Raw genomic sequence first — 57671 nt, forward strand, 5'->3', positions numbered from 1 at the left:
CTCTCTAACAAAGCCTCAAACTCTTTGGGGGTGAGCCCGGTTAAACTACACAAGGTCTGCGGTTTGGTTCGTAGTTCCGCATATGTCATTTTCATCTACCGACCTCATTCCAGGTGCACGGTATAATTCTAAGTCCTAATTTCTGATAAGGTTTATAGTGCGTGGCTAAACTTTAAGCTGATTGTCTTATTGGGAGCACTTTCCAGGTTAGGGTTGGCTTACATGACCTTGATGGCAATTGTTGGAGCGGTGGCAGGGCTAAGTTTTGCCCTCTTGCTCGGCTTTGTGGTCTATCGTTTGGGAAGCTCTAGGAACGATGATGAAGCCAATTTGATTCTCTCCTGTACGCTAGGGGGTTGGCTTATTACCCTCTTACCGCTGGTCTTAGTAGCGATCGCTGCAGTGACATGCAACCAAGAGCCAGAGAATTGTAGTTATCCCGTTTTATCCTCTATCGCTGCTGGCTGGGCCGTTTTAGCGGTTGGGACTGTACCATTCTTAGGGTCGATCCTAGGAGCAGTGACATATTGGCGATCGCTGAGAAGGCGGGAGTAGACAAAGTGAAAATTGCTTGTAAACTGCGGTGCCCAGGAATCTTCTGAATCACCTAAAGGGGTATTCCTGCACTGTTCATCTGGGTAAAAGTCGTTCGTTTCAAACTGTGAGTGCTAACTCCTACTAGCCCCAAGCGATCGCTTTCTCCAAGCAGTTGCTAGTCGTAAAAAGCTGAAGGGATAATGCTAATCTTTGTCGCGCTCCTCTTCAGCTTCTTCTGGGACCCGCTTTGGCACTTCTTTCTCAGCTGCTTGCTGCTCTTTTGCCTGTTTTTTCTTCGGACCTCGCTTTTGCTTCTTGACTCCTTGATGGGGCCGCTTGTTTAGTTTCCCTTGCCTCTCAGCTTTGTCAGGAGATAGGTAAGCTGGGGTAGAAGTAGGTACTGACTGAGTTGTAGGGAAACTGTCAGAACTGAGTACTCAAATTGAGGGTAGAAGCCCCTGCCTGATAAACTAGCTTCTGCCCTCAACTTCCGTTTAGTCAGCCTTCGATGAATTGTCCTCACTGCAGCTCGGCTCACACCACTCGATTGCAACGCACTACTGATTTAGGTTACGCGATGTATCGCTGCAAGGCGTGCTATCGCACCTGCAATGAACGCACCGGTACCCCTTTCAATTTCATTAGACTTCTTCAAAAATAAGGCAATCAGACAAAATAGAGGGAGCAGTGCTGTCAGGACGAATCATGAAGCAGGCATTCCTCAACCGTCTGTTGCATCTATTCAACGCCCATCCTGAACAAGGTAAACGGATGGTAGGGCTCGGAGCAAACACGCTTTGGGAACTGTGGCAGCGGACGGCAGAAGCGGAACGGGCTAAACGCCTGAGGCAGGCTCAACGCCCTGGACGAAAACGACAGGGGGGTGGAGGGCGTAAAAAGGATGCCGCCGTTCTAGGTCGGTTGTTGGTGACCCTAGTTTACCTGCGGCAACACTGGACCATGCAAGCGATTGCTGTCACCCTCGGTTGTGCTGAAGCGACGGTCTGGAACTACATCCATGAAATGCTGCCCCATCTGCGTGAGCACCTACCTGCGAGTTTGCTTGAACAATGGCAGCAAGAATGTCCCAGTGTCGAACGCGCAGAGCTAGAGCAGTGTTTAGCCGAACTGCCAGAGGGAGCCTTGCTGGTCGATAGTTGGGAGCAAGCGATTCCGCAACCCACCGATGAGCAGGAAGAGTATTACTCTGGCAAACAGAAGGAGCATACGCGTAAAAATCAGGCGATTGTCCTTCCGAAGGGTGTGGACCTCGTCGATGTCATCTTGGGAGAGAAGGGACCCCGTAGTGACAGCAAGCTGTTTGAGCAAACGCAGGACGAATTGCCAAACCACCTTTCATTCATCGGCGACAGAGCCTATGTCGGTCGTCGCAATACCACCACAGCGTATAAGAAGCCACCGAAAGGAGAGTTAACGCAGGAGCAAAAGGAGTTTAATCGCTACCTGAGTCAAAAGCGAGTGTTTGTGGAACATGTGATTCGAGTAGTTAAAATTTTCCGGATTGCCAAAGAAGAGTTCCGGATGCGTTCACGGATGTATGAGACCGCGATTGGTTGTGTCTGTGGCCTAGTCCGGTTACGGGTGCAGTATGTCTGAAATTAGGGTTTTAGCAGCTTGACCTACCCACTTTTCTTATTTTTGAAGAGGTCTATTAGATACTTGTACGATCGTCCTTAGAAGCACCTCAAGAGCAGCACCTCAAGAGCGATCGCGTAGCTTAAGTTTAAGGAATTTGCTCTAAATGGTGCTTCCAATCATCCGGAGTGCTTCTATAACTTTAGATATAGATAGCAAAATTTTTGAGGTTTCGCGGTCGCATGGCCGCCTCCAGGGCAGATTGACAGAAGTCACTCCGCTTCAGCCGACTGAAACTTCCACAGCATCTATGGAAGCCCTCAATTCTGCTACTGTGACTGGCGATTAGTGTTTGGTTCCTAGTGTTTGAGAGCAATCTCAACCAAGATTTGCTGATGAAAGATGAAGACAAAACCAGAGAGCAACTCCTCGACGAAATTGCAGCACTACGGCAGCAGAATCATGAAATAGAGGTTTTGCATCAGTATACCCAGGCACTAAAGCAAGCAGAGGCTGAGCGCCAACAACTGCTGTTGCGCGAGCAGGCCGCTCGGACAGTCGCAGAATCAGCCGAAAGACGAGCCGCATTTTTAGCAGAAGCCAGCCGAGTTCTGGCTAGTTCTCTCGATTACGAAGCGACCTTGGAAAGTGTGGCTCAACTCGCCGTCCCGCCGATCGCTGATTGGTGTTTGGTGGATGTCTTAAATCAAGACGGGACCTTGCGACGCTTAGCCATTGCCCACCTCGATGCCACGAAAGTAGCCCAAGCTTGGCAGCTAAATCAGCGTTATCCTCCCCCAACTGACGCTGCCTCTGGGCCTGCCTATGCAGTGCGAACGAGAGCCTCAGAACTGATTCCTCAGCTCTCTGAGGAGATGTTAGTTGCTTATGCTCAGAACGCTGAACATTTAGAGCTGTTGCGGAGTTTGAGTTGCCAATCTGCAATGGTGGTGCCGCTGATTGCTCGCGATCGCGTCTTAGGCGTGATTACCTTCGCCACGGCTGAATCAAAGTGGCAGTACAACACAGTAGATCTGGTTTTGGCAGAAGATTTAGCGCAACGAGCCGCGATCGCCGTAGACAATGCTCGTCTCTATCAAACCGCCCAAGCCGCTTTGCAAGAACGAGAAGCAGGATTGCGGCTCCAGCAAAGCGTTGAGCAAAAGCTGACTTTGTTAGTCGAAGCTTCTAGCACCTTAATTAGTTCTCTAGAGCTGACGGTACTGCTGCCTAAGATTCTAGACCTGTCTTGCAATCTAATTGCTGCTGATGCTTATGCCGTCTGGCGTTTCCTACCCTCCCTAAACAAATGGCAAGTTGTTTCAGCCGCCGGATTGTCTGAGGCTTACCAACAATCTGTGATTCAGGTGACAACTGCTACACCCACGATGCCAGACGAACCATTTGTGATCGAGGATGTAGAACAGTCGCCCCTCCTAGAAATGCGCAAAGCGGGCTATCGCCAAGAAGGAATCATGGCGCTCCTAGTACTACCGCTAAGAATTCATGGAGAAACTTCTGGGACTTTGGTGTTTTATTACCACCAACCCCACCCATTCCACGATACCGAAATCCGAGTGGGGATGGCCTTGGCTAACTTGTCGGCTTCAGCCATCGGCACAACCGAGCTATATCAGGAGCAGAAACGCCTACGCGCAGAAGCAGAAGCAGCTAACCGCATCAAAGACGAATTTTTGGCGGTGCTCTCTCACGAATTACGCACCCCTCTGAATCCCATTTTGGGCTGGGCCAAGTTACTCAGAGGTGGCAAGCTAGAACCCGCCAAAGTGGATTTAGCTCTAGAAACCATTGAGCGCAATGCCAAGCTGCAAACTCAGCTCATCGAAGATCTGCTCGATGTCTCTCGGATTCTCCAAGGGAAGCTGACCTTGACGGCTCATCCCGTGAATTTAGTAGCTGTGATTGCCGCTGCGATCGAAACAGTCCGGTTGGCAGCAGAAGCCAAATCGATTCGCATTCACACCCTCTTCGATGACGGCGTTGGTCAAGTTTTGGGGGATCAAAACCGACTCCAACAAGTAGTTTGGAATTTGCTGTCCAATGCAGTAAAGTTCACCCCTGCAGGCGGGCAAGTAGAAGTGAAGCTAGAACAAATAGGTAGTCAAGCCCAAATTCGTGTGAGTGATACAGGCAAGGGCATCGCCCCAGAATTTCTGTCTTATATCTTTGACTACTTTCGCCAAGCAGACAGCACGACCACTCGCATCTTCGGCGGCTTAGGTCTAGGACTGGCGATCGCTCGGCATTTGGTAGAACTGCATGGTGGTATGATTCAAGCTGCCAGCGCTGGGGAAGGGCAAGGAGCCACCTTTGTTATCCGCCTACCGCTGTGGCAAGTCGAGGAAAGAGATCAGCATGAATTGCTACCTGGGGATGCTGCCGTTCTCAGCCTGCAACCCTGGCTAACAGCCCTGAGAATTTTGCTGGTAGATGATGATGCCGACACCAGAGAAGTGGTGGAGTTCATCTTGAACCAAGCTGGAGCAACCGTCACTGCTGTAGGTTCTGCGGGAGCAGCCTTAGAAGCGCTGAGCCAAGCTCAATATGATTTGCTTTTGAGTGACATTGGCATGCCGCAAATGGACGGTTATATGCTGATTCGTCAAGTGCGATCGCTGCCTCTCGAGCACGGTGGCACCATTCCCGCGATCGCCCTAACCGCCTATGCAGGAGAGCTGAATCAGCAACAAGTGCTAGCGGCTGGTTTCCAACAACATGTCGCCAAACCCATCGAGCCTGATTATCTAATTAAGGCGATCGCCCAACTGATGGGACGAGTGGATTAGAGCGCCAGAGGCTACAAACTTCTAGAATAAAGCGTTTGCTCTTGATCTATGTCCTTGGAATCGCAGCGACTTCCTCACTACACCGCCAAAACAGTACGCGAAAACGGCAAACAATATTATGTCAATGACCAAGGTAGACGTTTGCCAAGTGTCACCACCATTCTCAATGCCACTAAACCCCAGGCTCATCGCGAAGCTTTAGCAAATTGGCGCGATCGCGTAGGAGCCGCCGAAGCCACTCGCATTTCTGGGGCGGCAAGTCGGCGCGGGACGGGGACCCACAAGCAAATCCAGCGTTATTTGTCCGGTGAAGCAGTGGTTTGCTCAGAAACCGTGCAACCTTACTGGGACAGTGTCGCACCCGTGTTGCAGGAAATTCACCAGATTCGCTTAGTCGAAGGCTTCGTATTTCATGAAGACTTGGGTTACGCCGGACAGGTAGATTGTATTGCTAGCTATCAAGGCGTGCCTTGTGTCTGTGAGTGGAAAACGGCAGATAAACCAAAGCAAACCATAGAGCGGCTATACGATTATCCCTTACAGTTAGTTGCCTATTTAGGCGCAGCTAACCAGCTATATCAAGACCACGAACTAAACTTGGCGCACGGATTGTTAGTTGTGGCTCTCCCTGGCCTGGCAGCCGAAGTATTTTGGTTTGACTCAGAAACTCTCGGCACCTACTGGCAAGAATGGGAAGCTAGAGTTGCAGAATTTTGGCGGCGGGCAAGGTATTGGAGGAAAGGGGAAGGATGAAGGAGGCGGGAGCAAAAGGTTAGAGCTTGGGAACTTGCGATCGCTGCTCTCTGCGCTGCTCTCTGCGCTAGGTATTATTGCCTTATTGCTCAAAAATCTGTAACATACAGAACAATTCATCATCAGATTTTGTGTATCACCTGTCCCCATAGACAAGGGCTTACACGACTCCCCTATGAAAAGCCACTTTCCCAACCTGCGTAGAGTAGAGCTAGATCAGTCATTACAAGCTTCACCCCCACGGCGTTTTAAGGCAAATAACATCAGGCGGTTTGTTCGGGTCAAGCGATGGCCTAAACGCTGGAACAACTATGTTGGCAAAATGCGGGGAACACCCATTCAACTGCCGCAGCCGAATTATAAATATGTGTTGTGGTCATGGTTGGGCGCTTTCTTAGCGATCGCCACCACCGGATACAGTTCGGCGATCGCGCAAGCCCCAATGTTGATTGCGCCGTTTGGAGCTACCTGCGTTTTAGCTTTTGCAGCGCCTGAAAGCCCTTTGGCTCAACCGCGTAATATCGTGGGCGGCCACTGTCTAGCGAGTCTGATTGGCTTAACTTGCCTGCATCTGTTTGGCTCAGAGGCTTGGGTGATGGCGCTGGCAGTAGCGACCGCGATCGGCTGTATGCAGTTGACTCACACCCTGCATCCACCCGCCGGAGCTGACCCACTCGTGATCATCATGACAGGGGCAAGTTGGAAATTTTTCTTTACCCCAGTACTGACAGGCTCGATTTTGCTGGTGTTATGCGCGGTCGTATTTAATAACCTGGCAGAAGACCGAAAATATCCTAAGTACTGGCTTTAGGAATTACGACCCAAAAAACGCAGCAAAAAGACGCGGCAAGCTAAGAATCGTTGCAGTCAAACCCAAAGGTGATAAACCATGCGACTTTGCAGGGGAAGATGGATATAGGCCACAATATTGGTTCTAGCTCACATTACTGACCTTGCATCTTTGTTAGCGACATCTATGAAGTCTTATCTGGCTGCCGCCATTCAAATGAATAGTCTGCCTAATTTGGAAAAAAATTTAGTGCAGGCAGAAGAACTGATCGACCTTGCAGTGCGGCAGGGCGCAGAATTAATCGGGTTGCCAGAAAATTTTTCCTTTTTAGGAGATGAGGACGCCAAGCTGGATCAAGCGGAAGCGATCGCTGTTGAGAGCGAAAAATTCCTCAAAACAATGGCTCAGCGTTTTCAAGTCACCATCTTGGGCGGTGGGTTTCCGGTTCCCGTCGGCAATGGCAAAGTTTACAACACAGCCTTGTTGATTGATCCGAGCGGGCAAGAGTTAGCTCGCTACGAAAAGGCACATTTGTTTGACGTTGACCTACCGGACGGCAACACATACCGCGAATCTAGCAGTGTACTCGCAGGCATGCGGGTGCCGCCCATCCATCCTTCTAAGGAGCTGGGCCAGATTGGGCTGTCGGTATGCTACGACGTGCGCTTTCCAGAGCTATATCGGCATTTGTCTCAAATGGGTGCGGAAGTGCTTTTTGTGCCTGCTGCATTCACAGCCTATACAGGCAAAGACCATTGGCAAGTTTTGCTGCAAGCTAGAGCGATCGAAAATACTTGTTATGTGGTTGCACCAGCCCAAACAGGTCGCCACAACAGCATACGGCAGTCACACGGACATGCCATGATCATCGACCCCTGGGGCGTGATTTTAGCGGATGCGGGAGATAAACCAGGGATTGCGATCGCCTCGATTGAACCTGCGCGTCTAGACCAAGTCCGTCGTCAAATGCCTTCCTTGCAGCATCGCGTGTTTGTCTAAATCCAGCGTTTCTGGCAGGACTCATAGCCTAGAGCAGATTAATTCTGTAAAGAAACCTGTAAATTAGACAGAATGAGTTCTGCGGAAGCAATGGCTGATTTAACTGCCTGGGTAGCCTCCTCCATCTTCTCCATGCCTTTTGTTCCTCCTGCTCCCTTGCTGGCAACGGCAGCGGAAACGGAGAGTAGTGCTCTCGTCCTAGCAGGAGTATTGCTGAGCTTAGTTGTCGTTTACCTAGCTAGCAAAATTGGTGGTGAACTTTGCGCTCGAATTAACTTACCGCCAGTTTTAGGAGAGCTGGTGGGCGGTGTTGTCGTGGGTGTCTCGGCCCTACATTTGTTGGTTTTTCCGGAAGGTGGGGCCGATGCTTCCACCTCCGTAATTATGAATTTCATCCAAATGACCACAGGCTTGAGTTCGGAAGCGATCGCGAGCCTGTTTTCCGCTCAGAGCGAAGTTATCTCGGTTCTGGCGGAACTGGGTGTTGTGATTTTGCTGTTTGAAATTGGGCTGGAATCAGACTTGAAAGAACTGATTCGGGTAGGTCCTCAAGCAGCAGTGGTGGCTGTGGTAGGAGTAGCTGCACCCTTTGCCGCAGGCACAATTGGGCTTATCACCATTTTTGGCGTGCCCACGATACCCGCAATTTTTGCTGGGGCAGCTCTAACCGCTACTAGTATTGGCATCACCGCGAGAGTTTTGGCAGAAATTCAGCGCCTCAGCTCACGTGAAGGCCAGATTATCATCGGCGCGGCGGTCTTAGATGACGTGCTTGGCATCATTGTTCTAGCGGTCGTAGCGAGCCTTGCCAAAACTGGAGAAATTGAAGTCGCGAATGTAATTTATCTGATTATCAGCGCCACAGTCTTCTTAGTAGGCTCAATTATCCTGGGTCGCTTTCTCAGCCCCTTCTTTGTCTCCTTGGTCAACCAGCTCAAGACCCGCGGTCAACTGCTGATTTCCGCCTTAATCTTTGCTTTCGTCTTGTCCTACATTGCAGCCGCAATCCAGTTGGAAGCCATTTTGGGGGCATTCGCGGCAGGCTTGATTCTGGCAGAGACAGAAAAACGTGGTGAGCTAGAAAAACAGGTCATCCCCATTGCCGACATGCTAGTGCCGATTTTCTTCGTCACTGTGGGTGCTAGAACGGATATTGGTGTCCTCAATCCAGCGATTCCCAGTAATCGGGAAGGGTTGATTATGGCAGCCTTTTTGATCGTGGTGGCGATCGTAGGTAAAGTCATCACCGGATTAACAGTGTTTGGTCAGCCCAACATTAATCGGCTAGCCATCGGAGTCGGCATGATTCCACGGGGTGAAGTGGGCTTGGTCTTTGCTGGCGTAGGATCAGCGAGTGGTGTCCTGTCTAAATCTTTAGAAGCAGCCATCATCGTCATGGTGATTCTTACCACCTTTGTCGCACCTCCTCTGCTGCGGCTGGTGTTTCAAAATGGCCCGGATGCCTCAGCCACTGAGCCAGCAGACTTGGCGTTGGCAGCAGGTCAGACTCAACCCTTGGCTGAAGCCGTTGGTCTACAAGGCGATCGCGTTGAATCAGACACTCTCGAATCCACCAGCGAGCCTGGGCAACATTAGCCAATCAGCTGAGACAACCGGTACATTTGGAGGATTTCCACCTCAGAATCCTGAGGAGGCTCGCTGTAGGTTGATTAACACTATTGGATGAAACTTGTGTGGCTGAGTCTGCGTCCAATCGCTTATCAATCTCAATTGAACAGGTGAGTTTGAGCGCAGCAGGCTGCTGCAAAACGATGGCCGAGTCCGTTGGCATCGTCGAAGCTGCAAGCAACGTCTGCAAATCATGCGTTTAACCGAGACTCTAACTTGAAAGATTGGTGGGTGTGAGGAATGTGGAGCAACAAGTCAGTTGCCAATGACCAATGGAATAACGCTGTTGGAGCAGTCTGGTTCAGGCAAGAGAGCCTACTAGCTAATCAACTTCTAGCTTCTAAGGCTGTGGTGTGACCTAAATCGTGGTATTTTTCAACGCAGCCTTCAAGTTTGAACTTAGCAGAGGAATATAGCCCAGCATGGGGTTTGGCTTACTGAATTGGGTTGATTTCCAACTCGCCAATAGCTTACAGCGACGCAATCCAAACGAGGAGAAATCACAGTGAGGCTTCACTGGCTACTACCCAGCTTTCTGGGCATTATTTTGCTGTCGTCCCCTGCAGAAGCGGCTAGACTACAGTCTTGGCAATTTAATGCCAATCAAAATCAACTTGATTTCACAACTGACGATGGGGTGCAACCCAGAGCGCAATTGATTGCTAATCCCACGCGCTTGGTAATTGACTTACCAGGTACTAAGGTGGGCGGAGCCTTGAGAAATCAATTGGTCGGCGGAGCCATCCGTTCTATCCGGGTCGGCCAGTTTGATCCTCAAACCACTCGCATCGTTGTGGAGCTGACACCGGGCTATACGCTTGACCCACAGCAAGTCAAGTTTCGAGGCCGTTCGGCCAATCAATGGTCTGTGCAACTGCCGACTCCTCAACCTGTATCGTCTAATACTCCTGGTGTCGTAGTCCCCGGTTCACCTGTCAACCCTACACCTCCAGCCACTTCCCCAGTAGTGACGGGGGCTACCACTCAAATTCAGAATGTCCAGGTCACCCCTGATGGCATCTTTGTCCGGACGACGGGTAGAGCTCCAGAGGTCGAAGTCGATCGCAGTAATAATGGACAGCAAATCGAAATTTCCCTTAAAGGGACCGCTATTTCTCCTCGCCTGACCCAGCGATCGCTATCGATTAACCGCTATGGAGTCAGTCAGCTTCAGGTGACTCAGGCCCAAGCATCTCCTCCAGTTGCACGCATTACCCTCAATGTGGCGAGAAGCAGCCCCAATTGGCAAGCGACAGTCAGTAACTTGGGTGGCGTAGTCCTGGTTCCCACCGGAGGAGTGACAGCAGCCACAGTCGATAGCCAGCGCCCCACCCCCAATAACTCGCGGCCAGTTCCCACCAGCCCTCCGGATACAAATCAGGTAGCCACCATTGAAGCGGTGGACCTAGAAAATAACGGTAATCAACTGCTGATTCGCGGCGATCGCTCATTCACCTATACCACTGGTTGGGACCGCAATTCGGGGCTATACCGGATTACACTCAACTCGGCTCGATTGGCTGATCGGGTGCGGGGTCCTAAATTGGATGCGAGCAGTGCGTTGCTACGAGTACGCGTGCGGCAAGAAGACCCCCAGACAGTCGTCATTTTGCTCCAACCCGCAGCGGGCGTGCAAGTTGGGGACATTAACCAGCCCAGCAACCAAATACTAGCTTTACAACTGCAACGGTCGCGTCCAACACCAGTGCTGCCTCCAGGTAGCACAGTCGGGTCTATTCCAGTCCCACCTCCCACCAACAGACCACCCACGACCAACCTGCCTCGCGTCCCCAACGGGCGACTAGTCGTGATCGTTGACCCAGGGCACGGCGGACCTGATCCGGGTGCCGTTGGCATTGGTGGGCTCCAAGAGAAGGGCATTACTATGGACATTTCCCGTCAGGTAGCCGCAAGACTACAGCAACAAGGTGTGCAGGCAGTTCTGACGCGCGAAGATGACCGAGACTTAGATTTGGAACCTCGCGTTGCCTTAGCAGAGCGAGCGAATGCTAGCTTGTTTGTCAGTATCCACGCTAACGCCATTAGCATGAGCCGACCTGATGTCAATGGGCTGGAAACCTACTATTACAGCAGCGGCGAACGCTTGGCTCGGACTATCCATAGCAACGTGCTTCAAGGGACTGGAGCCCGCGATCGCGGAGTTCGCTCAGCGCGATTCTTTGTGCTACGCAAAACTTCTATGCCTTCAGTCTTAGTAGAGGTTGGCTTTGTGACTGGTGCAGAAGACGCGGCTAGACTGTCAACGTCGAGTTATCGGACTCAAATGGCTGACGCGATCGCACGTGGTGTTCTACAGTACATCCAGCAAAACTTTTAGTTCCACCTGAATGCAACCATCCGTGTCTAACCACTCACAGCCGCACTCCACTTCCCTTCCTAGCGACAATTTGACCTCAGAGCCGCAAGCTAGTTTAGAACCCAGTCTGCCTACACCGTTTGCCACAGAACGACAGCGGGCCTACATTGGTGTGTTTGACAGTGGGGTCGGAGGACTCACAGTTTTGCGAGAGCTGTATCGGCAATTGCCCAACGAGTCAATCCTCTACTTTGGAGATACGGCTCGCCTCCCCTATGGCACGCGATCGCAAGCAGAGATTTTGCAGTTTGTGCGGGAGATTTTGACCTGGATGGTGCAACAAGGGGTCAAGATGGCAATCATGGCCTGCAACACCAGCTCAGCTTTGGCTTTAGAAGCAGTGCGGCGGGAGTTCAAAATTCCCATCTTGGGTTTAATCTTGCCAGGAGCCCGCGCCGCAGTTCAGCAGGGCAGCCGCATTGGTGTAATTGCCACTCCTGCCACCGCAGCTAGCAATGCCTACCGTCAGGCTGTTCAAGAAGTGGATGAAACGGCTGAAGTGTGGCAAGTGGGGTGTCCGGAGTTTGTGCCCTTGGTAGAGCAAAACCGCATTAGCGATCCTTACACCTACCAAGTCGCTCAGGAGTATTTAGCTCCGCTATTGCAGCAACAGATCGACACGCTTGTTTACGGCTGTACCCACTATCCTCACTTGGCACCTGTACTACGCAGCCTATTGCCCCCCTCTGTGAAGCTAGTCGATCCGGCAGTTAGTGTGGTAGCCGCAGCAGCCCAAGAACTAGAGTTACTCGGGTTGAGAAATATCCGGTTGCCGCTACCTACCCGCTTTTGTGTAAGTGGCAACCCGGAACAGTTCGCTCAAATTTCTGTCCAGTGGCTTGGATTCACCCCGACCGTCGAAAAAATCAATCTTCCAGAAGTACTGAGTCAAATTGTTTCTTGAACCACCGCTGAGCTGTTACCGCTTCTCTAGGCCAAGGCTGGAGCAACTCTAGTCTTGGTATTTTTTCTGGGCAGGGGGGAAGATTAAGACAGCGCAATTTGAGCGATCGCTAGCCTTAAAGCTACGCCACCACTTACTTCAAGCACTCAACTTCTAGAGTGCTCCGTCTTTCTGGCTAAGCAAAACAATTTAGCGTGGCACCTTAGAACTTCGCTGAGCCAACATCAGTAGCAAATAGATTGTAAATAAGTACCCTGTGGCTAGGAGCAGAATAATGGCTGGAATATCGTGATACATAAGACGGCTAGGAGCAAAGCGGGGGTTGGCGAAGGAAAGCAAGCTCAGACAAACAAAGCTAAATTAGCCTGCAAGAAATCACTGGTGTAGCCCCTAGACACACCAACTAATCTCTATCAAGTTGCTCAGCCTAACTGCCGCCTCTAGCCCCTCAAATTCTGGTTCGGCTACAAAAGACTAAGATTGTAAGCTACAACCCCAACAACATAAGTCTTTTGATTTAGGCAGCAGACAAAACTCCAACTGCCACTAGCATAAGGAGAAACCAGAAGACTGAACTGCCATTACCTACTGAGTATCTCAGTAGAGCAGACGATACAGCTACCCTGAGGCAACTCACAGTCTCAGTCGCTTTGTAAAGTATGAAATTGTTGAAATCCTTGTCATCTAGACTAACACATGATTTCGGTGTTTTTGGACCCTACTGCACAAGTTAAGTCGCTAGAAGTGGCTGCAATCGAAAAATTACAAACAATTGGGTTACTGCAAAACTTGTCACCTTTCCAAAGTCAAGTTCTGCGGTTGATTTCCTAGGCTCAAACGCCCAATCTACAGTAACTGTTGGCTCACAGCGAGGTCGAATTATCAACCAGCTAAAAACAAATCTTTCATAATGCGGGAGGGTTAGCTTAAAATGAGGTTAGGATATGTAAAATTTCGTAACCTAATATCGTAACGCCTGAGCTGGCCTCTCCATGACCTCAGCTACTTCTTTGTTCTCTACTGTCGAAACTGACCTACGGGTCTTGACAGACAATCTGAAAAACTTAGTTGGTGCCCATCACCCCATTCTCTATGCTGCCGCCGAGCATTTATTTGGAGCGGGGGGAAAACGGCTGAGGCCAGCGATTGTCTTTCTGATCTCGCGAGCCACCATGCCAGGTCAAGACATCACCGCTCGGCATCGACGATTGGCTGAAATCACTGAAATGATCCACACAGCGAGCCTCGTCCATGATGATGTCGTGGATGAATCAGAAGTTCGCAGGGGTGTTCCCACCGTCCATAGCAGCTTCGGAAATCGCATCGCAGTGCTAGCAGGCGACTTTCTTTTTGCTCAGTCCTCTTGGCATTTAGCTAACTTGGACAACTTAGAAGTCGTGAAACTTCTGTCCAAAGTAATTATGGACATGGCCGAGGGGGAAATCCAGCAGGGGTTGAACCGCTTCGATACTAGCTTGTCGATTGAAGCCTACTTAGACAAGAGCTATTACAAAACAGCTTCCCTTATCGCTAACAGTGCTAAAGCCGCAGGTGTGCTCAGCGATGTCCCATCCACGATGGCTGAGAACCTATACAACTATGGTCGTCATATTGGCTTAGCGTTCCAAATTGTGGATGACATTTTTGACTTCACTGGCTCTTTGGAAGCTTTAGGAAAGCCTGCTGGATCAGATTTAAAGAGTGGCAACCTTACCGCCCCAGTTTTATTCGCCCTTAAAGAAAATCCCATTCTCGAAGGTTTGATTGAACGGGAATTTGCTCACGAAGGCGATCTTGATCATGCGATCGCTCTGATTTTAGAGAGCAATGGTATGGAGCGATCGCGTGAACTTGCAGCTCACCATGCCCAAAGTGCCGTAGCCTGCCTCAGCGACCTTCCTCCCTCCGAATCCCACCAAGCTTTAACAGAAATGGCAGATTACGTCTTGAGTCGGCTGCATTAAGCACCCAGTTGGAAAGCGAACCTCAAAAGCAGCTTGCCTCGGCAATTGGACGATCAGCTATAAACTTCAGCCAACAACTTAAGCCACATCCGGCGGTAAGTTGTTGCTTGTGGTGGAGAGCTGTTGCATATGTCCTTGAATTAACTTCGTCACTTCTTCACGTAAAATTTCGGTGCCGATATCAACGTTTCCAGGGGTATCAAAAAAAATCATGCCATCTAAGCCTGGCATGGAGATGAGGTAAAACAAAATGTGCGCGATTGGCATGGGTAACGCCAGCACCTCAGGATCTTGTAACTGATAAGGGCCTGACGCCACATCTTTTAGGGTAGAAAAAGCATAAACAACGTTCTTCTCGACCCCAGGTTGGGAACGCTGGTTTAAGGTTGTTACAATCCAAGACTGATTCAGGGTTTGTAAGACATAGTATTGAGGGTGCCGCAATCGTCCTGCTATTTGCTTCAAAATGGGGGCGATCGCTTCAATTAAGCGGGGTGTAGTGCCATCTTGAGGGGCTTGCTCGATCAGGACTTGAATCTGCTGGTCTAGATCCATGCTGGAGTCTCGGAAAGATTAATCATTCTCAGTCTAGACTTTCTTCAAAATTGCTTCAAATTTATGGCTGGTGAGTATGCTAGGGTCTTGGTTAGCTGTTAACCATCATGGGGAGATCTGCCGCGACGTGGAGGCAATTTTTCAGCTACTGTTCAATGAACTTAGGCTGTCAACGGGAGCGTCTGAGCAGAATTGTACGGATGTAGCAGAGCGTTTGACGCAAGAAGTAAAAAGAATTTGCACTGAAAGTAAGCGGATTCAGGCTTCTGGAGAAGTAGAAACTTGGGCGATCACCTTAGCCCGGCATCGCCTCACTCAGTGTTTGACCTACTACAAGCTAGGGTCACGGCGGGGTCGAGTCGAGCTGCACAGTACCCTCAGTGCCGTGATCTATCGCTATATCACCCCCTCCCAAGGACAATCCAGTTATCAAGCCCGATTAACCTTGATCGAGGATTTTCTGCAAGGGTTTTACATGGAAGCCTTGAATGCATTTCGGCGGGAAACCCAAATGCCAAAGGCTTACTGCCCCAAAACCTTGCTAGAGCTAGCAGAATACATGGCCTTTACAGAGCGCTATGCTAAACGCCGCATTCCTCTGCCAGGGCACCGAAATCAGCAATTGATCATTCTGCGAGCCCAAACCTTCTCGCAACAGCAACCCTTAGAAACTTACGTAGATATTGAGCAAGCCGCCGAGGGAGCTTCTCAAGAAACCGATCAAGCTTGGAACGCAGCTTCGGTACAACAACTGCGGGAGCAAATGGTGGCTCAAGCCCCAGAACCCGCTGATGACAGTTTGCGTCACACCGTTGTGACTGAGCTGATGGCTTACCTGGAGGAGCGGCAACAAAGTGATTGTGCGGACTACTTCGCTTTGCGACTGCAAGATCTGCCTGCCCATGAAATTGAGGCAATTTTAGGGCTAACCCCTCGTCAGAGGGATTACCTCCAGCAGCGGTTTAAGTACCATTTAATTCGATTTGCGCTCTCTCACCATTGGGAATTGGTGCATCAGTGGCTAGAAGCTGACTTAGAACATAATCTGGGTTTGACACCCCAGCAGTGGGAGGCCTTTCAAACGCAAATCAGTGCGCAACAGCTTAGAATATTGCAGCTAAAGCAACAGCAATTTACCAATCTCGCGATCGCTCAAGACGTTGGGTGTACAGTAACTCAAATCCAAAAACAGTGGTCTCAGTTGTTGGAGCAAGCTTGGGAAATTCGCAATAGCCTAGTATCCGGAGCAAGTCCATCTACAGATGAATAGGGGTTTAGGAGATGACTAAGAATCCTGAATCATTTTCCGAAGAGTTACTCGCATGGCTACTGCAAGACTCCAACTCAGCTGAATTTTCAACTGAGACGGGTGCCAATTCTATCAATTCAGGCAACCAGGCTCAGGTTGAGCCGCTCGCTTCTAGTCAAGCGAACCCAGCGGTTAACTATGAGAGTAACAGTCCTGAATTAGCAGACTTAGATCCGTTGGATTCAGAAGGGATAGACTTTGCACTGACTAACTCCAGTGAAGTGCCAGCCTTCTCCCCGCACTCAGGGAGCCAATCACTCAAACCGGGAGAAATACTTACTGTGCAAGACAGATTCCACGCTCTTCTAAAGCGTCGATTACAAACTGAAATTCAACGCCATCCGCCTCTGTTTCCTTGGGAGTCGGAGGTCTATGCTTACGAGCCTGATCAAGTTGACTCAACTGTGGTTGGGCAGGTTCCCAGGCGGTTATGGGCAGCTCAACTACGCAACCTGAGTGTCCCCGTTGCGCTACCAGAGGCGGTTCTGGCTCAATTGCTGGACCAATGCCAAGATTTGCTGCAAACTTCTTTGCGGGAAGGAGCCAAATTAGTTCGAGCGGTTGAGACCTTATTTCCGGGTCATACTCAGACTCTGAATGATTTGGCTGGTATGGTACTGGTGTCTCCGGCTCGCTCTGGAACCTTGGATGCTCAGATAGGATCCTCCCTATTAGAAACGAGCACTAAGTTTCCCGATAGTTATGAAGCGGCTACACCGAAGCAGCAAATGGCGCTATCCCTTCTGGCGGCTCGCGAAATTTTAAGTTCGCTAACGTTATCGATTTCAGCTAGCCAATCTTGCCTGGAACGCCAGTGGTTAACAGCAGCAGGGCTGTTGACCTTGGAGATCCGCTATCAGCCTCAAGCAGAACCAAGACTCCGGGTGCAAGGTCGGTTACCTTCCGGTGGCAGCTTAAAGTTACAAGGGCGATCGACTCAATCAACCGCTTCTCGGTCGCGACCGGGTTGCATTAGCGTTGAGGTATTTGATCCACAACCCAATCAAACCTATCCTCTAACCGTGGAATTCTACGACCAGGAGCAAGAGCCGCTGGTCTTTGTGATTCAGCCGCTGAGCGATTGAGTGCTTAACCAGAATTGATTTTGTACAGAAGCGCTAGGATAACTCCAAGGCGCTTATGGTTGGCTTGCTACCAACCGCTGAGCGGCTAGAGTTAACTGCTTCTGTATAAATCTATGTCTAACTCACCTGGGGTACGGCAACGGCGAGGCATCCCTGTTTGGCAGCAGCTACAGCAGCGTTTGCAATCACTGCCAAACGTTGAGGTGGAGGACTCGATCCTACTACGAGTACTTGTGCAGGTACTGGTAACGGTGGGAATTATCGCAACCGATATCGCGGCCAAGGATGCAGTGGCAGAATGGCCGATTACCAGTTATTGGGCGATTCCGTTGAGCTTGTTGGGGGCTACTTGGAGCTGGTACCGTCGCCGCGATCGCAACATCCCAACGAAATTCTGCTTAGCCATTGGCATGTTAGTGACGCTACTGGCTTTTTTTGTGCGTCTATTTGGCGAGCTGAATGATACTCGCTTAGCGTTGGCTCAGTTATTAATTCAACTTCAGGTTCTGCACAGCTTCGACCTGCCTCGCCGTAAAGACTTAGGCTACTCAATGGTGATTGGTCTGATTCTGCTAGGTGTGGCGGGTACGCTCAGCCAAACGCTAGCATTTGGGCCATTTTTGCTCGTATTTGTGGCGATCGCCTTACCTGTTCTGGTTTTAGATTACCGCTCTCGTTTGGGATTGGTATTCCAAGGCTGGAAACTCCGCGGTGCTGACCTAGCTCCCAAGCGTTTGGGTATTTTCCTGCTAGTTGTGGTCAGTCTGGGACTGATCATTTTTGCTTTTCTACCTAGGCTACCTGGCTACCAATTGCGGACGTTTCCGGTCAGCGCGCCCGTAGACTTCCAAGGGAAATTTGACACGAGTCGGATTCTGAACCCTGGTTATGTGCGGGGGGGACGCGGCGGAGGCGAGGAAGGTGAAGGAGAAGGATCTGGTGCTGAAGCGGGACAACGGGGGCAAGGCCGAGGGAAGGGCAAGCTAGACGAAACCTACTACTACGGTTTTGATACCCAAATCAACCAAAACTTGCGCGGACAAATGAAACCCCAAGTTCTGATGCGGGTGCGATCGCAAGCAGAAGGTTTTTGGCGAGTTGTCGCCTTCGATCGCTACACCGGACAAGGATGGGAAATTTCGCGTAATGACCAAGCAGAGACGATTAACCGCTCTAGTTGGTCTTACCAATTTTTCCTCCCTCGGCCCATTGTTTTGGGCAAAGACAAGGAAGTAGTTCAGACTTATACGATCGTGGCGGAAGAACTGCCAAACGTGATTCCAGCGATGGCTTGGGCCAAGGAACTCTACTTCCCGACTCGTCAGGTTGCTGTAGATCCAGAAGGCAGCTTGCGATCGCCCTTAGCCTTAGTGGAAGGTTTTACTTACACGGTGATTTCGGAAGTGCCTTACCGCAACCGAACGTTGCTAAGCAAAGCTGCCACCGACTATCCGGAGGCGATCCGGAAAAACTATCTTCAAGTTCCACCCGAAATTGCAGCCAAGGTGCGGCAGAAGACACAAGAGATTTTAGCCACTGCTCCAAATCCGCTCACTAGTCCTTCTGAGCAAGCGCTTTATTTGGCTCAGTACCTGAAGCAGCACTATACGATCCAGCCCGACTTGGCTTTTCTGGAAGATAACGACGACTTAGTCGAAGCGTTTCTCTTTCGCTTTGAAGGCGGCTACCCAGATCATTTCTCAACCGTGCTCACCGTCATGTTGCGATCGGTCGGGATACCTGCGCGTTTGGTAACTGGGTTTGCCCCAGGGGAATTTAATCCTTTCACTGGGTTGTACGTAGTTCGCAACACTGATGCTTATGCCATGACGGAGGTTTACTTTCCCAAGTATGGCTGGTTTGCGTTTGACCCCATTCCTGGGCATGAACTGATTCCGCCCTCTGTGGAAGAAAATCAAACTTTTAGTGTGCTGCGGAAGTTTTGGCAGTGGGTAGCGGGTTGGTTACCGTCTCCGGTAACTGGTGTTCTCAGTGGTTTGTTTAACGCGATCGCGACCATCCTGGCTCGAACAATCGGTTGGTTTCTAGGTCTCTTTTCCAAAGGATGGCTGGGCCTGTTTACAGGACTGATTGTATCCGTTGGGCTAGCTTTTCTAGGTTGGTTGGGTTGGACAGGTTGGCGAAATTGGCGCTATCAACGCTGGCTGGCCAAACTACCACCGATGGAAAGTCTATACCAGCAAATGCTGGCTTGGTTGGCAACCCAAGGGTTTCACAAACGACCCGCCCAAACGCCTCTGGAATATGCTCAGCAATGGTACAGCCACCCCTCGCCAGAGTATAGTCAAACGATTGCGGCGATCTCACATGCCTATGTGGGCTGGCGCTATGGAGGTCAAGCTGCAAATGTGAGGCAGCTACAGCAGCAGTTTCGCAGCTTGAAAAAGCAGCAAGCTAAGCGATCGCTTGCCATCTGGAAATTGAGAAGTCAACGCCTGATGCAAAGACAGAGCGCTCGATAAATTACATAATCAAGGGCGATCGCTTGTCATAAGACAATTTACCCTCCTTAAACGGGAGGGTAAAAATTTGATTTATCTATGATTGCAGTAAGGAAGTTAGCACGCTAGGACGAAGTGATAAACCTTAGGCTCCTAAAAGCTCGATCGCAACTTCCTTAATATGCTGCAAGTTAAAACAAGTAACTCGCCCCATTAAAATTCGAGCCGCTGCTCGGAACTCAAAATCTGCTTCCTGCTGATTAATTTCTTGGCCGAATAGCGCTTTAGCAGCTTGCTGAATCTCTACTAAGATTTGAGCATACTCGTGTTGATAGTCTTGTTGAGAATCGACAGGGATAGAAGGTAGGGTCATAATCAGGCGCTCTGGTCGAGGTGAGTTTGGCAAAGCTCCATGACGCATGAGCCTGCTTATTTCAGAATTCCCGAACTCACCAAAACTATCCGTACCACAGCTTCAAGATTTCGTAAGGAACCGTCACCTTTACATAAAGGATTGGTTTGGAATCTGAGGACGCAGGAGCCAGCCGATCCGTAGTTTCTCCGAATTCTGGCTCCTAGGTTCTAGCTTCTAACTCTTATAAAGGGCTGTATAGCCCATCAAGCTTGGCTCCAGTCAGGCTACTTAGCTTTGGCTTCCAAAGCTTCTAAGCGACTCTTCAGATCTTGGTTCTCCTTTTTCATCTGATCTAGCTCTTCACGCAGTTGCTTCACAGCTTTATCAGCACCAGCGTGCTTCTGAACTCTTTGGACTGCTTCTTCAGCAATGCGACGCACTCGACCGTCAGGAGTCTGATCGGCAAGAGCTTGGAGGATGGGAATTGCTTTGAGCGTTTCCATCTGCCCTAGAGCCGCAGCTACCGCCACTTGAGTCAGGAAGAAAGTTTCCCGTGACAACTCACTAAGACGCTCTAAGATCCGTGACAAATTCACGTTGGTTTGACCAGAGGAAATGCCCCCTAACGCCCGGATTGCGGCGAGACGTAACGATTGGGGGATTCCAGGAGCGGTGTACTCTAAGATCAAATTCAAAGCTGCTTCTGAAGTTTTCATCTGGCTCAGTCCCGCGATCGCCCCGGATCGTACGACCTCATTCCAGCCTGACCGTTCTGCTAGAACTGTTTTCAGCAGCTTCAGCACCTTGTCATCCTTAGGTTTTTCATGCAGGTTAGAAGCAGCAATCCCACCAATCGCCCGAACGGCAGCAGCTTCAACGTAGTAGCTGGGGTCGCCTTTTTCAACGATTGGTTTTAGGGCTTTATAGCTCTCGGAAGTTTTGATGCTAGCTAATGCCTCAACGACCGCTCGACGGACTTGGGCAGCTTCATCCTTTAGCCCTATGACCAGTCCTGCAAAGGCTTGGTCTAGTTTGACCTCTGCTAGTTGCTTAGCAATTTCTGCTCGGACTCCCCAAAAGCGATCGCGTTTTAGAGCATCCGATAGTGCCTTCACTGCTTCTAATCCACCTTTCTTGGCTAAAGCTTCAGCAGCATAAATGCGGGAAATGGGGTCAGGATCATACTGAAGCTGGGCTTTAAGTTCAGCGACAGGGTATTCCAGTGAAACAGTTTTGAGGACGTGATTGCCTTGATCAAAGCTGATGAACTGAGGCTTCTCTTCTAGGGGGAAGTAGAACGTTTGTTCCCGCTCATGGGCTCGCACCGTGAAGGCTTTAAAGCTTCTCTCTTCTTTCTCCTCACCGCTGACATACCCAAATGCGATTGGCAATTTCAGATCAAACAACTCATTTCGACTGCCGTTATCATTACTCTTCGCTTGGGTTTGAGTGATGGTGACTTTGGCTAACTTGCTATCGCCATCCCAGGCATAACCCACTTTGTAGTCGGGATGCCCACCGCGAAACACATATTGATCGAAGAGAAATAGCAAGTTGCGTCCTGTCGCTTTCTCGATCGCCCGTAGTAAATCGATGGTTTCTACAGTTTGGTGGGCGTTGTCGTTGACGAAGGTGGCGATCGCTTTCCAGAACAAGTCATCTCCCAACTCCGCCCGGATCATGTGGTAGACACAAGCTCCTTTTTCGTAGAGGTGGCGATCGTAGAGTTCGATCGCTTCTCGATAAACGTGAGTGACAATGGGGCGACGGTAACGGGCAGTATCCTCTGCAATATAGTTGCGAGCTTCACCAAGACGATAGTAAGCCGCTTCTTCGGCTCCGTATTCCTCTTCAGTCCACATCACTTCCGAGTAGGAAGCCATACCTTCTTTGAGCCAAGCATGAGACCAGTGCTTGATCACCACCAAATCCCCAAACCACTGGTGGGCCAGTTCGTGGCAGACCAAGCTTTCGGTGCTGCGGTTATCTAGCGCGGCTCGTTCATCCAACAGGCAGCGATCGGTCAACAGCGTGGTGGAAGTATTTTCCATGCCGCCGAAGATGAAGTCATCGACGCAAACCTGAGCGTACTTCGGAAAAGGATAGGGGTAGCCATATTTCTGGCTGAGAAACTCCATCATTCGGGGAGTTTTGCCCATGCTACGACGTGCATCGGCTTCTCGGCTTTTTTCGACGTAATAAGGAACGGGTTTTCCTTGCCACTCATCGCGAATCTCGGCAAAGTCTCCGACCGCTAAGGTCATTAAATAAGTCGGATGCACCTGCTGTTGCAGCCAGTGATAAATCTTGCTGTCGCCCTCAACCTCGGTGTTGATCAGCTCGCCGTTGGAAATTGCCGTCAAGTGCTTTGGCACCCGGACTCGAATTTCAGAGCTAGTCAGCTGGCCTGGGTAGTCGAAGCAAGGAAACCAGAAGCGAGAGTCTTCATCTTCGCCTTGGGTCCAGACCTGAACAGGTTTATTAGGATAATGCTTATCTGGTTGAATAAAGTAGAGACCACGCTGGGGTTTTTCGACGCTGTAGGCGATCGCTAACTCCAAGGGCTTCCCTGTTTCCGTGGGTTGCTGCAACTGGATGTACAGTTGCTCCCCATCGGTTTCAAAGGCTTGCTCAATCGCGGCAATTTTCACCGACTGAATGTTTAAGTTCACTGCATCCAAAGTCAGGCGATCGATGCCATTGCAAATTGGATTGAGGCGAATGGTGCAAGTACCTTGGTAGGACTGGTTAGGAATGTCGAGAGCGAGATCTAAAAAGATATGCTCCACTTGACCAGGGCGATCGGGATTGTAGTGAGGCCGAGCACCCGGTAGCTCAAATGATTTATGGCTGTTCTGGTCAGAATCAAAAGACGACTGCAACATTGGTAGAAGATGACCTGTAGGGCTAAAGAATAGAAGCGCCCACCCAAAAACCCAAAGAAGTTTTGGATTTCAAGAACTTCTGAGTTTTTGGCTAGACCTTAAGACGGTTGACTAAACGAAGCCGAGCACACGGTTGTTTACAGAGTAGCGTGTTCTAGACTTGATATCTTAACTAACTCGAAGTCATATCCACTACTTTGTTACCTTGGGCAGGCGAACTGGTTATAAGCAGCCGTTTCAGTCAGCCCTTAAGTGAAATAAGCTGCTATTCAACACATTTTGAAATAAATGAACTATAATTAGAGATCCAAGCATGGGGCTGCACTGGTTTCGACGTGATGGCGAAAGCTGCTTCGTGATGCAGGTCGAGAGTGAGTCACCTCTCGCAAATCAATGGCTCAAAACAAGTACATGCGAACAACATCGTACCCTTTGCTCGTAAAGCAGCTGCTGTTGCCTAAAAACCTCTCATAGGTTCGAGCGTCTGTAGTTTGACTCCGTTAAGGATTGCAGACAAACCCCCAACGGATGCGTTAGCTAGTTACCTCTGGTTGACTGGTTAGCAAAGACTTTACCAGAGCATCCCATTGTCCGGGATAAAGGACAGTTCCCGCTTCGAGGATTAGAGAAGCTAAACCTGTGAACGATCGGGGGGTCAATACCCGTTGCGGACAGCGGTTCGATTCCGCTCAGCTCCACTTCTAATTTTAGTAACCTCACCCATGCTTTAACTGGGTGAGGTTTTTTATTTAGGTTGAATCAGTTAGAGGCTAGGCGTTTAGGTCAGAGAGCCAGCGCTGCTTAACGACAGCAACAGTTTCAAACAGGTCTACTACAACCAACTAAAAGATAGGTAGTGGCTAAGGTAGTCACCAGTAGAACAGTCATTGAAATCATAATCTTCGAAGCACCCTGTAATAGTTCACAGTCAACGACGACTCAATTTCATCTAGCCTAGTCAGATAGCTCAAATTCGCTCTGCAATCAGGCGCAAAAACCAGCAGATTTTGGTTCAAACAGCCTCAATCTCTTATCAGGACCGACAAGAGTGAAGCGATCGCCGAACGCGGTTAAATCATGTAGCAATGGCATGAGCGAACAACAGGAAACAAAATTTGACTCAGGCTGAAACACAGGGAACTTTAATCTGGGCCAAGCTATAGCAGCTTGACTTTGGCGTGAAATTTAGCTGAACTCTAAGGGCATATTGTACAGCTTTATCACCGTATAAATACATAAGAAAAATTCTTTTTCTTATGCTCGATCGCGAAGCAAGCTAGGAAAGTAACTTGATACTATTAGCCATCCTTAAGTCAAGTTTTACTGTATAAACTAATACCTAAGAATCAGAGATTGCTTTTTAGAAACTTTACATCTCCTCCGTAATTGAGCGATCGCTGCTTGGTTCTCTATGTAAGCACTGAATTTATGGAGGGGACAGCAACGATGCAAGTGCAAGCTCTCGAATGCCCCAAGTGCAGCAAGAAGGCAGTAGTTCAGCGCACCAGCGATCTTTATCTGTGCTTATCTTGCGACTTCAAGCGCGATTTATCCAAGTCAGCGCCTTCTAAGTCAGACAACGATCTGTCTCTGATGTTGATGACGCTGCTGACGGCGCTCTTAATTGCACTGATCATTATTTAAGTAAGCGTAAGTAAGGGGCGATCGCTCTTCGCATCAACCTGGAGACCGTGCCAAGATAATGGCAGTTTTGCGGGCTAGAGGATAGATGAAAGGGCTGAGTAAGGTTTCATCCTGGGTAGCGATCGCCTCACTAGCTGGGGGAGTGCTGGCTTGTCGTGCTAATACGACCCCAAACGTCAGTCCTTCCACAGTTGGTCCTAAAGTATCTGAGCTGACTCTCAATGCTACGCCTGCACCAGGAACAACAAAACTAGTAGCGGCTGAGAATAGCGGTTTGCCCATCCAGCCCATTCCAGTTGAGCGTCGGCTGCGAAATCCTTGGCCATCGGAGTGGGAGCAGGAATTCCAGCAGCGAGCCAAACAAGCCATTGCTTTTTATCAAGGGAAGAAGTACGGCAACAATAAAGGCGAAAACGAGAAGCGGTCTTACCCTTACGCCATGTTCGATTTTTTGGCGGGAAATCGAGACCCAGCGATCGCCTTTTTGCAAAGTGAAGACAAGCAAGCCAAAGATAACCAGCACACAGCAGGCATTGACTATTACTATTCATTCACGCTGAAAGGCCAGATGCGGAAATATTTTCTGTTTGGCCAATTTCTTGATCCTGCTTACAAACAGCGAATGTTTGAGGGTGCTAAGAACTGGACCAAGCAAGACCCAAATCGTCGCCCCCACCCGATTTATGGCAAAGGAGATGACAGCAAACAAGGTTGGGGCCCAGAGGTGCGGGGTAGTTGGGTAGATAACCGCAACACTGACAATCTCCGAGCCATGCGCGAAATTTCAGTGTACTTAATGGCAGAGGAGACAGGGAATGAAGCGGTACGCCGCTTATACAAGCAAAAGCTACATCGCTATGTTTCGGCTCTTTACCACATTGGGATGGGGGAGTGGGACTCAGAGAATTATCACGGCCACACATTGGCAGCGTACCTGAATCTCTATGATTTCGCCAAAGATCCAGAAGTTAAGCAGTTGGCCAAGGCAGCTTTAGATTGGCTCTCGGCTACTGGAGCTGTGAAGTACTACCACGGCGGATTTGGTGGACCCAGCAAGCGGGATTACGGCAAAGGAAATGTAGTGTTTGGCTCTAGTGCGGCTAGGCTACTGTGGTTGTACTTCGGAGATGCCACTCTGCCTAATCCTGAACCAGAGCGGGACTCGATTCATGTGATCACCAGCGCTTACCGGCCCCCTAAGGCCGTGGTGAATCTAGCCCGGAAACAGTTTGCTAAACCGACAGAATTGCTGATCACGCATCCTACTTACGAAAATTGGAAACCTAGTCGATCTGACCAACCTGCTTATTGGGAAACGACTTTTTTCGGCCAAACCTATCACTTGGGAAGCGTGGTGTCTTCTTTTAAGGATGGCGATGTGGGACCGTTCAAGTTAATGGCGCAGAACTCTCAACGCGGCGTGGATTATTTTGTGGCGAATACGGATGGCGATCGCGCGCAGCCTGGCAAGAATCGGGGCGACCAAATCGGGCAATACCGCAATCTGATGATTTGGTTGCGTCCTGCTTCAGATACACCGTTTTTCTTTCAAGTGCCCAAATCTGCTAAAGCAGAGGTTGAAGATGGCGTTTGGTTTTTCCAATTTGAAAATACCTGGCTAGCCGTTTCTCCGATTAATCTTCAGCCTTATGAGGAAGTGGCGATCGCAAACAAAAAAACCGCTGAGCTTTATCGGCAAGAACGCACGCTGAAGTCTGTACCAGGCGATAGTGCTTATACAGGCTTCACCTTAGAAGTCGGGGAACCTGCAACTCACGGTCGTTACCAACAATTTAAGCAAGCCGTCAAAAATAAGAGCCAATTAAATTTGAGCCGTTTGCCCCAAGGAACGGTCCAGTTGCGAGGAACCACAGGAGAAACCCTAGAGCTAAGGCACAATCCCCAAAATGAGTTACCAACCGTAGTCCGTAATGGTACGGTTTACAACTGGGAGCAGCACCTTGATCTCTACAAACCGACAGAAGGGAACGGTCCGATTTCTCTAGGTTGGAAACAAGGTAGGCTACGAGTGGTAGCGGGTAATTCCACCTTTGAAACCCAGGTTGAGGCAGCGGACACCCTAGAGGTTGCACCATAGGTTGAATAAGAGTCGTTGGAGAGAGGGAAACAGATTGCAGACGCAGGAGTATCAAGCTCAGGTAGAGCAGGTAATGCAAACGTTGAGAAATGATTTGCCGACTTTGTTTGAGCGAGACATTTCCTACAATATCTACACTCAAGACATCTTGTTCCAAGATCCAGTAAATCGGTTCAAGAGTAAGTTCAACTACCGCATCATTTTCTGGACTCTACGATTTCACGGGCAACTCTTTTTCACCGAACTCTTTTTTGATTTACACGACGTCTCACACCCTGCTCCTGATGTGGTGCTAGCCACCTGGACAGTACGAGGTAAATTGCGAGTACCTTGGAACGCCAATATTTTCTTCAACGGCTACTCAACCTATAAGCTCACGCCCAAAGGGTTGATCTACGAGCACATCGACACTTGGGACCGTAAACCGAGCGAGATTTTGCGGCAGTTCCTTCCTGAAAAGAGTTCGTCTGAGAACAGCGATCGCAGCCCTTAGGAACCCATCACATCAAGCGATCGCCCCAAATTTCTATCTTTAAGCCAATATCTGAATATATGTTCATCTGTTAAAGTAGCTTAGAACTAGTAAAGGTAAATTCTATGACTGCTGTGTCCCAAATGAAGTGTGCCTGCGATTCCTGCCTGTGTATTGTTTCTCCCAACGAGCAAGCAGTGCAAAAAGATGGCAAATACTATTGCAGTGATGCTTGTGCAAGTGGGCACTCTAGTGGAGAAGGTTGTGGTCATACAGGTTGCGATTGCAACTAGGACTCAAACTTAAGCAATTCCTACCAAAAGAACCCGCTGGTGCCAAGACTAGCGGGTTTTTTCGTGAGGAGGCGATCGCCTCCCTTAAAGAGGGCTACACTTTAGCGCCAACTTAGAGGCTAGACAGTACATCTCGTGCTGCTTCCAAGGTGCGATCGATATCAGCATCGGTGTGCGCCAAAGAAGTAAAGCCTGCTTCAAATTGCGAAGGTGCTAAGTAAACGCCCCGCTCTAGCATGCCGCGATGGAAACGGCTGAACTTGGTGAGGTCGCACTTTTTGGCGTCTTCGTAGTTGTGAACTGGGCCTTCGGTAAAGAAGAAGCCGAACATACCGCTGATGCTGCCACCGCAAGCTGCATGACCTGTTTCTTGAGCAATTTGCAGCAGACCTTCCACCAGCTTCTTGGTGACACGATCGAGATGCTCGTAGCTGCCAGGCTGCCGCAGCAGTTCCAGAGTTTTGATGCCAGCAGTCATCGCCAAGGGGTTACCGGAAAGGGTGCCAGCTTGGTACATAGGGCCAGCAGGAGCAACCATCGCCATAATGTCGCGGCGACCACCATAAGCACCCACTGGTAGACCACCGCCAATCACTTTACCCATTGTGGTCAGGTCGGGCGTGATGCCAAATTTTTGCTGAGCACCACCGTAGGAAATCCGGAAGCCAGTCATGACTTCGTCAAATACCAGCAAAGCCCCGTGCTCTTGAGTAATCTCGCGCAAGCCAGCCAAGAAACCCGCATCGGGAGGAATGAACCCAGCATTACCCACGACAGGCTCTAGAATCACCCCAGCAATTTGGTCAGGATTCTCCGCAAACAGGACTTTCACGGCATCGAGGTCATTGTAGGGAGCTGTCAAGGTGTTGGCAGTGGTGGACTTGGGCACGCCAGGAGAATCAGGCAAGCCGAGAGTGGCAACGCCTGAACCTGCCTTAACCAAGAACATATCAGCGTGGCCGTGGTAGCAGCCTTCAAACTTGACGATTTTCTCCCGTCCAGTGAAGGCTCGCATCAAGCGCAACACGGACATGCAAGCTTCGGTACCAGAGTTGACGAAGCGCACCATTTCCACGCTGGGAACGGCATCAATCACCATTTCAGCCAGAATGTTTTCGAGCGCGGAGGGCGCACCGAAGCTAGTGCCTTTCTCTAGGACTTCGTGCAGGGCTTTGTTGACTTCAGGGTGGGAATGCCCACAAATGGCTGGCCCCCAGCTACCCACATAGTCAATGTATTGGTTGCCATCTACGTCCCAAGCGTAGGCTCCTTGGACGCGATCGAAAACGATGGGCTGACCACCCACAGATTTGAAGGCACGCACTGGAGAGCTAACGCCCCCTGGCATTAGTTTTTGGGCAGCTGCGAAAATTTCCTCTGACTTAGTGGTTTTAAGTGTCGTGACAACCAAGGTTCTCTCCTGATGTTTTTCTTAACTTTAAAGTCTGACCTAAAACTGGAGTTTCCACGGGCGTAGAGCTAGAGAGTGGCAAGCTGCTCCCTCCAACCCAAAGACTTTGTACTGGTTCAATATCCACCGATAGACAGGCGTGAACTGTGCGGCCAGAAGCTATGCTAGTCAATTATCCCATTTCTAGGAGCCGCATGACTTCCTTCGCTACGAATCAGGAAGGGCATGCCAAGCTGGAGAGTGCTATAAATTTGCCTGCCAAATGATTGAGGGACTTTGAGTTACTCAAGATTTTCTGTAACGATCGCCCCAAGTTTTGCTAGAGCTAGAAGTTCGGTCGCGATCGCGCGATGATATCTTAGACGGGTTAACGTTGCACCAACCTCCGCTGGAACTTCTGAAGTTATGTCTGCTCTTGAATCAACTGCTTTTCGTCAAGCTATCCCTGTAGATCAAATTCGCTACAACGAACAGGGATTGGTGCCCGCCATTGTGCAAGATTACCTCGATGGCACCGTGTTGATGATGGCCTGGATGAATCGGGAGTCTTTGCAAAAGACAATGGAAACGGGCGAAACCTGGTTTTGGAGCCGTTCACGAGCTGAGTTTTGGCATAAAGGAGAAACTTCTGGTCATACCCAAAAGGTGCGATCGCTGCGCTATGACTGCGACAGTGATGCGTTGTTGGTCAGTGTGGAGCAAATTGGCGATATTGCCTGCCACACCGGAGAGCGCAGTTGCTTCCATCAAGTCGATGGTGGCGTTACCCCTCCTCCCGCCGATACGCTGTCTCAAGTGTTTGGTGTGATTAGCGATCGCCGCGACAACCCTAGCCCCGACTCCTACACCTGCAAACTCTTGGCGGGTGGCGACAACAAAATCCTCAAGAAAATTGGTGAAGAGTCAGCCGAAGTCGTGATGGCCTTTAAGGATGACGATGCTGAGGCGATCGCCGGAGAAGTAGCTGATTTGTTCTATCACACCCTAGTAGCCCTAGCCCACCACAAAGTAGACATCAAAGCCGTCTATCGCAAACTCCAAGAACGCCGCCGTTAATGTGATATGGAAAGTCCCAGTCTAGAGGCCCGTCGAGAAGCCCGTCGAGCAATAGTGAGACGAGTTCGCGAGATCACAGGTCTAGGCATGATGGATTGCTGGAAATTGTTAGTCCAAAATGGCTGGGATGAGCAAAATGGCTGGGATGAACAAAGAATTTTGCAGTGGATGGGCTTTCAACCCAAACTGCCCGCTGCCCCTATCACCCCAATGGCCAAGACTGAACTTAATGGGGTGGCTGATCCCATCCAACAAGCCCTCAAGGCTGGCGTGATTGAGTCCTACATCCATTCAGAGGGGCATGTTGGGAGTTTAGTAGAATTAACCTGCAAAACTGAGTCAGTTGCCCAGAGAGAGATATTTAAGAATCTGGCTAAAGAGATCGCCATGCAGGTATGTACTACTGTGGTGTCCTATGCCAGCATTGCGGACATATCTCCAGAAGCGATCGCTCAAGAGCGGACTCGGATTTTGCAGGGTTTTGAAAGCGAAAATCAAGTTGATGAAGTTGATATCGCTACGTCTGACCAGATCATCGCTAGCCTGATTCAAGAGCATTTTGCAATCTTGCCTCTGCTCCGACAACCCTGCTTGCACGACAGTAATATGACTCTTCAGGACTGGATTCACGAAGTGCAAAGGATGGTTGGCGAACCAATTCAGATCCGCCGTTGGGTGAAATTTTGTTTAGGAGCTGCTACTCCACTTCCAGTAGATACTCAACCTCAATATACTTGGCTTCTAGAAGATATTTACAACGCCAACAGTTGGGTGCGTTGGCAAGCTGTAGGCGTCTTGCCAGCATTTGGCAAGTCTACATTGCCTTACTTAACCCGTGCGTTGCAAGATTCTGAAGGTGCGATACGCTATCGAGCAGCAGAGAGTCTAGGGGTATTGGGTGACTCTAGTTGTGTGCCTGCTTTAATTCAAGCGTTGCAAGACTCCGAAAACTGGGTGCGTTGGAAAGCAGCAGAAGCATTGGGGCGTCTGAAAGATCCTAGAGCTGTACATGCTTTAGTAGAGGTATTAAAAAACAAGTCAGGGTGTGTATTCCTTGGGGTGAAGAGGTCAGGATGCTGCAGCCGGGTAGATTTTAGAGGATTACACCGGATCGCGGTTGATGCTTTGGCTGAGTTGGGTGATCCACAAGCTATAGAACCATTGCTCCAAATGCTTCCCGATCCAGGTTTGGGCTATCAGATCTCTCAAGTGCTCCAGCGTCTAGGCCATCCTCTAGGTTAGAAACGGCTACAGACTAAGGGGAACGCACAATGAGGTGTTGCAGATATTGCAGAATCAACAAAGCAACGCCAATGCTTAAAGCTAAGCCCAACCAAAAACTGTAAGCCACAAACTTGGACTGATCCAGTGCCCAACCGCCCAAGGGAGGGCCGATAAAATAGCCGATCGCCCAGCATTGCGAGTTGATTGAGAGGTACACACCGCGTAGGGATTCTGGTGCCAGATCGACTACTAGTGAAGAAGCGGCAGGCGTGTAGGCGACATTCGCGATCGCCAGGACTGCCAAACTTAACCCAGCCCACAACCATTGCCCGCTGTTACTGATGCCAGTGGCCCACACCAACACAAAGCCTACCGCCCAAATCAAAGCCGAGATCATCAAGGCATGGGGACGACTGAAGCGATTGAGCCAACGAGCAGCAGGGAGTTGACACAACACAGATAAAACTAAGTGGGCTGTAAACAAAGCACTGATTTCTTTCGGAGCAAACCCCTGTCCAGAATTACCCACTGAGACAAAGTTGCTAAAGTACAGCGGCATCGTGCTCTGGATTTGGGAGACATAGGTGGTGAACAGAATATTGACCAATGCATAGACCAGCAAAGCGCGATCGCGTAGGGCCACACCCCAGCCTTTTAGCCACTGCTGAGGCTCGTTTTTGGGTTTAACGGTTTCAGCGATCGCGGCGTAAATCACCCCAAAAAAGACGACGAAAGAAATGCCATCAAGAATAAATAAAGTCCGATAAGCCCCCGTAGCACTGATTAGCACTCCTCCAAGTATCACGCCCAAACCTAAGCCCAAGCTATCAGCCAACCGAGTCAAGGCGTAAGCTTCATTACGTTGGTCTGGAGTGGTCAGATCGGCCACGACCGCTTCGGTGGCAGGCCAGTACAAGCCTAAGCCCAAGCCCATCAACAAATTGCCGATGACAAAGATAGGGAAGTTGGTCGTTGCAGCCAAGACAAAAGAAGCGATCGCTGAAACCAGTGCCGACAGCAGCAAGGTTCGTCGCCTGCCGAACTGCGGAGAGTCACTCAAGGAGCCACTCGCTAGTCGCCCTAAAACACCAGAAATGGAGGCGCTACCTAAACCCAAACCAACAGCTGCTGCCGACAAATGCACCTGATTGACGAAAAAAATGGGAGCGTAAAATAGGGTAAAACCACTTCCCACTTGAGAGAGCAATCGACCGAAAACCAGAATCCAAACTTGGGCGTTGAACTGGGGCAGCCAAGGAAATCGCGAATTGATGGGACTCTCTCCTGCTAATTAAATCTAAATCAAGCCAATCTCAGCGATCGCAAAAGCACCATCAGCCATCGAGCGATCGCAGGTCGTTGCTCACTACTTCTTGCAATATTGCAGCTTCATGCCAGCTTAGAATCTCCCATTTTAAGGACATCTATTGACGAGATTTAGGCTGGTTCTAAATGGTTTGAGCGATCGCAGCCTTCCAATCATGATTCTTCCTGAAGAGGAAGCGATTTCCAGCAAGCTCCCCTTAAACTTTTCATGGAGTGACCGGAGCGTAAAGAAGCTGTGACGCAATTTCTATTTGTAACCGACCTGGACAACACTCTAGTAGGAGATGCCGCCGCCCTCCAAGTGTTGAACCAAAAGCTAGCCCAGCATCGCCAAGAGCATGGCACCAAAATTGTTTATAGTACCGGGCGATCGCTGTCGTCGTACCAGGAACTCAAAGCCGAACAGCAATTGCTAGAGCCAGATGCCCTCGTCGTGGCAGTGGGCACCGAAATTTATTACAACGGTAGTGATGCCCCAGATGCAACTTGGTCAGAAAAGCTCTCCCACAACTGGGATCGAGATGTGGTGGTGGCTACCGGGGCGCATTTTGCGGATCTAGTACCTCAACCCGAGCCAGAACAGCGTCCTTTTAAGGTCAGTTATTTCTTGACGGAAGAAGCCGCTGTTGAAGTTTTGCCACAAATCGAAGCGTTATTAAAACAGCGCGGTTTGGAAGTAAAGCTGATTTATAGCAGTGGCAAAGACTTTGATATTTTGCCTCGCCAAGCAGACAAAGGCATGGCAATGGCATTTTTGCGGCAAACCTGGGGAATTGACTCTGCCCAAACTGTGGTGTGCGGTGACTCTGGCAATGATTGTGCTTTGTTCTCAGTGGAGAAGGAGCGGGGAATTATTGTCGGCAATGCCCAACCGGAAATGTTGGCGTGGCACGAAGCCAACCCCTTCGAGCACCACTACTTAGCCAAAGCTCACTGTGCGGGCGGTATTCTGGAAGGTCTGAACTACTTCGGCTTTCTCTAAACTTTTGCTAAACGATGATTGGTTATCTCAAGGGCACCGTCGCCAGCATCCAAAAAAATCCCAGCAATCGGGTCACTCTCACTCTAGATGTCAACCAAGTGGGCTATGACATCCAAGTAGTCCCTCGCCTAATTCAACAGTTGCCTGATTTAGGAGAGCCTGTCCAAATCTTCACGCATTTACAAGTGCGAGAAGACCAAATGATTTTGTTTGGCTTTGGCACCGCTGCTGAACGGGATTTGTTTCGGCAACTGGTCAGCGTTAGCGGTATTGGTCCTCAGCTCGCCGTAGCGCTTCTAGACAAAATGGGGCTGCAAGACTTAGTGCAAGCGATCGTTTCTGGCAACACGAAAGCTTTGGCCCGTACCCCTGGTGTGGGAGCTAAAACCGCAGAACGGATTGCCCTAGAACTCAAAACCAAGCTGGCCGAGTGGCGGCAACATACAGGCTTGTCCAGCTTGCCCTCGGCTGGCCCCACCCCTGAAATTCAAGAAGATGTCGAAATGACGCTACTGGCTTTGGGCTATACCAGCGACGAGATTATGCAAGCGCTGCAAGCCGTAGGGCAAAATACTAGCTTGGCAAAAAATTCTGAACCCGATGCCTGGATTCGGGAAGCGATCGCCTGGCTTAGCCAATAGAAAACCACTCTTCTGGTCGCTGTCTGTGCTCCTGGAGACTGATGTGGTTGCTGAGCGAAAAAATTCACAATTGGTAATAAAGCTCTCAGCAATTTCAATTTCCGTTTTCTAAAGGATATCTATGGTAAGCCCTATTGAGTTCAGCTTATTTGCTCCCCGTGTCGAGAAAGTGGCACTCATCGGATCGTTCTCAGACTGGCAGGAGACGCCGATGACCAAGGGAGAAGATGGCTACTATCGGGCCTCCGTAGAATTGGAAGACGGAGTTTATCAATACAAATTTCGGGTGCTGTCCAAGACTGAGTACTTGCACGGTCAGTGGCTCGATGTGAACGATCCCTACGCCACCGAAATCGACCTCAACACTCAAAATGGCGTGATGCGCGTCAAAGATGGGGAAAAGGTCAGCACGTTTTACGAATGGCAGCACGATGACAAGCCTCTACCCGCCAACGAGGAACTGGTCATTTATGAGATGCACATTGCAGATTTCGTAGGTGAAATTGGAGGGGTCACGTTGGGGGAGTATTTTCTCGCTGCGATCGCCAAACTAGACTACTTGGTTGAGCTAGGCATCAACGCAATTGAACTCATGCCCGTGACGGAATACACCGGCAATTACCGCTGGGGCTACTTGGTGCGTTATTTCTTCGCCCCTGAGTCCAGCTACGGGAATCCAGAAGACTTGAAAAAATTTATTGATGAGTGTCATGCGCGCGGCATTCGGGTCTTGATCGATGGCATCTATAACCACTCAGACGGGGAAAGCCCGCTCCTCAAGATCGATCGCGACTACTGGTACTACCACGACATGCACTATCCAGATGACCCAGACAACTTCTGGGGGCCAGAGTTTAACTACGATGGCTACGATGAAACCCTGGACATCAAACCAGCCTGGAAGTTTATTGGCGATGTCGTGCGATATTGGGTGCAGGAGTACCACATTGACGGCATTCGCTACGATGCGATTCGCCAGTTGGGGAACTACGACTTTTTGTTCTGGCTAACCCAGGAAGCGACCAAAGCCGCAGGCAACAAACCTTTTTACAACATTGCTGAGCATATTCCAGAGGCCATTTGCGTTACAGAACCGGATGGCCCCTTTGAAGGCTGTTGGCATGAAAGCTTCCGCATCTTTGCAATTGAGCATATTTGCAGCGATAGGTTCGATTTAGCCAAGCTCAAAGAAGCCTTAGATGGTAAGTTCCAAGGTTTTGCGGGTGCCACTTCTGTCGTGAATTATCTCGCCAGCCACGATCGCGAACGCACCTTGACCGAACTAGGCGATCGCGGCATTTTTGACCAAGCAGCGTTTCAACGCGCCAAGTTAGGCGCAGTCTTGCTGATGACCGCAATGGGTCTGCCGATGATTTGGATGGGCGACGAGTTTGGTGAGTACAAGCGCAAAACCGAAACGACTACTCAGCCAAACAAATTGCAGTGGCATTTATTAGAACAAGACTTTAACCAAGACTTACTCAAGTACTATCAAAAGCTCATTGCTCTACGGAAAAAGATTCTGGCGCTACAAACTAGCAATGTTAATTTCTTCTACGAACATATCGAGAATCAAATATTAGCTTACGTGCGTTGGAACGATATGGGTTCCAGAGTCGTAGTCGTTGCTAATTTCTCTGATCAATCCTTCCCTGAATATCAAATTCCGCAGTTTCCAGAAGATGGCAATTGGTATGAATGGTTGAACGATCGCCAATACCAAGTAGAAAATGCTTGCCTCACTACGGAACTAAAAGATTTTGCAGCGAAAGTATTTATCTACCAGCCTTAAAAGCTGCTTTAATTCGCCTATTTCCTAAAACCAACCACGCCTATTGCTTGTAGGGGCACTTCTTGTAGGTGCCCGGTTTGTTCTCATGCCTCAATTTCCATCAGATTGCGATCGCCCCCATCCTAAAGACATAAATCAAAGTAAAGCAGACCTGTGATTGTCCTTACCCTAGCGGGATGATTTAATTCAGAAAAAAATCAGAGAATCGTCCTAGATTCAACTCAACTGCTTTCAAAAGTTTTATGTCAAGCCCTATTGAATTTAATTTATTTGCTCCCTATAACGAAGGTGCTGCTTTAGTCGGGTCTTTTTCTGATTGGGAAGAGATCCCCATGCAAAAAGACAAAGATGGTTTTTTTCGCACCACTGTTGAACTCAAAGATGGCGTTTATCAATATAAATTCCGGGTGCAATCAAAAAGCTGGTTTTTTGAACCCGATCAGTGGGTAGATGTCAATGACCCTTACGCTACGGATATTGATAACCCTACTCAAAACGGTGTGGTGCGGATTAAAGATGGGGAAAGAATTGTCGATACTTACGTCTGGCAACATGACGACAAACCCTTGCCGCCCGACCATGAACTGGTTATTTACGAAATGCACGTGGGCGACTTTTCCGGTGGTGAAGACGATCCCCACGCTCGTGGCAAATACAAGCACGTGATTGAGAAGTTAGACTACCTGTGCGATCTAGGCATTAACGCGATCGAATTGATGCCCGTCAAAGAGTATCCAGGTGACCACAGCTGGGGCTACAACCCCCGTTATTTCTTCGCGACAGAATCTAGTTATGGCACCACCGAGGAGCTAAAGCGCCTGATCGATGAATGTCATGGCCGTGGCATTCGCGTGATCATGGATGGGATCTACAACCACTCCGAAGCTGAAAGCCCCCTGACCCAAATCGACCACGACTACTGGTATCACCACGAACCCCGTGACCCCGACAACAACTGGGGACCAGAATTTAATTACGAGCACTACGACGAAAACCTAGACACCTATCCCGCTCGGCGGTTTGCGGGTGATACTGTGCGCTTCTGGACACAGGAATACCATATTGATGGCGTTCGCTACGATGCCGCTCGCCAAATCGCCAACTACGACTTTATGCACTGGCTGGTGCAAGAGGCGAAACAAGCCGCAGGTAGCAAACCGTTTTACAACATTGCCGAGCATATTCCCGAAAACCCTAGCATCACCAACGTCGATGGCCCGATGGATGGCTGCTGGCACGATAGTTTCTATCACTGCGTTTTAGAGCATATTTGTGGCGATACTTTTGACCTGGAGCGGCTCAAAGATGTGATTGACGCTAGACGGCAAGGCTTCATGGGAGCCACCAACATCGTCAATTACCTCACCAACCACGACCACAACCACATCCTGGCCGAGCTGGGCGATCGCGAAATTTTTGACGAAGAAGCCTTCAAGCGCGCCAAACTAGGGGCAGTGCTGCTAATGACAGCAATGGGCGTGCCGCTGGTTTGGATGGGTGAAGAGTTTGGCGAGTACAAATACAAAACCGTTGACCAAGCCAAGATTGAATGGCCCTTGCTAGGAAATGACCTGAATCGCAGCTTGTGGGATTACTACAAAGGCTTGATTCAACTCCGCAAGAGCAATCACGCCCTGTATACCGAAAATGTCGATTTCTTCCACGAGAACCCAGAAGCCAAAGTCCTAGCCTATACCCGCTGGAATGATGAAGGTTCTAGAGTGGCTGTTGTTGCCAACTTCTCTGACCAATTTTTGGCAGGCTATCAAGTGCCCAACTTCCCAGCCAACGGCACCTGGCATGAGTGGACCAGAGACTACGATGTAGAGTCGGGAGACCACAACCTCATCGTTGATTTGGGTAGCTACGAAGCTCAGGTGTTTGTTTGGCAATCCTAAGCTTTTGTTCAAAGCTCCTCTCCTCTTGGGAGAGGGGTTTGGGGAGAAGTCTGAGGTTTATTTATTCTGTGCTCCTTAGCAGTTTCACGCTTAATGTCCAGCATCCTTGTGGTAGGATGGTAGACTGCTGAACTTATGATTAGGAAGTAACTGCATCCATGGCCCTGCTGCAAGAGCGTAAGCACGAAATCATTTCTGACTACCAGGTTCACGAGACTGACACTGGTTCTGCTGATGTCCAAGTTGCCATGCTCACAGAGCGGATCAACAAACTGAGTGACCACCTGAAGACCAACAAAAAAGATCACGCCTCTCGTCGTGGTCTCTTGAAAATGATCGGTCATCGTAAGCAGTTACTCGCTTACATCCTGAAACAAGATCAGGGACGTTATAGAGCTTTGATCGGTCGGCTAGGCATTCGCGGTTAGAGGGTAAGCGGTTATGGCTCCTGAATCTGACGATCGAGCACGCCTACCTTTTGAACCTACTAAAAATCGTAAAAAAGCTGCCAAAACAGAAAGCTCTAAGCCTCAACCAGTTGTGAAGCAAGAGAGCCAACCCAAAGCCAGTACGCAAAAATCCTCTCAGCAGGAAATGGCGATTCCGGATGTAGTCAGCAAGCGTATGGCTCGTCGGATGGCTTTTTTCTGTGGCATCCCTACGAGTTTAGGGATGGCTACATTTTTTGCGGCTTATTGGGTTGTCAGCCACGACTGGATCAAACTGCCCAACGTAGTAGTCGTACTAGTGAGCATGGGCTTTTTTGGTCTAGGAGTTTTGGGACTGACCTATGGGGTACTCTCAGCCTCTTGGGACGAAGAAGCACCAGGTAGCTTACTAGGAGCCTCAGAGTTTGCTATCAACTGGGGCCGCATGACCGGAGCGTGGCGCTCTGCAAAACAGCAAAAAGATTCGCCTTGAGTTTTTCGGGGCGAATTTTTCTTGGCGATCGCTGAATTCAACTCAGTCAGACCACAAGCCATTCAGTTATCGCTATCCTGAAACATAGGATAGTTCGTTAAGTCTAATCGCTCTCTTCTAAGCATGAGGACTTCAGCATGATTGTGGTTATGAAGAGCGGCTCGCCGGAAGCCGAGGTTGCTCGTATTACCCAAGAACTCACAACTTGGGGTCTGACACCAGAAAAGATCGTTGGGAAACATAAAGTTGTCGTGGGTCTAGTGGGTGAAACAGTTGACTTAGACCCATTACAAATCCAAGAAATTAGCCCTTGGATCGAACAAGTTTTACGAGTTGAGCAACCGTTTAAGCGAGCTAGCCGCGAGTACCGCCACGGAGAAGCGAGCGATGTTGTCGTTTCTACACCGAATGGTCCCGTCCATTTTGGTGAGCATCACCCGGTCGTGGTTGTGGCTGGCCCTTGCTCAGTTGAAAACGAAGAAATGATTGTGGAAACGGCGCGGCGCGTCAAAGCGGCAGGTGCCCATTTTCTGCGGGGCGGTGCCTACAAACCTCGGACTTCACCCTATGCCTTCCAGGGTCACGGGGAAAGCGCTCTGAACCTGCTGGCCGCAGCTCGTGATGCCAGTGGCTTAGGAATTATCACCGAAGTCATGGACGCGGCTGATTTGGACAAAATTGCTGAAGTGGCAGATGTGGTGCAAGTCGGTGCCCGCAATATGCAAAACTTCTCGCTCTTAAAGAAAGTTGGGGCTCAAGATAAGCCTGTGCTGCTGAAGCGGGGGATGTCGGCCACAATCGAAGAATGGCTGATGGCAGCGGAGTACATTCTAGCTGCGGGAAACTCTAATGTGATTCTGTGTGAGCGTGGCATTCGCACCTTCGATCGCCAGTATGCCCGCAATACATTGGATCTTTCCGTGTTGCCTGTGCTGCGATCGCTCACTCACCTACCGATCATGATCGACCCCAGCCATGGGACAGGTCGAGCGGAGTACGTTCCCTCAATGGCAATGGCGGCGATCGCAGGTGGCACTGATTCACTGATGATCGAAGTCCATCCCAATCCCAAGAAAGCCCTCTCCGATGGCCCTCAATCCCTCACACCCGATCGCTTTGACCAATTGATGAAAGAGCTAGCAGTAGTGGGCAACGCTGTGAATCGTTGGCCTCAATCTGCGGCAGCGATCGTTTAAAGCTCGGCAACTTTAATAAATCAAGGAAAGGAGGAGAGCTAATTCAAAACTCTTCTCCTTTCCTTGATCAATATTCTTGATCCAAAATTTGTCGAATCTCTGCATCTAGTGAAGGAATTTTATTGGCAATCACATCCCACACAATGTCGTAGTCAACGCCGAAATAGTTGTGAATTAGGCGATCGCGCATCCCAGCCATTGCTCGCCATTCAATATCAGGGTATTTCTGACGTAAAGGCTCAGGAATTTGCTTGACTGCTTCACCAATTATTTCGATACTCCGCACAAAAGCTCGTTTGAGTGTTTCGTCTTGCACAAAGGTTACTTTCTCTAGACCCGCAGAACTTTCCAGGATGTAAGCGGTCTCATCAAGAATGTGCTGTAAATATTCACGGGCTGACAGAGACATATTCAACTTCTTCAAGAATGCGTGGGCCAATGTAGGGGCTTAAAGACTCAACTGTAAGTAGGTCAACGGCTCGGCCAAAGAGGTCTTCTAGAAAAAAAGACAGGTGCATGAAGTTGTCGAATGTCTTTTGCTCTGGCTCAAAAACGACCAAAACATCAACATCACTTTGCTCGTGAATTGCAGTATCGCGCACAAAGGAACCAAAAATACCACAACGTTGAACACCAAAACGCCGTAATTCCTGTTGATGTTGCTTCAAAAGATCAAGTACTTGAGTTTTGGTTTGAACAGGCATTCTAACTAATACCTACTTAGGCTGCGATCGCTTGATTCAAGCTTTACAAATCAGAAACCCGTTGGATAAAAACAGCTGTTGACTAATGTAAGAACCAAATATATTAGCAACAAAGATGCATCAAGCAGGTACTTATATTTCGCTGCGATGAGGTAGTGAGACGACTTCTTCTAGAAGTATTTGTTCGTCCCGGTAAGACAACTTGTAGCAAATCTCTCGGCCTGGGGCAACGGCCCAAAAATATAAGGGTTTCGCAAAAGCGCAAAGCTCATATTTAGGATGATTTGACTTGCATTTGCAGTCACTTTTACTATGTTGGCCCTGTTGACAGCAATAATGAAAGTCTTCAATTAATTTCTCAAATTCTCGGCTATCTTTTTTCACCTCTCCACAGATCATAATGTTGCCAGCATGAGATTTTATGACTAGATCAACCCCACGAGCTAGCGCTCCAAAATCCTCTCTTCTCGCTTCTATCTGCACCTGGGATATGTCCCAGCCATATTTCAAGATTAATGCTGATGCAGCTGAAAGTTGACTAATACCCTCCCGAAATAAAGCCCGTGTCCTACGACCCTTATAAGCAAAATGCCAGAATAGTTGAAAACCTTTTTGTTGCCCTTTGCTTCCACTTGCTGTCAGTAGAAGGGAACTTTGAGCATAGCCTCCCTCATCAATACTAAAGAGTTGTGCTTCTAGCCCTAAGATAAAATATTTTGCTTCATCGCTGTCTAGGGCAGGATCGATACGCAAAGCAGGTTTATCATCTGCTACAGACTCATGAACTGGAAGATTGGCATACTTCTCTGCTAGATATTCTTCTAACTCGTGTATCCAATTTCTCTGCATATTAATTGTGTTGAAGAATTACTGATGAGTTCTTAGAAAACTCACTTTCCAATAGTATCAAAATTCATTTGTCTGTCATTAGTAAGTCAAAAATTGTTCGTTGAAGATTTTTATTTATTCAATCTTTGTGAAACTTTGGTAAAAGAGTAATAGAAAGTATACTCTTGTCTGAAAAAATTTATGGTCAGATAGTGCAGCTCAAACTTAGAGGTGATAGTGCGATCGCCCCTCTCTCAGCCCTCTCACCACTTCTCTAGTTATATTTTCTGAGGGAAGGCTTATGTTATGGGTAAATTTCTTGGTAGGAAAGATAACCTAGGGATGTAGCCTTCAGACTGGCTGAGTCATGACCACAAACCTGACCGGAATTACGCTGCGGCAAGCCGAAGAAACCGACCTCCCCCAAGTCGTCAACTTAGACCGATTAGCCTTTGCTCCCTTGCGATCGCCTGCCGAGATTGAACGCGATTGGTATGGCCAAGGGCTGAACCTACCCGGTCGCCAGCACATGCTTGCCGTGGATGACTTAACTGGGCAGGCCGTTGCAACCTATGCTCAGCTTGACCTCAGCGTCGTGCTGGAAGGGCAAGGGTTTACCACAGCGGGAGTAGCTGGGGTGGCGGTGGCTCCAGAGCGACGGGGCCAGCGAATTGCGCGGTTTATGTTGGAGCAAGGGGTACAAGAATGGCGATCGCAGCAGATTCCCCTAGCGATGCTTTACCCCTTTCAGCACGGCTTCTATCGACAATTGGGTTGGGCTTGGGTGGGACGGCTGCACCAATATGCCGTGGCGGCAAAGCATCTACCGCTGTATCCAGAACGCTTTGGTATGGTGCCCTACGACCCGAAACACCATCAACCAGCCCTGCAAGACGCATATCAACGCTCAGCTTTGCGGCGGAATGGGTGGTTGCAGCGGCAAGAGCTACAGTGGCAACCTCGCCTAAAGCCAGAACCCGGAAAAGAAATCTACTGTTATCAAGAAGCAGGCAAGCTGCTCGGCTACATCATTCTGCAATATGCAGCTGCGGATTCTCTTCCCGGTACGCTCTCTGTGGTGGTGCAAGAATGGGTGGCGCTAAACGCTGATGCTTACCGCGGCATTTTAGGTTTTCTCTCAGCGTTGCGGGACCAAGTGCACACCGTAGTTTGGAACACTTACCCAGAAGACCCGTTTCCCTATTTAGTGCGGGAACAGCACCGAGTTTTAGAGGTGAACCAAGCTCCCCGCCTCTATGGCTTTACCCATCGCTTTGGCGAGATTGGCGGGGGTTTTATGTGGCGCTTGGTGGATCTAACCACCGCTTTTCGGCTCCGTCCAGTCAAGCAGGGTTCTCCCTTTATCTTGACTTTCCAAGTCAGCGATCCAATCCTGGGCGACCAGACGATCACCGCCAACTTTACGGCAGAACGCATGCATCCCGTAGCTCAGCCTGTGCCAGCGGTGTTGAAAACCTCTGTGGAGCACCTGACAGAGTTGTTTTGTGGCTTGCGACGGGCGACAGAAATGGTTTGGACGCGAGAAATTGAGTACGAGGGCGATCGCGCTTTGCTGCAAAAGTTGGATGCCGCTTGGCAATGCACGCCTCCCTTCTGCTGGGACTACTTCTAACCCAGCGTTATTAAGCGTCTTCTTCTGACTCGTCCACAGCATTAGCAGCTTGAAAGGCATTCAAATTCTTGAGTTGCTGATCGACACTTTGTAGAAGCTGATTCAGAGCAGGCAAAGCGTCTAGGGGCGTACCATTCAAGCTCAAATCCGTTTGGGTGCGATCGCGAATTTCATCCAACTTGCGCTGCAATTGCTGAGCAATACCCAAAGCATCTCGGCTGAGGTTAGCTAATTGCTGCTGCTGATAAAACTTTAAGGCTGCCCCTCGTAAAACCTGTAGTGTGGCTTCTTCTCCATAGGTACCAGGCATAACCCGAAACCGTAACAGGAGGCGAGACTGTTGATACAGGCGCTCGACTTCTTCCTGCCTCGGCTTCTCGACAGGAATCATGGGCAGGTTTGTCAGCCGCTTCAGTTCGTTGATCACGCCTTGGAAGACAGCAGCAGGCAAATTTTCCAAAACGGATTGCAGAACCCCATTTTGGCTCCACAGAATCCGTCCCTGATGTTGCTGTCGCTCAAAATAAAGCCGACCAATCCCACCCACCAAGACTCGCCCTAGCAGTTCATCCAGCAAATCCTTGGGCGGCAGGGCAGTGAGTACCTCAATCGAGCTAGATAAATGTTGTGGGTGCACGTCTAAGACTGGCAACGCCGGAACAGCGGACGTCGGAGGCACCTCTGGAGGCGCAGAAATCTCTGACGCAGCATTCGGCTTGGTAGAATTAGCAGCTGGTTTGGTAGACGCAGGTTTTCTAGGACTAGGAGATGCTGCGGCTGGTGCCATGAACTCAGTTTCGTCCGTTTTGAGTCCAGGAATATCTAGCCTTTCGGGGCTGTCCACCACTAGGGTTGGTTGGTTGTTGCGCTCTGACGGATCGGCGGGGCGAGGTTTGGAGGTGGAGCTAGGCGTAGAAGGTTGAGCGAGCCTAGGAGCCGCTTTCTGCGACTTCTGCTTCTGCTGGTCTGCGTGGCTGAGATAAGCAGAGAGCATTTTCTGATGAGTTTCTGAGGAGATGGCGCGAGGGACTAATGAGCAGTTGATATAAGCCAAAATCCTGCGGACATAGTCTAAAGCGGCTGTATCCTCTAAATTCACCATGCCTAAGTTCATGCGGCTCCCTTCTACGGATAAAGGCAGCACTTGGTGATAGAGACAAGCCTCAAACGGGAGCAGGCTATCAATCAACTGAAACATTTGCGCGGAGTCCAGCCAAGCCATACCGTCGCTTTGAGTTGACGATAACGAGGGATGATTACCAGGGCTGGTGTCCTGACGCCCGCCGCGATCGCCTAAGGGAGACGCCATAGAAACTCATTAAACTTGATTACCTACTATCCTAATCGGGCCAGTCATTAAAATCCCGGATTAAGCTCAGCAGATTCAACCAGATTGTGTAAAGAACTTCAGCAGTTACTGCCGTTATTTCAAGAGGCACTACGGAGTTCTTGAGCCGCGAGATAAAGCTTGCTCCATTCCCCCATGACTTGATTGGTCTTCAAGTTCAAGTCACCTGCGATCGCTTCTAGGGTGCAGCCTTCCCGAAGACGGTCTAACAGTTGGCGTTGTTCTGGAGTGAGTTTATCGACATATTGCTGCCACTGCTCCGGCGTTAATCCTAGGCTGTGTTCTTGCAGCGAAGTCTCTAGCCAATTCGCTACTAATTCTGGTTCGTTTTTCAGCGCGAAAACCCGGATGGCGTGATAGCTGATTTTCTCTCGCAATCGATAAACTTGCTTGATCGGCAGTTCTAGAGTCCGAGCGATCGCTTCTTGCGAGTGGCCTTGGAGATATAGCTGTAGCCAACGGGCTGCATCTGGCTCTACTTTTTCCGCTAGGTATTGCTCAAACGATTGCTTCACGGCAGTTCGAGCCATCTGCTGTTCTTCCCAAGCTTGTTCGTCTTGGTACTGAGAAACGGCCTGATTGTCGAGCAAGCTGACGGGGTTTTCGGCTTCATCGGGGGTGATTTCTTCCGAAACTAGCCGCACTAAATCGCCACTGGGAACTTGAGTCATGCCACCGCGTTGAGAGCGGCGCAAGTAGTTAACAAAGCGATAGACGAGCAATGGTTGATTGCGGATGGGTCTGAGGCAGTACTCCTCAACACTCGCTAGGAGCAAGTTATTCCGCATCCGGGAGTCTGAGGTGCATTGAGCAATCCAAGTGACTTGCTGTTGCATGTAGCCGTCACTTTGCAACAGTTCCTGAATCACTTCCTGCAACACATCCACAACAGAGCGTTGGCGATCGCGGCTGAGTGCGACCCAAGTCTTAATCTTGTTACGAATGAGAAATAAGCTGCTAAGGCGCTGAATTAGCTTACGATAAGCCCGCTCTGGCCCTACACCCAGATAGCGCTGCTGCAAAATGCGATAGCGATAATCCATTGCTTGCTGAACAATCGCGAGTTGGTCAGAAGTTAACGTGTCAAAGCGCGCTAAATCCTCTCCCATCAACCAACGGATAATACTTTCCCGATGCGCCACAGATTGCTCTGAGCAGTCTGTTTCAAGTTGCGATCGCCAGTCATTTGCCAGTTTGTCTGCCAGTCTCATTGGAGTTGCGATCCTTTTAGTCCCTACCTATAGAGTTTGTGGCCAACCCTTCCGCTTGGCCCTCACCCACATGGGTAAAAATATCGCTTACTAATACGTAAATTTACGTTACTTAAGCTCAAGTGTCGGGGCATCGTTAACTTTATGTCTGCCATTAGTGATGGTTTACACCTCGAAACCTGTACCAGGCTCCGTACCAGACAACCAGTTTTCGTGATTGCTCTGGATGACTATAGCAATCCCAAATGAGGATGACTAGCCGCAGGCAGTAGCTCCGAGAGCGGCTGATAGTAACCTAATAGTCACTATTATTGCTGCTGTCGTCAATTGAAATAACCAAGCGTTCCAATGCCTCGGTGAGGTGATTTAAGCGCTCCAGGGAATGATTTTGGGTTTCAGCCAACGTCTGCACAGCATCGCTCAAAGCAAAGATTTGGTATCCCTGTTGCTGCACCTGTTGAGATTGTTGTTGTACCTGAACTGCTAAAGCATCTACACGCTCCGCCAAGCGGTCAATCGTCTCGGTGGTCACTAGTACAGCTTCACCAATTTGCTGAATAATCGATTCTAAGCGGCTTACTCTTACTTCCACGCCTCAGAGTCCTTATCATCAGATTGCAGTTTGAGCCAAAACCTAGTTTCCTAGGCATGAGTTAGCGTTTGCACCCTAAAGTCGTAAACTCTTAGCTGTTAGTTGTCAAGGCATCACTGCTCTCTGAAGCTAGCTTTTCGGGCTGTAAAGCCATATTTCAGAGTACAAAGGTGCCAAGCTAGTACCGATGATTTGACTCAGCTAAGACCTAAATAATCATCTGTTGTAGCATCTTCTCCAGATTAACCCGCCAGGTTCGCAAATCTATTCAATTCAATCCCTGAGCGGCCCTTAATAGCCAACACAAATTGCATTAGCTCAGCATAGTGACCTGAAGGTATTTGGCTCGATAAAAGTTTTACGCAGGTCCATGATGGCTGACCTAGAAGGAAGGGGTAAGCTCAAACGAGTTGAATTCAAGTCTTGTGTTAGGTAAATCTTTTGGGTAGAGATCGCCGAGCTTCGGCTGTTTGAGGCCACCAAATTGAGGGATTCAAAATCTAGAAGATAAAGACAGGCTGGTCAAGCAGCTAACTTAGGGTTTCAACTATCAGCAATGCTGCTTACGCGCGTTAGGCTGAAATTCCAAAGCCGCTTCATCAAATCTTTATAAAACCGCAGAGTTATGAACCAGGCAATGAAGATTTGGACAAGCCTTGTGGAGAGGGCTATCACTGTTAATCGAGTCCCGTCTATATATTAGTGGTGCGTACGTGCTTCTACGGTCCTATAGTGACAGGCTTGTCATGACGACGCATTCTGTATTGTCTCCGATATCTAGCCCCTTCACTGTACCGGAATCTGTCTTTCAGGTTCCTCATCCATCAACCTGCTCTGTAGCGAAACGGTTGCTTGACATTTTCGGCAGTGTAATCGGCCTATTGATTCTGGCGCTCGTGTTCGTCCCTGTGGCGATCGCGATCAAGCTAGATAGCCCTGGCCCAATTTTCTATAAGCAAAAGCGTTACGGCCTACATGGTCGACCTTTTGAGATCCGCAAATTCCGCTCTATGGTGGAAAATGCCGAAGCTCTCAAGGCGCTGATTCCCAACGAAGCCCAAGGCTTAATCTTCAAGAATCGCGAAGATCCTCGTGTCACTCAAGTCGGTCGTTTTTTGAGACGCACTAGTCTTGATGAATTTCCCCAATTTTGGAATGTGCTGAGCGGGGAAATGAGTCTGGTTGGCACTCGCCCTCCGACTGGTGATGAAGTTGTTCACTATGATGAGCACCATTGGCAGCGCTTGTGTGTCAAGCCCGGTATTACGGGAGAATGGCAAGTGAATGGTCGTTCTTCAGTCAAGGACTTCGAGAAGATTGTTGAGCTAGATTTGCGCTACCAAACCCATTGGACCCCTCTGTACGATTTGACAATCATCTTCAAAACAGTGTTTGTGATTTTTGCCAAAACTGGGGCCTACTAACCCACGAACTCAGTCGCGATCGCCTCACTTTCAAGGCTGAAAAAAGACAGCATGCTCTAGTTCCACCACTCTGTCCTTAAAACGGCAGGGTGGTTTTTTGTAGCGGGGCAGTGGAGTCTCAGAGTCACAAATAGCGGGCTGGAAAACAGATTGATGATGCTTTGTTGTCCTCACTTCATGCTAGCGTTAGCCCAACTACGGGAGAGTTGCTTGAACATTCACAAATGCAAATCAATGGGTCCAGACAAGAACTGACATACCAAGCGATGTCATTAGTACTGCCAGTAAAGCAAAACTCCCTAGTTGGTGATGTGAGGAAGTGCCGCAATGTTTGAACTATTAACCTTAGTTCTGCTGTGGCTGCTAGTCGGCATAATTATCTGGTACGTCCTACAGAAGCTGATTCCGAAGGAGTACTACACTTGGCTCGGTGCCTTTGTGATGGTGTTATTCATCATTCTGGCCTTCCTAACGCCAACCAGCCGAGTTGTCTCCACAGTTTGGAGCGTGTTATCGCTGCCCTTCAAGCCCCTTGGCTTATCGTTGTTGCTGCTAGCTGCTGCTGCCGCCAAGATGGATAAAGGCGGGTTGAAAAAGCCGGGGGGTACTTTGGTGATCGCTGCCCTGTTAATTTTGCTAATTTCCAGTACTCCTTTTGTGGCCTATGCACTGGCCCAAAAAACCGAGCAGGCCGCCATTCAGTTCGATCAGCAACGGCGGGAACTTTGTGACCTTCAGTGCCCGACAACGCTGACCCCTCCAGAAGGACAAACAGCGGCAGCGATCGTGGTATTGGGATGGGGAACGACGCAGGCGAATCTACCCTATCGGCGACAGATTCAACTAACGGATACGGGCGATCGCATTATTTACGCTGCCCAACTGTATCAAGACCAACTACGGCTAGGGAATAGGCCTTTGGTGATCGTCAGTGCAGGCCCTAGGGGCGATTTGCAAGGCAAGCCTGAGGAAATCGTGGAAGCGAGGGACATTGAAACCTTACTGATCAATATGGGAGTGGCTAGAGACGACATTGTGGTGGAACCGACTGGCGTGGATGTGCGTACTAGCGCTGTCGCCGTAGGACGAATTTTGATGGAGCGGCGGTTGGGCGATCGCGTGATCTTAGTTTCCTCTGCCACGAATACTAGGCGAGCCGCTTTAACCTTTGCCAGGGTAGGAATTCGAGTCATTCCTCGACCCACAAATTTTTATACGTTTGAGTCGGGTGGCAGTCTCAGGCGCAGATTACGGATTGCCGACTTTGTCCCCAGCGCTGACACTCTGGTGGTCACGACTCGCGTGATTGAGGAATATTTGCTCTCGGTTTATTACTTCTTACGCGGCTGGCTCGCACCTTTGGGCATTTAGCTCGGCTCGCAGAGGGGTTGCCTGCTGCTGAGGTAATTCGTTTAGGATGATCAAAAGGTTGCTGGATTTTTGCTCATGGCTCGCTCTCAGCTACGGAAACTTGCGGCTTACTTACAACCCCACTGGAAAACTACTGTTTTAGGCGTTTTATCGCTGCTGATCGTCAATTTAGTTGGGGTTTATATCCCGCTGGTCATCCGCGACGCTGTTGACGACCTTCAAGTCACCTTCAGCTTCGACCAAGTTTTGTACTATGTAGGGCTGATTTTGGCCCTAGCGTCGGTCATGTGGGGAATTCGCATGGTCTCTCGGATTTTGCTCTTTGGCACTGGGAGGCAGGTGGAATTTGACTTGAAGCAGAAGATCTTCAATCACTTGCTAACCCTAGAGCCGTTTTACTTTTCACTCAACACCGCTGGGGATCTCATTAGCCGCGCGACAAGTGATGTAGACAATATTCGGCGGTTGGTGGGGTTTGCTGTGCTCAGTTTGGCAAATACCGTCTTTGCCTATACTTTGACCTTGCCCGTCATGCTGACGATTGACTGGAAGCTGAGCTTATTGGCGATCGCACCTTACCCGTTCATGTTGATGTTGGTGCGCTTGTTTAGCGATCGCCTCCGCAATGAGCAGCTAGAGGTGCAAGAAGAACTGTCTAAAATGAGCGATCTGATTCAAGAAGACATGAGCGGCATCGCCTTGATTAAGATCTACGCTCAAGAGGAAAACGAGCGGCGAGCCTTCCGACAACTGAATCAGCAACTGCTCAAGGCCAACCTAAAGCTAGCTAGAACCCGTAATACCTTGTTTCCGCTGCTGATCGGCATTGCCAGCCTCAGTATTCTGGTGCTGTTGTGGCAGGGGGCCAGAGCGATCGCCACGGGAGCGCTTAGTGTAGGTGACTTTATCGCCTTGCTCCTGTACGTCGAACGCCTGATCTTCCCGACCGCACTACTCGGCTTCACGATTACAGCCTATCAACGTGGTGAAGTCAGTATCGATCGCGTCGAGTCAATTTTGACGGTGGAACCGAAGATCAAAAACGAGCCCGATGTGGTGCCGTTAGCTCTAGCAGAGGTCAAAGGTCGCCTCAGCGCCCGTGATCTCAGCTTTACCTATCCTGGCGCCGTCATACCAGCGCTGCAAAATGTCAGCTTCACAATCGAACCGGGAGAAACCGTCGCGATCGTAGGGCCAATTGGGTCAGGTAAGTCCACCTTGGCAAATGCGATCCCCCGACTGCTGGATATTGCGTCAGAGCAACTGTTTGTCGATGACTACGACATTACTCAGTTGCGCTTGCAGGATTTGCGATCTGCGATCGCGTATGTGCCCCAAGACAGCTTCCTCTTCAGCACCACAGTCAAGAACAATATCCGCTACGGCGACCCTCTAGCAGAACAGCCAGAGGTAGAGTACGCGTCCAAACAAGCTCAAATTCACCAAGAGATTCTCAATTTCCCGCACCAGTACGAAACAGTGGTAGGTGAACGAGGGATTACGTTATCTGGTGGACAACGCCAGCGCAGCGCCCTAGGCAGAGCTTTATTGGTTGATGCGCCCATTTTGATTTTGGACGACGCCCTCTCCAGCGTGGACAACCAAACCGCCACCCAAATTCTGAAAAATTTGTCGGAAGGTACACAACGTAAAACGGTGCTGTTTATCTCTCACCAACTCGCCGCTGCCGCCACAGCCGATCGCATTTTTGTCATGGAGCATGGTCACATTGTGCAGACGGGCACCCATGATCAACTGCTCAAGCAGCCTGGACTATACCAAACGCTATGGAGCCAGCATGCCTTAGAAGAAATGCTGCGCTAAGAACCAAAATCTGGGGTTGCAGTTTTGCGGCAAAAACCTTTATGTCAATAAACAGTGATATGATTGCCCTACTCATGCGGTTCTAGTGAGGAACAGTCACTAGAGGTAACGGGGAAAGTTCGGTGCAAATCCGACGCTGTCCCGCAACTGTGAAGGAATTTTTTGCTCAGCTAAGTAAAAATTTCCTAGCCAGGATGCCCGCCGGTGGGAAGTTCTATAGCTCTAAAGTGCGAGGTACACCATGAGAACTGCATCCCTGACTTCTGGCTCTCTACAGCAACAGGCTGTCCGTTGGACGCTTTCGGTGCCTGTGCAAGCCACCTTATTTACTTCCTTGTGTGCGTTGACGCTCTGGACGGTTTATTTCTCAAGCTATCCTGCCGCCCACAATCAAATGCACTCGCTACGCCACCATACCTTGAGTGTTAGCTGCCACTAGAATTTCGCGCTCCGTCAGAATTCTTACTCGTCAGCATCCTCAAAGGTTCTAAGTCATAATGACAAAAATTAAACTCGTTTCGCTCCTCAGCTTATTAGGGCTGCTAGGAGCTTTAAGCTATGGTGCAGTTGGGCGATCGCAACTACCACAGCCATCGGTGAAGCTGGCAACTGAACCATCTACCAGTCAGTTACTACCCTTTGAGGCCGATGCCGCGCAGCCCCAAAATCCAGTGCAAATGACGCTACAAGCGCTGGATGCAACCGGGAAGCCACTGCAAGATGCCAACATTCGTGTCAAACTGCTAACCCCGCCTACGAATCCTTGGTTGCCCACCGACTTTCCCATTGTTGAGGGCACCAAGCTACTGGATTTGGCGGCGATCGCCGCTAATGGTCAACTGGAATTTCAGCAAATGCTCCCGATTCGCGGTGACTACCAACTCCAAGTCGAAGTTACACCAACCGTTGCTAATGCCTTTGCACCTTTTCAGCAAACCTTAACTTTGCCCGTCGCCGAAAATTCAATTAAATATCGCAACTTCGCCATCCTAGCCGTGATTTTGTTGGGGGTAGGCTTCGGTGGCGGCTGGGTGATTGGCGGCAAGCAAGAACTGCAACCTGGAGAAATTGCCCCTCAGCGAGTTCGGTTGCTGTTGAGCGGAACCATTGTGGTCGCGATCGCTGCTCTACTCGTCGTCAATATTAGTGCTGAACTGTCTCACTCCCATGAGCACTCTCACGAACATGAGCATGGAGATAAGGCGATCGCCGCTTTGCCGTCTAGTGCGAACACACAAGGCTTAGAAGTGAAGCTGTTAGGGCATCACCATGCCACGGTAGGCGAACCTGCTGAGTTGGTTGTACAGGCGATCGATACTAAAACGGGTCAACCAGCAACTGATGTGGTGTTTGACATCAAAGCCAAATCTTTAGAAGCAGGCTGGGTTGCCTTTGCTCATCAAGCAACACCCAATAACCAAGGTGAATTTGCATGGCAACAACAGTTTTTTGATGGCGCACCCTATCAAGTGGAAGTTGAAGTCACACCCAAACCCGGTGCGGCTCGTCAGTTTTCATCCTTCAAAGTGGCTCAAGAGATTGAAGTTGAGGGCGTAGAGCCACCGTTGCGATCGCGCCTCCTTTCCCTTGGCTATTTTGTCAGCATTTTGCTGGTGGGCTTGGGTCTTGGTTTATGGGTGCAACAACGGCGACAACCGCGATCGCTCCTTGACAGCAAGGCGTTAAATTAGACATAATGGCAAATTGTCTGTCTATTCCTGCTCGGACCAGGTGAAGGCATCACAAAAAGCTGGCATGCTGATTGTGCAAAGCATTTCATAAAGAGCATTAGCCAGCTACCTGTACGGCAACTGTTAGGAGAATTTCATGGCTTACGCAATTATTGAGACGGGTGGTAAGCAACTGCGGGTGGAACCGGGTCGCTTTTATGATGTAGAGCGGATTGCGGGTGATGTCGATGCCGCTGTCACCATTGACAAAGTGCTATTTGTGCAAAACGATGGTGAAATCTCTGTTGGTCAGCCTTTAGTAGCAGGGGCAGCAGTTCAAGGTACCATCCTGCGCCAACTGCGAGGCCGTAAAATCATCGTGTACAAGATGCAGCCTAAGAAGAAAACCCGTAAGAAGCAGGGTCACCGTCAAGAATTAACCCGCTTGATGATCAACTCCATCAACCTGAATGGCACCGAGTTGGGTGCAGGCGAAGGCTAAGATCAAGTCAGGCAGCGTTGTCAACTTGCAAAACTTGTAGAGATCTCTGAGGGAACAATGGCTCATAAGAAAGGTACAGGTAGTACTCGTAACGGTCGCGACTCGAATGCTCAGCGCCTAGGCGTCAAGCGCTTCGGCGGTCAAGTGGTTCGCGCTGGCAACATCCTAGTGCGTCAGCGGGGTACCAAATTCCACCCTGGCAGCAACGTCGGTCGTGGCAGCGATGACACTCTCTTCGCTCTCGTTGATGGTGTTGTCACCTTCGAAAGAAAAGGTAAGAGCGGCAAGAAAGTTAGCGTTTATCCCGCTGCTGTTGAAGCTCCTGTTGCAGTTACTGCATAAGCTAAGGCGATCGCGATTTGCTAAATCGATTGTGGGGGCACAGCATGCTGTGCCCCTATTTTGTTTGCTTAAAATCCGGAGTTTTACAGAAAGTTACTGAGTTGTGAGTGGGCAAGCAACAAGCCTTAAACTAGTAAACTGTTGAGAAATTTGAGAGTTAGCTAACCTTTCGTTACGAGGTTGCTAAGCCAGGTAGGTTTTTCTAAATTTTTACCTTTAGTAGACGCTATGTTTCCGACCCATCGCCCTCGCCGCTTGCGTGCCAATCCTCAGCTTCGTCGGATGGTACGTGAAACCATTGTCACCACCAGCGATTTGATCTACCCGCTGTTTGCCGTTCCGGGAGAGGCGATCGCTCAGGAAGTTCGCTCCATGCCAGGCGTTTACCAACTCTCCATCGACAAAATTGTTGAGGAAGCTAAGGAAGTCTATGACTTGGGCATTCCTGCAATTATTCTGTTCGGCATTCCAGCGGACAAAGACACTGATGCAACCGGGGCTTGGCATGAGTGTGGCATGGTCCAGAAAGCGGCAACGGCGGTCAAAGAAGCAGTCCCTGACCTGATCGTCATTGTTGACACTTGCCTGTGCGAGTACACCTCTCATGGTCACTGCGGCTACTTGCAAGTGGGGGATTTGAGTGGACGGGTGCTGAATGATCCTACTTTAGAGCTGCTGAAGAAAACAGCGGTTTCCCAAGCGAAAGCAGGTGCTGACATCATCGCGCCTTCTGGAATGATGGATGGCTTTGTGCAAGCGATTCGGCAAGGCTTAGATGAAGCGGGTTTTCAAGATCTGCCGATTCTCTCTTACGCCGCCAAGTATGCTTCTGCCTATTATGGCCCCTTCCGAGATGCGGCTGATTCTGCACCCCAGTTTGGCGATCGCCGTACCTACCAGATGGACCCTGGTAATGCCCGTGAAGCGATCAAGGAGATTGAGCTGGACATTGCCGAAGGCGCGGACATGCTGATGGTGAAGCCTGCGCTGGCTTACATGGACATCATCTGGCGCGTTAAAGAAGCAAGCAACTTGCCTGTCGCAGCTTATAACGTATCCGGTGAATACTCGATGGTGAAGGCCGCAGCGCTCAATGGCTGGATCGACGAAGAAAAAGTCGTGATGGAAACCATGACCAGCTTTAAGCGCGCTGGTGCTGACCTGATCCTCACCTACCACGCCAAAGACATTGCCCGCTGGTTGGGTGCTTAACCGCTTCCCCGTCCCCTCTCCTTGTAGGAGAGGGGTGCCCTCAGACTTGCGGGTGGAATAAAGCGTCTAGAGCAATCGCTTGGGCGGCAGGCATTTGGCCGTAGGTAAAGACATAGGGTACATCAGCAGGAAGCTGGGGGATAAATTTCTCCACCGCATAAGGACTGCCGTAGATCACCAATGCTTGGAGTTGATTCGTTTCCAGCAAAAATTTAAACCAATCTTGCGCTGTCTGAGTCAGTCCAGCACTGCCCCGGAACGGGTTGCCACGAATAAATAGTTGCAGCAGGGTTGGTTGAGGAGTTGTGAGTTGAGACTCAAAGGCGATCGCTGGAGTATGACTATCTACCAATTGCAAGTGATAACCCTTGTTCTGGGGTAGGGCGATCGCCGGGGTATATCGTTCTAAAAACTCACCAGCAGCTAAGGCATCATCGACAATCACAACATTGCGTAACTGGCCCTCACTGGGCTGACTCAGACGCAACTCTTTAGGCAGGTGCATCTGCATGGAGTCCTGGAGGATGCCATTGACGGTGGCGATCGCCTCTGGTGTCGAGAGTTGCTCTAACTGAATTGGCGGTGGCGGTAAATTTTCCCAAGCGTGGGTGATGTCAGCGCTTTCGGGCATCGGGGAGCAAACTTTGAACTTGGCCCGCCAAATCCGTTCTACCGACGCTTGAATGCGTTCTGGCGTAATCCGACCTGTTTCTACGGCTTCACATACCGCTTTGATAGCACCTGCAGGGTCAAGCGGCATCAGCAAAATGTCCGCGCCTGCTTCTACTGCTAGAACTGGAGCTTCGTTCACGCCATAACGGTTGGCGATCGCACCCATGACCAAGGCATCGGTGACAATCAAGCCCTCGAAGCCTAAGTTTTGCCGCAGTTCTTGAGTCAGAATTCGATGGGAGAGCGTCGCCGGAAACTGGGCATCCCACGCAGGGATTTGCAGGTGAGCGCTCATTACCGCATCGACACCTGCCGCAATCGCACTCTTGAAAGGAGGCAGTTCAATCTCAGCAAAACGTTTTTCAGAATGCGTAAGAACGGGCAAATCTAGGTGCGAATCTGTAGCAGTGTCGCCGTGGCCTGGAAAATGTTTAGCAGCCGTCAGAACGGGATGCTGTTGAGCACCTTGAATAAACGCTGTTGCCAGCTTCGATACCGTTTCTGGCGTTTCCCCAAATGCCCGGACGTTGATCACTGGGTTATTAGGATTGTTATTGACATCCACAGTTGGAGCCAACACCCAGTTAAGGCCGATCGCTAGCGCTTCCTGAGCCGTGTAAGCTCCCATCGCCTCGGCATAGTGCAAAGCTTGGGCTAAATTAGTTTGGGCGATCGCGTTGAGGGCCATCGGGGGCGGAAACCAGGTAGCACCGGAAAAGCGCTGCCCTACCCCTTCCTCAATATCAGCGGCAATTAGGAGGGGAATTTGCGCCCAGTCCTGGAGTTGTTGCGATCGCAGAGCAATTTCGGCGGCACTCCCACCTAACAAAATCACGCCACCTACACCCAGACCTTGCACCCAGTGTTGCAATGTGGCAGCGGGAGGCTCCCAAACGGGATACTGAATTTGATGGTCAAACAAATACCCTGAGGCTCGGACAACAACCATCTGAGCCACTTGCTCAGCCAGGGATAAGCTCTCCCAGTTGGGCAATGGAGAAGTCACGCTAGATCCGACCAAAGGTTTTAATCCTCATCCTCATCTTCAGCTCCAACCAAATCTTGCTCCCAGTCGTCTGCGTCTTGGTCAATTTCTGCGCCTGCATCGTCAGGCTTGCGATCCTGGCTCAACTGGTTAATCAGAGAGAGAACACGGGTGCCGCGCTCAATGGAGCGATCTTCGACAAAAATCACTTCTGGGGTGCGTCGCAGCCGAACCCGCTGTCCTAATTCGCTACGAACATAGCCTGTCGCTGACTTCAGGCCCGCCATTGTCTCCTCTCTCGCTTCATCGCTGCCATAAATGCTGACGAAGACTTTGGCATGCTGCAAATCGCCCGATACGTCTACGTCGGTGACGCTGACCATACCCGTACCCACTCGGTCATCTTTAATGCCAGAGAGGAGCATTTGGCTGACTTCTCGTTTAATTAATTCTGAAACGCGAGAGACGCGACGACTAGTAGCCATAACAAACCTGCTCTTTAACTCGAAAGCGAGACGTACATTTTACTGCGTCCGTACTCGAAACATGAGCCTCGTGTCAGGGCAGATGTTCGGTACAGACTTCTAATTTAGGCAGGGGTTGAGCAGTCAACCTCTCTCCAGAGAAATGAAGTGCTTATGCAGGGCTTAGTCCTAGCATGGCCCGGAGCGTCAGACTGAGAAAGACCAAGCCTGCGACGAAGATGCCTGTCAAGGCGATCGCGGTGGTGGGCTTCTTAAAAAGAGGGATTAAAGGTCTGACAGCATTTAGGAAGACTCCCAAACCAATACTGATGAAGTAGGTGGGGTAGCGAGATACGTTAACCAAAAAGTCTCTCATGGCTTTGATCTAGTAGCGGGTTTCAAAGTTGAAGCTTGCCCAGGTGCTGAGTCCGACTTTTATTTTAATGCCATAAGTAGTTTCTCTAAGGCTGAAGTGGCAAGCTGCAAGATTTCTCTACAACGTCTAGAACGTTTAGGTTAGGGTTTTACCATCAGACCGCAGACAATCCAGCGGGAAGGCCATACACTAGGTATAAAAACTTAAGCAGCATGGATGATTTAGATACACGGGAATGGCTGCTAACGAATGGATTAGGTAGCTTTGCCAGTGGAACCGTTTGTGATGCTCATACTCGCACCTATCATGGTTGGCTCTTTGCCGCCCTCGATCCGCCTAGCCAACGCACGCTCCTCCTTTCTCACATTGAAGCAAGTTTGGAGATTGCGGGACAGGTCTTTGCCTTAGGCACGCATTATTGGTTAAACGATGCCATTGCTCCTCAGGGCTTTAAACTTTTGCAATCTTTTACGGTGGACCCCGTTCCAACTTGGGTTTGGGGAGACTTTCCTGGGCAACTCACCCGCCGATTGATCTTGCCCTATGGCTGGG

Annotated in this window: 51 protein-coding genes, 1 other RNA gene and 1 riboswitch (1 of these 53 running past the window's edge); of the genes, 38 read left to right on the top strand and 14 right to left on the bottom strand. The window is 49.8% G+C overall.

Features of this window, described 5'->3' with window-relative positions; genetic code table 11:
* Positions 1 to 222: 222 nt before the first annotated feature.
* The 11 genes from H6F90_RS17095 to sds all read left to right on the top strand — a co-directional run bounded on the left by H6F90_RS17095 (position 223) and on the right by sds (position 14356).
* Positions 223 to 555 carry a hypothetical protein gene (locus tag H6F90_RS17095; protein WP_190553552.1) on the top strand — a complete coding sequence of 111 codons (333 nt, stop codon included), beginning with the start codon at positions 223 to 225 and terminating at the stop codon, positions 553 to 555.
* A gap of 687 nt (positions 556 to 1242) precedes the next feature.
* Positions 1243 to 2154 (top strand): transposase family protein, encoded by a 912-nt coding sequence (locus tag H6F90_RS17100; protein ID WP_190553553.1) that lies wholly within the window; start codon positions 1243 to 1245, stop codon positions 2152 to 2154.
* A 145-nt stretch (positions 2155 to 2299) separates the two neighbouring features.
* Positions 2300 to 2482 carry a hypothetical protein gene (locus H6F90_RS17105; protein ID WP_190553554.1) on the top strand — a complete coding sequence of 61 codons (183 nt, stop codon included), beginning with the start codon at positions 2300 to 2302 and terminating at the stop codon, positions 2480 to 2482.
* A gap of 46 nt (positions 2483 to 2528) precedes the next feature.
* Positions 2529 to 4940, top strand: a complete 2412-nt coding sequence (locus H6F90_RS17110; RefSeq protein WP_206756189.1) for an ATP-binding protein — start codon at positions 2529 to 2531, stop codon at positions 4938 to 4940.
* 48 nt (positions 4941 to 4988) lie between these two features.
* On the top strand, positions 4989 to 5693 hold the full coding sequence (locus H6F90_RS17115; protein WP_190553556.1) for a PD-(D/E)XK nuclease family protein: 705 nt from the start codon (positions 4989 to 4991) through the stop codon (positions 5691 to 5693).
* Positions 5694 to 5868: 175 nt separating this feature from the next.
* Positions 5869 to 6504 carry an HPP family protein gene (locus H6F90_RS17120; RefSeq protein ID WP_190553557.1) on the top strand — a complete coding sequence of 212 codons (636 nt, stop codon included), beginning with the start codon at positions 5869 to 5871 and terminating at the stop codon, positions 6502 to 6504.
* 165 nt (positions 6505 to 6669) lie between these two features.
* Entirely contained in the window at positions 6670 to 7482 is an 813-nt protein-coding gene (locus tag H6F90_RS17125) for a carbon-nitrogen hydrolase family protein (RefSeq protein WP_190434786.1), read from the top strand.
* A 90-nt stretch (positions 7483 to 7572) separates the two neighbouring features.
* A complete protein-coding gene (locus H6F90_RS17130; protein ID WP_190553669.1) occupies positions 7573 to 9078 on the top strand; it encodes a cation:proton antiporter in 1506 nt (501 codons plus the stop codon).
* Between the two features lie 538 nt (positions 9079 to 9616).
* Positions 9617 to 11449, top strand: coding sequence for an N-acetylmuramoyl-L-alanine amidase (locus H6F90_RS17135; RefSeq protein WP_190553558.1), 1833 nt, complete (start codon positions 9617 to 9619; stop codon positions 11447 to 11449).
* 22 nt (positions 11450 to 11471) lie between these two features.
* Positions 11472 to 12392 (top strand): glutamate racemase, encoded by a 921-nt coding sequence (gene murI, locus H6F90_RS17140; protein ID WP_370588038.1) that lies wholly within the window; start codon positions 11472 to 11474, stop codon positions 12390 to 12392.
* 992 nt (positions 12393 to 13384) lie between these two features.
* Positions 13385 to 14356, top strand: coding sequence for a solanesyl diphosphate synthase (gene sds / locus H6F90_RS17145; RefSeq protein WP_190553560.1), 972 nt, complete (start codon positions 13385 to 13387; stop codon positions 14354 to 14356).
* A gap of 78 nt (positions 14357 to 14434) precedes the next feature.
* Here the strand turns inward: sds and H6F90_RS17150 are convergent, their stop codons facing one another.
* On the bottom strand, positions 14435 to 14911 hold the full coding sequence (locus H6F90_RS17150; protein WP_190553561.1) for a hypothetical protein: 477 nt from the start codon (positions 14909 to 14911) through the stop codon (positions 14435 to 14437).
* Positions 14912 to 14987: 76 nt separating this feature from the next.
* On the opposite strand from H6F90_RS17150, the gene hetZ reads away from it, so the two are divergent.
* From hetZ to H6F90_RS17165, 3 genes are all read left to right on the top strand, one after another.
* Complete coding sequence (gene hetZ / locus H6F90_RS17155; RefSeq protein WP_190434799.1) at positions 14988 to 16181, top strand: heterocyst differentiation protein HetZ; 1194 nt, start codon at positions 14988 to 14990, stop codon at positions 16179 to 16181.
* A gap of 11 nt (positions 16182 to 16192) precedes the next feature.
* Positions 16193 to 17305 carry a PatU gene (locus H6F90_RS17160; RefSeq protein WP_190553562.1) on the top strand — a complete coding sequence of 371 codons (1113 nt, stop codon included), beginning with the start codon at positions 16193 to 16195 and terminating at the stop codon, positions 17303 to 17305.
* 113 nt (positions 17306 to 17418) lie between these two features.
* Positions 17419 to 19788, top strand: coding sequence for a DUF3488 and DUF4129 domain-containing transglutaminase family protein (locus tag H6F90_RS17165; RefSeq protein ID WP_190553563.1), 2370 nt, complete (start codon positions 17419 to 17421; stop codon positions 19786 to 19788).
* 124 nt (positions 19789 to 19912) lie between these two features.
* Here the strand turns inward: H6F90_RS17165 and H6F90_RS17170 are convergent, their stop codons facing one another.
* A complete protein-coding gene (locus H6F90_RS17170; protein ID WP_190553564.1) occupies positions 19913 to 20188 on the bottom strand; it encodes a hypothetical protein in 276 nt (91 codons plus the stop codon).
* Between the two features lie 218 nt (positions 20189 to 20406).
* Positions 20407 to 23007 carry a M1 family metallopeptidase gene (locus tag H6F90_RS17175; RefSeq protein WP_190553565.1) on the bottom strand — a complete coding sequence of 867 codons (2601 nt, stop codon included), beginning with the start codon at positions 23005 to 23007 and terminating at the stop codon, positions 20407 to 20409.
* Positions 23008 to 23322: 315 nt separating this feature from the next.
* Here H6F90_RS17175 and ssrA point away from each other — a divergent pair.
* The 5 genes from ssrA to H6F90_RS17200 all read left to right on the top strand — a co-directional run bounded on the left by ssrA (position 23323) and on the right by H6F90_RS17200 (position 27514).
* Positions 23323 to 23708, top strand: a transfer-messenger RNA (tmRNA) gene (gene ssrA / locus H6F90_RS17180).
* 745 nt (positions 23709 to 24453) lie between these two features.
* Complete coding sequence (locus H6F90_RS17185) at positions 24454 to 24651, top strand: hypothetical protein (RefSeq protein ID WP_190553566.1); 198 nt, start codon at positions 24454 to 24456, stop codon at positions 24649 to 24651.
* 85 nt (positions 24652 to 24736) lie between these two features.
* On the top strand, positions 24737 to 26749 hold the full coding sequence (locus tag H6F90_RS17190) for a hypothetical protein (RefSeq protein ID WP_190553567.1): 2013 nt from the start codon (positions 24737 to 24739) through the stop codon (positions 26747 to 26749).
* A 34-nt stretch (positions 26750 to 26783) separates the two neighbouring features.
* Positions 26784 to 27242: a DUF2358 domain-containing protein gene (locus tag H6F90_RS17195; RefSeq protein WP_242016883.1), complete on the top strand. Its 459-nt coding sequence runs from the start codon at positions 26784 to 26786 to the stop codon at positions 27240 to 27242.
* A gap of 104 nt (positions 27243 to 27346) precedes the next feature.
* On the top strand, positions 27347 to 27514 hold the full coding sequence (locus H6F90_RS17200; protein ID WP_190553568.1) for a metallothionein: 168 nt from the start codon (positions 27347 to 27349) through the stop codon (positions 27512 to 27514).
* Positions 27515 to 27626: 112 nt separating this feature from the next.
* Here the strand turns inward: H6F90_RS17200 and hemL are convergent, their stop codons facing one another.
* A complete protein-coding gene (gene hemL / locus H6F90_RS17205; protein WP_190434823.1) occupies positions 27627 to 28925 on the bottom strand; it encodes a glutamate-1-semialdehyde 2,1-aminomutase in 1299 nt (432 codons plus the stop codon).
* 405 nt (positions 28926 to 29330) lie between these two features.
* On the opposite strand from hemL, the gene hisIE reads away from it, so the two are divergent.
* Together hisIE and H6F90_RS17215 are read left to right on the top strand one after the other, a co-directional pair.
* Positions 29331 to 29981 (top strand): bifunctional phosphoribosyl-AMP cyclohydrolase/phosphoribosyl-ATP diphosphatase HisIE, encoded by a 651-nt coding sequence (gene hisIE / locus H6F90_RS17210; RefSeq protein ID WP_190553569.1) that lies wholly within the window; start codon positions 29331 to 29333, stop codon positions 29979 to 29981.
* A gap of 6 nt (positions 29982 to 29987) precedes the next feature.
* Positions 29988 to 31223 (top strand): HEAT repeat domain-containing protein, encoded by a 1236-nt coding sequence (locus H6F90_RS17215; RefSeq protein WP_190553570.1) that lies wholly within the window; start codon positions 29988 to 29990, stop codon positions 31221 to 31223.
* A 13-nt stretch (positions 31224 to 31236) separates the two neighbouring features.
* Here H6F90_RS17215 and H6F90_RS17220 read toward each other — a convergent pair whose 3' ends face one another.
* Positions 31237 to 32478, bottom strand: coding sequence for an MFS transporter (locus H6F90_RS17220; protein ID WP_190553670.1), 1242 nt, complete (start codon positions 32476 to 32478; stop codon positions 31237 to 31239).
* 288 nt (positions 32479 to 32766) lie between these two features.
* On the opposite strand from H6F90_RS17220, the gene H6F90_RS17225 reads away from it, so the two are divergent.
* The 7 genes from H6F90_RS17225 (at position 32767) to aroF (ending at position 39961) form a co-directional block, all read left to right on the top strand.
* The gene (locus tag H6F90_RS17225; RefSeq protein ID WP_190553571.1) at positions 32767 to 33513 is read left to right on the top strand and encodes a sucrose-phosphate phosphatase; all 747 of its coding nucleotides are present in this window, start codon (positions 32767 to 32769) and stop codon (positions 33511 to 33513) included.
* 14 nt (positions 33514 to 33527) lie between these two features.
* Positions 33528 to 34154: a Holliday junction branch migration protein RuvA gene (gene ruvA, locus H6F90_RS17230; RefSeq protein WP_190434833.1), complete on the top strand. Its 627-nt coding sequence runs from the start codon at positions 33528 to 33530 to the stop codon at positions 34152 to 34154.
* A gap of 121 nt (positions 34155 to 34275) precedes the next feature.
* Positions 34276 to 35946, top strand: a complete 1671-nt coding sequence (locus H6F90_RS17235) for an alpha-amylase family glycosyl hydrolase (protein ID WP_190553572.1) — start codon at positions 34276 to 34278, stop codon at positions 35944 to 35946.
* A gap of 242 nt (positions 35947 to 36188) precedes the next feature.
* A complete protein-coding gene (locus tag H6F90_RS17240) occupies positions 36189 to 37844 on the top strand; it encodes an alpha-amylase family glycosyl hydrolase (RefSeq protein WP_190434838.1) in 1656 nt (551 codons plus the stop codon).
* 158 nt (positions 37845 to 38002) lie between these two features.
* A complete protein-coding gene (gene rpsO, locus H6F90_RS17245) occupies positions 38003 to 38272 on the top strand; it encodes a 30S ribosomal protein S15 (protein WP_190434841.1) in 270 nt (89 codons plus the stop codon).
* A gap of 13 nt (positions 38273 to 38285) precedes the next feature.
* Positions 38286 to 38765 (top strand): PAM68 family protein, encoded by a 480-nt coding sequence (locus H6F90_RS17250; protein ID WP_190434844.1) that lies wholly within the window; start codon positions 38286 to 38288, stop codon positions 38763 to 38765.
* Between the two features lie 137 nt (positions 38766 to 38902).
* Positions 38903 to 39961 (top strand): 3-deoxy-7-phosphoheptulonate synthase, encoded by a 1059-nt coding sequence (aroF, locus tag H6F90_RS17255; protein WP_190553573.1) that lies wholly within the window; start codon positions 38903 to 38905, stop codon positions 39959 to 39961.
* 67 nt (positions 39962 to 40028) lie between these two features.
* Here aroF and H6F90_RS17260 read toward each other — a convergent pair whose 3' ends face one another.
* The 3 genes from H6F90_RS17260 to H6F90_RS17270 all read right to left on the bottom strand — a co-directional run bounded on the left by H6F90_RS17260 (position 40029) and on the right by H6F90_RS17270 (position 41514).
* Positions 40029 to 40370, bottom strand: coding sequence for a DUF86 domain-containing protein (locus H6F90_RS17260; protein ID WP_190553574.1), 342 nt, complete (start codon positions 40368 to 40370; stop codon positions 40029 to 40031).
* Entirely contained in the window at positions 40351 to 40665 is a 315-nt protein-coding gene (locus tag H6F90_RS17265) for a nucleotidyltransferase family protein (RefSeq protein ID WP_190434854.1), read from the bottom strand. Before H6F90_RS17265 ends, H6F90_RS17260 begins: the two co-directional genes overlap by 20 nt.
* Before the next feature lie 132 nt (positions 40666 to 40797).
* Entirely contained in the window at positions 40798 to 41514 is a 717-nt protein-coding gene (locus H6F90_RS17270) for a hypothetical protein (protein ID WP_190553575.1), read from the bottom strand.
* Positions 41515 to 41860: 346 nt separating this feature from the next.
* On the opposite strand from H6F90_RS17270, the gene eis reads away from it, so the two are divergent.
* Positions 41861 to 43126, top strand: coding sequence for an enhanced intracellular survival protein Eis (gene eis / locus H6F90_RS17275; RefSeq protein ID WP_190553576.1), 1266 nt, complete (start codon positions 41861 to 41863; stop codon positions 43124 to 43126).
* A 10-nt stretch (positions 43127 to 43136) separates the two neighbouring features.
* Here the strand turns inward: eis and H6F90_RS17280 are convergent, their stop codons facing one another.
* From H6F90_RS17280 to H6F90_RS17290, 3 genes are all read right to left on the bottom strand, one after another.
* Positions 43137 to 44435, bottom strand: coding sequence for a hypothetical protein (locus tag H6F90_RS17280; protein ID WP_199295988.1), 1299 nt, complete (start codon positions 44433 to 44435; stop codon positions 43137 to 43139).
* A gap of 119 nt (positions 44436 to 44554) precedes the next feature.
* Positions 44555 to 45685, bottom strand: coding sequence for a HetZ-related protein 2 (locus tag H6F90_RS17285; RefSeq protein WP_190553577.1), 1131 nt, complete (start codon positions 45683 to 45685; stop codon positions 44555 to 44557).
* 295 nt (positions 45686 to 45980) lie between these two features.
* Positions 45981 to 46277 carry a hypothetical protein gene (locus H6F90_RS17290; RefSeq protein WP_190553578.1) on the bottom strand — a complete coding sequence of 99 codons (297 nt, stop codon included), beginning with the start codon at positions 46275 to 46277 and terminating at the stop codon, positions 45981 to 45983.
* A gap of 746 nt (positions 46278 to 47023) precedes the next feature.
* Here H6F90_RS17290 and H6F90_RS17295 point away from each other — a divergent pair.
* The 8 genes from H6F90_RS17295 to hemB all read left to right on the top strand — a co-directional run bounded on the left by H6F90_RS17295 (position 47024) and on the right by hemB (position 54622).
* Positions 47024 to 47701, top strand: coding sequence for a sugar transferase (locus tag H6F90_RS17295; protein WP_190434869.1), 678 nt, complete (start codon positions 47024 to 47026; stop codon positions 47699 to 47701).
* 327 nt (positions 47702 to 48028) lie between these two features.
* Positions 48029 to 49072: a YdcF family protein gene (locus tag H6F90_RS17300; RefSeq protein ID WP_190553579.1), complete on the top strand. Its 1044-nt coding sequence runs from the start codon at positions 48029 to 48031 to the stop codon at positions 49070 to 49072.
* 75 nt (positions 49073 to 49147) lie between these two features.
* Positions 49148 to 50896: an ABC transporter ATP-binding protein gene (locus H6F90_RS17305; RefSeq protein WP_190553580.1), complete on the top strand. Its 1749-nt coding sequence runs from the start codon at positions 49148 to 49150 to the stop codon at positions 50894 to 50896.
* A 60-nt stretch (positions 50897 to 50956) separates the two neighbouring features.
* Positions 50957 to 51117: riboswitch (cobalamin riboswitch) on the top strand.
* Positions 51118 to 51137: 20 nt separating this feature from the next.
* The gene (locus H6F90_RS17310; RefSeq protein WP_190434878.1) at positions 51138 to 51335 is read left to right on the top strand and encodes a CbtB-domain containing protein; all 198 of its coding nucleotides are present in this window, start codon (positions 51138 to 51140) and stop codon (positions 51333 to 51335) included.
* 58 nt (positions 51336 to 51393) lie between these two features.
* Entirely contained in the window at positions 51394 to 52587 is a 1194-nt protein-coding gene (locus H6F90_RS17315; protein ID WP_190553581.1) for a hypothetical protein, read from the top strand.
* A 136-nt stretch (positions 52588 to 52723) separates the two neighbouring features.
* Positions 52724 to 53068, top strand: a complete 345-nt coding sequence (gene rplU / locus H6F90_RS17320; RefSeq protein ID WP_190434884.1) for a 50S ribosomal protein L21 — start codon at positions 52724 to 52726, stop codon at positions 53066 to 53068.
* A gap of 57 nt (positions 53069 to 53125) precedes the next feature.
* Positions 53126 to 53410 (top strand): 50S ribosomal protein L27, encoded by a 285-nt coding sequence (gene rpmA / locus H6F90_RS17325; RefSeq protein WP_190553582.1) that lies wholly within the window; start codon positions 53126 to 53128, stop codon positions 53408 to 53410.
* A 228-nt stretch (positions 53411 to 53638) separates the two neighbouring features.
* Positions 53639 to 54622, top strand: coding sequence for a porphobilinogen synthase (gene hemB / locus H6F90_RS17330; RefSeq protein WP_190553583.1), 984 nt, complete (start codon positions 53639 to 53641; stop codon positions 54620 to 54622).
* A gap of 40 nt (positions 54623 to 54662) precedes the next feature.
* On the opposite strand, the gene H6F90_RS17335 is transcribed toward hemB, so the two are convergent.
* From H6F90_RS17335 to H6F90_RS17345, 3 genes are all read right to left on the bottom strand, one after another.
* Positions 54663 to 56300, bottom strand: a complete 1638-nt coding sequence (locus H6F90_RS17335) for a glycoside hydrolase family 3 N-terminal domain-containing protein (RefSeq protein ID WP_190553584.1) — start codon at positions 56298 to 56300, stop codon at positions 54663 to 54665.
* Positions 56301 to 56320: 20 nt separating this feature from the next.
* Positions 56321 to 56764 carry a 30S ribosome-binding factor RbfA gene (gene rbfA, locus H6F90_RS17340; RefSeq protein ID WP_190553585.1) on the bottom strand — a complete coding sequence of 148 codons (444 nt, stop codon included), beginning with the start codon at positions 56762 to 56764 and terminating at the stop codon, positions 56321 to 56323.
* A 151-nt stretch (positions 56765 to 56915) separates the two neighbouring features.
* On the bottom strand, positions 56916 to 57119 hold the full coding sequence (locus tag H6F90_RS17345; RefSeq protein WP_190434895.1) for a DUF751 family protein: 204 nt from the start codon (positions 57117 to 57119) through the stop codon (positions 56916 to 56918).
* Between the two features lie 212 nt (positions 57120 to 57331).
* Here H6F90_RS17345 and H6F90_RS17350 point away from each other — a divergent pair, with 212 nt between their 5' ends.
* Positions 57332 to 57671 carry the start of an amylo-alpha-1,6-glucosidase gene (locus H6F90_RS17350; protein ID WP_190553586.1) on the top strand. 1781 nt of this gene lie beyond the right edge of the window, so the window shows 340 of its 2121 coding nt (coding positions 1–340); its start codon is at positions 57332 to 57334; its stop codon lies off the right edge, out of view.

Source organism: Trichocoleus sp. FACHB-591 (genome assembly GCF_014695845.1).
Classification (GTDB): Bacteria; Cyanobacteriota; Cyanobacteriia; order FACHB-46; family FACHB-46; genus Trichocoleus.

Excerpts from the sequence above, each read along its gene's own strand:
- rpsO (WP_190434841.1), top strand. The coding sequence starts at position 38,003 with ATGGCCCTGCTGCAAGAGCGTAAGCACGAAATCATTTCTGACTACCAG.
- H6F90_RS17150 (WP_190553561.1), bottom strand. The coding sequence starts at position 14,911 with ATGGATCTAGACCAGCAGATTCAAGTCCTGATCGAGCAAGCCCCTCAA.
- H6F90_RS17110 (WP_206756189.1), top strand. The coding sequence starts at position 2,529 with ATGAAAGATGAAGACAAAACCAGAGAGCAACTCCTCGACGAAATTGCA.
- H6F90_RS17095 (WP_190553552.1), top strand. The coding sequence starts at position 223 with ATGACCTTGATGGCAATTGTTGGAGCGGTGGCAGGGCTAAGTTTTGCC.
- H6F90_RS17280 (WP_199295988.1), bottom strand. The coding sequence starts at position 44,435 with ATGGCGTCTCCCTTAGGCGATCGCGGCGGGCGTCAGGACACCAGCCCT.
- H6F90_RS17345 (WP_190434895.1), bottom strand. The coding sequence starts at position 57,119 with ATGAGAGACTTTTTGGTTAACGTATCTCGCTACCCCACCTACTTCATC.
- H6F90_RS17305 (WP_190553580.1), top strand. The coding sequence starts at position 49,148 with ATGGCTCGCTCTCAGCTACGGAAACTTGCGGCTTACTTACAACCCCAC.
- hisIE (WP_190553569.1), top strand. The coding sequence starts at position 29,331 with ATGTCTGCTCTTGAATCAACTGCTTTTCGTCAAGCTATCCCTGTAGAT.
- H6F90_RS17260 (WP_190553574.1), bottom strand. The coding sequence starts at position 40,370 with ATGTCTCTGTCAGCCCGTGAATATTTACAGCACATTCTTGATGAGACC.
- H6F90_RS17300 (WP_190553579.1), top strand. The coding sequence starts at position 48,029 with ATGTTTGAACTATTAACCTTAGTTCTGCTGTGGCTGCTAGTCGGCATA.
- ruvA (WP_190434833.1), top strand. The coding sequence starts at position 33,528 with ATGATTGGTTATCTCAAGGGCACCGTCGCCAGCATCCAAAAAAATCCC.
- H6F90_RS17235 (WP_190553572.1), top strand. The coding sequence starts at position 34,276 with ATGGTAAGCCCTATTGAGTTCAGCTTATTTGCTCCCCGTGTCGAGAAA.
- H6F90_RS17240 (WP_190434838.1), top strand. The coding sequence starts at position 36,189 with ATGTCAAGCCCTATTGAATTTAATTTATTTGCTCCCTATAACGAAGGT.
- H6F90_RS17125 (WP_190434786.1), top strand. The coding sequence starts at position 6,670 with ATGAAGTCTTATCTGGCTGCCGCCATTCAAATGAATAGTCTGCCTAAT.
- H6F90_RS17310 (WP_190434878.1), top strand. The coding sequence starts at position 51,138 with ATGAGAACTGCATCCCTGACTTCTGGCTCTCTACAGCAACAGGCTGTC.
- H6F90_RS17200 (WP_190553568.1), top strand. The coding sequence starts at position 27,347 with ATGACTGCTGTGTCCCAAATGAAGTGTGCCTGCGATTCCTGCCTGTGT.
- H6F90_RS17265 (WP_190434854.1), bottom strand. The coding sequence starts at position 40,665 with ATGCCTGTTCAAACCAAAACTCAAGTACTTGATCTTTTGAAGCAACAT.
- H6F90_RS17160 (WP_190553562.1), top strand. The coding sequence starts at position 16,193 with ATGACTAAGAATCCTGAATCATTTTCCGAAGAGTTACTCGCATGGCTA.
- eis (WP_190553576.1), top strand. The coding sequence starts at position 41,861 with ATGACCACAAACCTGACCGGAATTACGCTGCGGCAAGCCGAAGAAACC.
- H6F90_RS17250 (WP_190434844.1), top strand. The coding sequence starts at position 38,286 with ATGGCTCCTGAATCTGACGATCGAGCACGCCTACCTTTTGAACCTACT.
- sds (WP_190553560.1), top strand. The coding sequence starts at position 13,385 with ATGACCTCAGCTACTTCTTTGTTCTCTACTGTCGAAACTGACCTACGG.
- H6F90_RS17175 (WP_190553565.1), bottom strand. The coding sequence starts at position 23,007 with ATGTTGCAGTCGTCTTTTGATTCTGACCAGAACAGCCATAAATCATTT.
- hemB (WP_190553583.1), top strand. The coding sequence starts at position 53,639 with ATGTTTCCGACCCATCGCCCTCGCCGCTTGCGTGCCAATCCTCAGCTT.
- H6F90_RS17165 (WP_190553563.1), top strand. The coding sequence starts at position 17,419 with ATGTCTAACTCACCTGGGGTACGGCAACGGCGAGGCATCCCTGTTTGG.
- H6F90_RS17170 (WP_190553564.1), bottom strand. The coding sequence starts at position 20,188 with ATGCGTCATGGAGCTTTGCCAAACTCACCTCGACCAGAGCGCCTGATT.
- hetZ (WP_190434799.1), top strand. The coding sequence starts at position 14,988 with ATGCTAGGGTCTTGGTTAGCTGTTAACCATCATGGGGAGATCTGCCGC.
- H6F90_RS17130 (WP_190553669.1), top strand. The coding sequence starts at position 7,573 with ATGGCTGATTTAACTGCCTGGGTAGCCTCCTCCATCTTCTCCATGCCT.
- H6F90_RS17285 (WP_190553577.1), bottom strand. The coding sequence starts at position 45,685 with ATGAGACTGGCAGACAAACTGGCAAATGACTGGCGATCGCAACTTGAA.
- aroF (WP_190553573.1), top strand. The coding sequence starts at position 38,903 with ATGATTGTGGTTATGAAGAGCGGCTCGCCGGAAGCCGAGGTTGCTCGT.
- H6F90_RS17105 (WP_190553554.1), top strand. The coding sequence starts at position 2,300 with ATGGTGCTTCCAATCATCCGGAGTGCTTCTATAACTTTAGATATAGAT.
- H6F90_RS17315 (WP_190553581.1), top strand. The coding sequence starts at position 51,394 with ATGACAAAAATTAAACTCGTTTCGCTCCTCAGCTTATTAGGGCTGCTA.
- H6F90_RS17190 (WP_190553567.1), top strand. The coding sequence starts at position 24,737 with ATGAAAGGGCTGAGTAAGGTTTCATCCTGGGTAGCGATCGCCTCACTA.
- H6F90_RS17270 (WP_190553575.1), bottom strand. The coding sequence starts at position 41,514 with ATGCAGAGAAATTGGATACACGAGTTAGAAGAATATCTAGCAGAGAAG.
- H6F90_RS17120 (WP_190553557.1), top strand. The coding sequence starts at position 5,869 with ATGAAAAGCCACTTTCCCAACCTGCGTAGAGTAGAGCTAGATCAGTCA.
- H6F90_RS17100 (WP_190553553.1), top strand. The coding sequence starts at position 1,243 with ATGAAGCAGGCATTCCTCAACCGTCTGTTGCATCTATTCAACGCCCAT.
- H6F90_RS17185 (WP_190553566.1), top strand. The coding sequence starts at position 24,454 with ATGCAAGTGCAAGCTCTCGAATGCCCCAAGTGCAGCAAGAAGGCAGTA.
- H6F90_RS17215 (WP_190553570.1), top strand. The coding sequence starts at position 29,988 with ATGGAAAGTCCCAGTCTAGAGGCCCGTCGAGAAGCCCGTCGAGCAATA.
- H6F90_RS17295 (WP_190434869.1), top strand. The coding sequence starts at position 47,024 with ATGACGACGCATTCTGTATTGTCTCCGATATCTAGCCCCTTCACTGTA.
- rbfA (WP_190553585.1), bottom strand. The coding sequence starts at position 56,764 with ATGGCTACTAGTCGTCGCGTCTCTCGCGTTTCAGAATTAATTAAACGA.
- rpmA (WP_190553582.1), top strand. The coding sequence starts at position 53,126 with ATGGCTCATAAGAAAGGTACAGGTAGTACTCGTAACGGTCGCGACTCG.
- rplU (WP_190434884.1), top strand. The coding sequence starts at position 52,724 with ATGGCTTACGCAATTATTGAGACGGGTGGTAAGCAACTGCGGGTGGAA.
- H6F90_RS17115 (WP_190553556.1), top strand. The coding sequence starts at position 4,989 with ATGTCCTTGGAATCGCAGCGACTTCCTCACTACACCGCCAAAACAGTA.